The 57,671-nt window shown below is 44.3% G+C and carries 44 protein-coding genes and 1 tRNA gene (1 of these 45 running past the window's edge); 40 read left to right on the top strand and 5 right to left on the bottom strand.

All coding sequences use genetic code 11. The annotated features are described in order from the left end of the window. Positions 1–213, top strand: the end of a protein-coding gene (locus ACMQ5W_RS12275; RefSeq protein ID WP_419025416.1) for a P1 family peptidase. Its footprint begins 813 nt before the window's first position; the window shows 213 of its 1,026 coding nt (coding positions 814–1,026); the start codon falls outside the window, past its left edge; its stop codon occupies positions 211–213. On the opposite strand, the gene ACMQ5W_RS12270 is transcribed toward ACMQ5W_RS12275, so the two are convergent. Next, entirely contained in the window at positions 208–2,193 is a 1,986-nt protein-coding gene (locus ACMQ5W_RS12270) for a sigma 54-interacting transcriptional regulator (protein WP_419025415.1), read from the bottom strand. The two genes, ACMQ5W_RS12275 and ACMQ5W_RS12270, sit on opposite strands and share 6 nt — an antisense overlap. Positions 2,194–2,464: 271 nt before the next feature. Here ACMQ5W_RS12270 and ACMQ5W_RS12265 point away from each other — a divergent pair, with 271 nt between their 5' ends. From ACMQ5W_RS12265 to ACMQ5W_RS12225, 9 genes are all read left to right on the top strand, one after another. Beyond that, the gene (locus tag ACMQ5W_RS12265) at positions 2,465–3,382 is read left to right on the top strand and encodes a S66 peptidase family protein (protein WP_419025414.1); all 918 of its coding nucleotides are present in this window, start codon (positions 2,465–2,467) and stop codon (positions 3,380–3,382) included. 18 nt (positions 3,383–3,400) lie between these two features. Next, positions 3,401–4,114 (top strand): aspartate/glutamate racemase family protein, encoded by a 714-nt coding sequence (locus tag ACMQ5W_RS12260; protein ID WP_419025413.1) that lies wholly within the window; start codon positions 3,401–3,403, stop codon positions 4,112–4,114. A gap of 205 nt (positions 4,115–4,319) precedes the next feature. Next, positions 4,320–5,732 (top strand): serine hydrolase domain-containing protein, encoded by a 1,413-nt coding sequence (locus ACMQ5W_RS12255; protein WP_419025412.1) that lies wholly within the window; start codon positions 4,320–4,322, stop codon positions 5,730–5,732. A gap of 23 nt (positions 5,733–5,755) precedes the next feature. Beyond that, positions 5,756–6,697, top strand: a complete 942-nt coding sequence (locus ACMQ5W_RS12250; protein ID WP_419025480.1) for an ABC transporter permease — start codon at positions 5,756–5,758, stop codon at positions 6,695–6,697. A 1-nt stretch (position 6,698) separates the two neighbouring features. Further along, positions 6,699–7,544, top strand: a complete 846-nt coding sequence (locus tag ACMQ5W_RS12245; protein WP_419025411.1) for an ABC transporter permease — start codon at positions 6,699–6,701, stop codon at positions 7,542–7,544. A 14-nt stretch (positions 7,545–7,558) separates the two neighbouring features. Then, positions 7,559–8,533, top strand: a complete 975-nt coding sequence (locus tag ACMQ5W_RS12240) for an ABC transporter ATP-binding protein (protein ID WP_419025410.1) — start codon at positions 7,559–7,561, stop codon at positions 8,531–8,533. Between the two features lies 1 nt (position 8,534). Continuing rightward, positions 8,535–9,512, top strand: a complete 978-nt coding sequence (locus ACMQ5W_RS12235; protein WP_419025409.1) for an ABC transporter ATP-binding protein — start codon at positions 8,535–8,537, stop codon at positions 9,510–9,512. 22 nt (positions 9,513–9,534) lie between these two features. Next, positions 9,535–11,094, top strand: coding sequence for an ABC transporter substrate-binding protein (locus ACMQ5W_RS12230; RefSeq protein ID WP_419025408.1), 1,560 nt, complete (start codon positions 9,535–9,537; stop codon positions 11,092–11,094). Between the two features lie 127 nt (positions 11,095–11,221). Next, entirely contained in the window at positions 11,222–12,241 is a 1,020-nt protein-coding gene (locus tag ACMQ5W_RS12225; protein ID WP_419025407.1) for a P1 family peptidase, read from the top strand. 76 nt (positions 12,242–12,317) lie between these two features. On the opposite strand, the gene ACMQ5W_RS12220 is transcribed toward ACMQ5W_RS12225, so the two are convergent. After that, a complete protein-coding gene (locus tag ACMQ5W_RS12220; protein WP_419025406.1) occupies positions 12,318–13,292 on the bottom strand; it encodes a biotin--[acetyl-CoA-carboxylase] ligase in 975 nt (324 codons plus the stop codon). Between the two features lie 199 nt (positions 13,293–13,491). Between ACMQ5W_RS12220 and ACMQ5W_RS12215 the strand changes: the two genes are divergently transcribed. From ACMQ5W_RS12215 to ACMQ5W_RS12185, 7 genes are all read left to right on the top strand, one after another. Then, positions 13,492–14,775, top strand: coding sequence for an HlyC/CorC family transporter (locus ACMQ5W_RS12215; RefSeq protein ID WP_148493934.1), 1,284 nt, complete (start codon positions 13,492–13,494; stop codon positions 14,773–14,775). 4 nt (positions 14,776–14,779) lie between these two features. Then, a complete protein-coding gene (gene secA, locus ACMQ5W_RS12210) occupies positions 14,780–17,542 on the top strand; it encodes a preprotein translocase subunit SecA (protein WP_419025405.1) in 2,763 nt (920 codons plus the stop codon). 136 nt (positions 17,543–17,678) lie between these two features. Then, complete coding sequence (locus ACMQ5W_RS12205) at positions 17,679–18,356, top strand: response regulator transcription factor (RefSeq protein ID WP_419025404.1); 678 nt, start codon at positions 17,679–17,681, stop codon at positions 18,354–18,356. After that, on the top strand, positions 18,340–19,719 hold the full coding sequence (locus ACMQ5W_RS12200) for an ATP-binding protein (RefSeq protein WP_419025403.1): 1,380 nt from the start codon (positions 18,340–18,342) through the stop codon (positions 19,717–19,719). Before ACMQ5W_RS12205 ends, ACMQ5W_RS12200 begins: the two co-directional genes overlap by 17 nt. 73 nt (positions 19,720–19,792) lie before the next feature. Beyond that, entirely contained in the window at positions 19,793–21,160 is a 1,368-nt protein-coding gene (locus ACMQ5W_RS12195; protein WP_419025402.1) for an ABC transporter permease, read from the top strand. 11 nt (positions 21,161–21,171) lie between these two features. Then, positions 21,172–22,458 (top strand): ABC transporter permease, encoded by a 1,287-nt coding sequence (locus ACMQ5W_RS12190; RefSeq protein ID WP_419025401.1) that lies wholly within the window; start codon positions 21,172–21,174, stop codon positions 22,456–22,458. 13 nt (positions 22,459–22,471) lie between these two features. Then, complete coding sequence (locus ACMQ5W_RS12185; RefSeq protein ID WP_419025400.1) at positions 22,472–23,104, top strand: ATP-binding cassette domain-containing protein; 633 nt, start codon at positions 22,472–22,474, stop codon at positions 23,102–23,104. A gap of 59 nt (positions 23,105–23,163) precedes the next feature. Here ACMQ5W_RS12185 and hcp read toward each other — a convergent pair whose 3' ends face one another. Continuing rightward, the gene (hcp, locus tag ACMQ5W_RS12180; RefSeq protein ID WP_419025399.1) at positions 23,164–24,759 is read right to left on the bottom strand and encodes a hydroxylamine reductase; all 1,596 of its coding nucleotides are present in this window, start codon (positions 24,757–24,759) and stop codon (positions 23,164–23,166) included. Between the two features lie 487 nt (positions 24,760–25,246). On the opposite strand from hcp, the gene prfB reads away from it, so the two are divergent. The 6 genes from prfB to ACMQ5W_RS12150 all read left to right on the top strand — a co-directional run bounded on the left by prfB (position 25,247) and on the right by ACMQ5W_RS12150 (position 33,680). Then, positions 25,247–26,351, top strand: a protein-coding gene (gene prfB, locus ACMQ5W_RS12175) for a peptide chain release factor 2 (protein ID WP_419025398.1) whose coding sequence is annotated in 2 segments (ribosomal slippage) — positions 25,247–25,321 and positions 25,323–26,351 — 1,104 coding nt in all. Because the reading frame shifts where the segments join, the coding sequence is not laid out codon by codon here. 3 nt (positions 26,352–26,354) lie between these two features. Then, positions 26,355–28,526 carry a Tex family protein gene (locus tag ACMQ5W_RS12170; RefSeq protein ID WP_419025397.1) on the top strand — a complete coding sequence of 724 codons (2,172 nt, stop codon included), beginning with the start codon at positions 26,355–26,357 and terminating at the stop codon, positions 28,524–28,526. Positions 28,527–28,543: 17 nt separating this feature from the next. Beyond that, the gene (locus tag ACMQ5W_RS12165; protein ID WP_419025396.1) at positions 28,544–29,185 is read left to right on the top strand and encodes an HAD-IA family hydrolase; all 642 of its coding nucleotides are present in this window, start codon (positions 28,544–28,546) and stop codon (positions 29,183–29,185) included. Between the two features lie 16 nt (positions 29,186–29,201). Further along, positions 29,202–32,498 carry a PD-(D/E)XK nuclease family protein gene (locus ACMQ5W_RS12160; protein WP_419025395.1) on the top strand — a complete coding sequence of 1,099 codons (3,297 nt, stop codon included), beginning with the start codon at positions 29,202–29,204 and terminating at the stop codon, positions 32,496–32,498. A gap of 34 nt (positions 32,499–32,532) precedes the next feature. Continuing rightward, a tRNA-Thr gene (locus ACMQ5W_RS12155) sits at positions 32,533–32,608 on the top strand. A gap of 136 nt (positions 32,609–32,744) precedes the next feature. After that, positions 32,745–33,680, top strand: a complete 936-nt coding sequence (locus ACMQ5W_RS12150; RefSeq protein WP_419025394.1) for a DMT family transporter — start codon at positions 32,745–32,747, stop codon at positions 33,678–33,680. A gap of 56 nt (positions 33,681–33,736) precedes the next feature. Here ACMQ5W_RS12150 and ansA read toward each other — a convergent pair whose 3' ends face one another. Continuing rightward, on the bottom strand, positions 33,737–34,750 hold the full coding sequence (gene ansA / locus ACMQ5W_RS12145) for an asparaginase (protein WP_419025393.1): 1,014 nt from the start codon (positions 34,748–34,750) through the stop codon (positions 33,737–33,739). 213 nt (positions 34,751–34,963) lie between these two features. Here ansA and ACMQ5W_RS12140 point away from each other — a divergent pair, with 213 nt between their 5' ends. From ACMQ5W_RS12140 to ACMQ5W_RS12060, 17 genes are all read left to right on the top strand, one after another. Continuing rightward, entirely contained in the window at positions 34,964–36,055 is a 1,092-nt protein-coding gene (locus tag ACMQ5W_RS12140) for a hypothetical protein (RefSeq protein WP_419025392.1), read from the top strand. Continuing rightward, a complete protein-coding gene (locus ACMQ5W_RS12135; RefSeq protein WP_419025391.1) occupies positions 36,012–36,773 on the top strand; it encodes a fibronectin type III domain-containing protein in 762 nt (253 codons plus the stop codon). Before ACMQ5W_RS12140 ends, ACMQ5W_RS12135 begins: the two co-directional genes overlap by 44 nt. Positions 36,774–36,841: 68 nt before the next feature. Then, complete coding sequence (gene deoD, locus ACMQ5W_RS12130) at positions 36,842–37,549, top strand: purine-nucleoside phosphorylase (RefSeq protein ID WP_419025390.1); 708 nt, start codon at positions 36,842–36,844, stop codon at positions 37,547–37,549. A gap of 134 nt (positions 37,550–37,683) precedes the next feature. Continuing rightward, positions 37,684–38,127: a GNAT family N-acetyltransferase gene (locus tag ACMQ5W_RS12125; protein WP_419025389.1), complete on the top strand. Its 444-nt coding sequence runs from the start codon at positions 37,684–37,686 to the stop codon at positions 38,125–38,127. Between the two features lie 88 nt (positions 38,128–38,215). Further along, on the top strand, positions 38,216–38,758 hold the full coding sequence (locus ACMQ5W_RS12120) for a beta-class carbonic anhydrase (protein ID WP_148493946.1): 543 nt from the start codon (positions 38,216–38,218) through the stop codon (positions 38,756–38,758). Between the two features lie 249 nt (positions 38,759–39,007). Then, positions 39,008–39,592 carry a Crp/Fnr family transcriptional regulator gene (locus ACMQ5W_RS12115; protein ID WP_419025388.1) on the top strand — a complete coding sequence of 195 codons (585 nt, stop codon included), beginning with the start codon at positions 39,008–39,010 and terminating at the stop codon, positions 39,590–39,592. Next, the gene (locus tag ACMQ5W_RS12110) at positions 39,589–40,176 is read left to right on the top strand and encodes a Crp/Fnr family transcriptional regulator (RefSeq protein ID WP_419025387.1); all 588 of its coding nucleotides are present in this window, start codon (positions 39,589–39,591) and stop codon (positions 40,174–40,176) included. The genes ACMQ5W_RS12115 and ACMQ5W_RS12110 overlap by 4 nt, the downstream gene beginning before the upstream one ends. Before the next feature lie 165 nt (positions 40,177–40,341). Beyond that, on the top strand, positions 40,342–41,772 hold the full coding sequence (locus ACMQ5W_RS12105) for a T9SS type A sorting domain-containing protein (protein WP_419025386.1): 1,431 nt from the start codon (positions 40,342–40,344) through the stop codon (positions 41,770–41,772). A gap of 100 nt (positions 41,773–41,872) precedes the next feature. Further along, the gene (locus tag ACMQ5W_RS12100) at positions 41,873–45,928 is read left to right on the top strand and encodes a fibronectin type III domain-containing protein (RefSeq protein WP_419025385.1); all 4,056 of its coding nucleotides are present in this window, start codon (positions 41,873–41,875) and stop codon (positions 45,926–45,928) included. A gap of 14 nt (positions 45,929–45,942) precedes the next feature. Beyond that, positions 45,943–49,236: a lectin-like protein gene (locus tag ACMQ5W_RS12095; protein WP_419025384.1), complete on the top strand. Its 3,294-nt coding sequence runs from the start codon at positions 45,943–45,945 to the stop codon at positions 49,234–49,236. A gap of 66 nt (positions 49,237–49,302) precedes the next feature. Further along, on the top strand, positions 49,303–50,949 hold the full coding sequence (locus ACMQ5W_RS12090) for an O-antigen ligase family protein (RefSeq protein ID WP_419025383.1): 1,647 nt from the start codon (positions 49,303–49,305) through the stop codon (positions 50,947–50,949). 9 nt (positions 50,950–50,958) lie between these two features. Further along, on the top strand, positions 50,959–52,605 hold the full coding sequence (locus ACMQ5W_RS12085; RefSeq protein ID WP_419025382.1) for a leucine-rich repeat domain-containing protein: 1,647 nt from the start codon (positions 50,959–50,961) through the stop codon (positions 52,603–52,605). Between the two features lie 25 nt (positions 52,606–52,630). Beyond that, positions 52,631–53,623 (top strand): leucine-rich repeat domain-containing protein, encoded by a 993-nt coding sequence (locus tag ACMQ5W_RS12080; protein ID WP_419025381.1) that lies wholly within the window; start codon positions 52,631–52,633, stop codon positions 53,621–53,623. Between the two features lie 102 nt (positions 53,624–53,725). Beyond that, positions 53,726–54,961 carry a transglutaminase domain-containing protein gene (locus ACMQ5W_RS12075; protein WP_419025380.1) on the top strand — a complete coding sequence of 412 codons (1,236 nt, stop codon included), beginning with the start codon at positions 53,726–53,728 and terminating at the stop codon, positions 54,959–54,961. Between the two features lie 14 nt (positions 54,962–54,975). Beyond that, positions 54,976–55,875 carry a hypothetical protein gene (locus ACMQ5W_RS12070; RefSeq protein ID WP_148493953.1) on the top strand — a complete coding sequence of 300 codons (900 nt, stop codon included), beginning with the start codon at positions 54,976–54,978 and terminating at the stop codon, positions 55,873–55,875. 300 nt (positions 55,876–56,175) lie between these two features. Next, positions 56,176–56,499: a type II toxin-antitoxin system Phd/YefM family antitoxin gene (locus ACMQ5W_RS12065; protein ID WP_419025379.1), complete on the top strand. Its 324-nt coding sequence runs from the start codon at positions 56,176–56,178 to the stop codon at positions 56,497–56,499. Beyond that, complete coding sequence (locus ACMQ5W_RS12060; protein ID WP_419025378.1) at positions 56,496–56,888, top strand: type II toxin-antitoxin system RelE family toxin; 393 nt, start codon at positions 56,496–56,498, stop codon at positions 56,886–56,888. The genes ACMQ5W_RS12065 and ACMQ5W_RS12060 overlap by 4 nt, the downstream gene beginning before the upstream one ends. Positions 56,889–56,899: 11 nt before the next feature. Here ACMQ5W_RS12060 and ACMQ5W_RS12055 read toward each other — a convergent pair whose 3' ends face one another. Beyond that, positions 56,900–57,277 carry a helix-turn-helix domain-containing protein gene (locus tag ACMQ5W_RS12055; protein ID WP_419025377.1) on the bottom strand — a complete coding sequence of 126 codons (378 nt, stop codon included), beginning with the start codon at positions 57,275–57,277 and terminating at the stop codon, positions 56,900–56,902. Positions 57,278–57,671: the final 394 nt, after the last annotated feature.

The raw sequence follows: 57,671 nt of genomic DNA, 5'->3' as shown, positions 1-57,671 counted from the left end.
ATTGCCATCGCTTTTTCGAATGGAAATCTTGTGCCACATCACAGTCAGACGAAGATTATGCTCACGAAGATGCTTCATGACGATGCGCTGGATCAGGTTTTTGAAGCGACAGCAGAGATAGTGGAAGAAGCCGTCATCAGTTCGCTTTACCACGCTGAGACGGTAAAAGGCATCAGAGGGAAGGTTGTGCGCAGTCTGAAGGAGTTTCTATAATTCTTTTTTCGGCAGAGCATCTAAGTGCTGTTTTCCTTTTTCTGTAATCCTTGTACCGTAACGGCCTTTGCCGATCTCAATGAGTCCCTCTGTCTGCAGTTGATCTAATATGTTTCTCAGTTTTCCGTCACTGATATTGATGCTTTTCTGTTCTAATTGCTGCAGGAGATTGGCTCTGCCGATTCCATGTGATAATGCGGTATTTCTGAAAATCAGCTTCAGGATTGACCTTTGAATGTCTGTTTCCGTGGTGAAAGATACATCTGTAAATCGCTGTTCTGTTATATATTCTGGAAGAGAGAGCAGTGTTCTATAATAAGTTGCTACGTTCTCTAATTCTCTAATATTTCCTGGCCAATCATATTTGGTTAGTAGTGCCATGTCTTCGGCAGTGATGTTTTTGAAATCACTACCTAAAAAATATTGTAACAGGACTAAAATGTCATTCTTACGCTTACGCAGAGGAGGAATGACCACGGGCAGCACGTTCAAGCGAAAAAAGAGATCACTTCTAAAAGTCCCTTCTCTGACAGCCTGTTCCAAATTGCGATTGGTGGCGGTGATGAACCGGACATCTATCTCAATCATACGATCGCTGCCAACCCGCATGATTTGATGTTCCTGTATTGTCCGCAGCAGACGGGATTGCAGCTTTGGTGAAATGTCACCGATTTCGTCCAAAAAAATGGTGCCGTGGTTGGCCTGCTCAAAAAGACCGACTTTGCCTTTGGTATGAGCACCAGTAAAAGCGCCGGCCTCATACCCGAAGAGTTCGCTTTCCAGCAGATTATCAGGCAGAGCGGCGCAATTGACTGCGACAAAAGGGAACTTATTGCGATAAGAGGCATTGTGTATAGACTGTGCCATCAGTTCTTTGCCCGTACCGCTTTCTCCTCTGATCAAAACGGTATGGTCTGTAAGGGCAATTTGCTTAGCAATATCAATGACCTTATCCATGTCGGTCGAGATATGGATGATATCTCTAAACTGGTGTTTAGCAAAGAATCCTTTTTGGCGCAGAGTATTATTAGATAAGGCGACATCAGACTCATCCTGCAGGGTGATATAGTAACCGGCAATTTCGTCCATCAGAGTAATAGCGAATTTATCATAGAAATAGTTGGAGCCTAATATTTCGATTGGCACTTTCAAGGCATCGTCACTGGACAGAACAGCGGGATCAATGTATTTTTCAATTTGAATCTTATTTTTGTCGTCCTCCTGGAAAATCTGCGTAGCCTTATCATTGGCATATACGATTTGGAAGTATTGATCCACAAGAATCATCCCCATTTTGCTGGAACTTGCCATATGGCTGAGCATTTCGCTTTTGAGATAGCCATAAACGTAATTTGCATGAAAGGCTGTATTGGACTCTACGACAGAGTGAATATGGCGGAAAAGGTTGCGATTGATAATGCCGATGTCCAGATCCAGCATTTTCATCAATTTGAACATGGTATCAAAGCTGACTTTACGATAGCCGATATCGATAATTTTTTTGATATGTACGGGTACCAGATGCGCTTCAGCAGGCGTTATGGCGATTTCTATTTTGTCATAGATGCCAGTATGCTCTAAAGCGCTGTCATAAGGAATCATGTTGATATGCCCGATGCCGGCTTCGTAAAAAGAATATGTTGTATCCAGAGAACTTTCGTAACTGTCGTTGACGATGAGAACGTTGGTATTATGGGCGATTTCGGAAATCTTGTTGAGTGCCATACGATCTGGACTGCGGTTCATCTTGATGATTTTAGAGAAATCATCCACGTAGCCGCTTTCTTTTACCCTCTGAAAGATGTCTTCTCCGAGAGCCAGAAACGCATCCGCCGTTAGCGTTTCTTCTGGTTTCACGTCGCATAGAAAGCAGTTGCTGAATGTGATGTATTCTCCAAATACTTCTTCCAAATTATTTTTGATAAAATTGATTGCATTAGGGTTATTGCAATTCCGATATATAATAGTTACCTGTTTCATGGTTTACCTCTTGTCTCATAATAAACTCAGTATAGTATAAAACCGGCGCGATTTCAATGGACATCTGCGGTCTATGTCTGTAGGCTGGAATAAATGAGATAAAACAAGATGAAATAAATTTGTTTACTTTTCTCACCAGGTGGTTTTCTTCATTTAATCGCCTAAAATCCCCAAATGCCAATGCACTCACGCTTATTTCGATTATGGCATAATATTTGCGATACAGTTATCATCAATATTATGCAGCACTGATTAAAACGAGGTGATAGTGATGAAATATCCCGAAAGATTGAGAGCGGGAGCGGTCGTCGGACTAGTTGCGCCCAGTTCCCCGGTCTCTTCAGAAAGAGTAGTGCAATGCAGAGTGGCTCTTGAGGACATGGGTTTTAAGGTCAAAATGGCCGATAATCTGGCGGCATCAAAAGGCGGATATATGGCTGGCGAGGAAGAGACGAGAGCCAGTTGGATTAACAAGATGTTCGCTGATGAGGAAGTGGATGCCATCTTCTGTATCCGCGGAGGTGACGGAGGCAATCGCATTTTGGATTACATAGATGTGGAGACAGTAAGAAAAAACAAGAAGATTTTTGTCGGTTATAGTGATGTGACGAGCCTGCATCTTATGTTCAATCGAGAATGTGATTTAGTAACTTTCCACGGTCCAATGGTATCGTCGAACATGGTAGATCGATTTGATGAGGCGAGCAAAGATGCATTCTTTGGGGCATTAAAGGCAGAAAAGGAGTATGTGTACCCAGCGCCGAAGGGATTTGCGTTAGGTGTGGCCAGGCAAGGCAAGGCGCAGGGGCCTTTAACAGGCGGAAATCTGACCGTGATGTGCGCTTCTCTCGGCACACCTTGTGAAATGGATACCAAAGGCGCGATTTTGTTTATTGAAGAAATCGGGGAACACATCGGCAACCTGGACAGACACATTTATCAGCTGCGCAATGCAGGCAAGCTGAAGGAAGTGTCGGGTATTTTGCTGGGGCAGTTTACACGATGCGCTAAAGATGAGGAGGATTATACGATTGTCGACGTTGTACTGGAAGCTACAAAAGGCTTAAAGATCCCTGTCATGTATAATGTACAGTCAGGTCACGATTTCCCTATGATCACCCTGCCTCTGGGGGCGGAGTGCAGGATGGATACGGGGAATCCGTCTATTACTTTTTCTGTTGAACGATAGCTGGGAGGCGTCAGAGGAATGGATAAAAAAATTGGAGTGCTCGGCGGTATGGGACCCATGGCTTCCCAGCTTTTCTATAAGATGGTTACAGAAATGACTGAGGCGGATTGCGACCAGGACCATGTTAACATGATCATTTATAGTGATCCTTCCATGCCTGATCGAACAAGTGCAATCCGAAGCGGCGACTATGAGACGATTCACGATAAAATGCTCAATGATGCAAAGGCCTTAGAAGACTGTGGCTGCCAGGCTATCGGCATCACGTGCAATACAGCGCACTTCTTTGGAGACATGATTGCGAAGGAGATTCACGTTCCTCTTATCCATATGATTAAAGAGACTGTGGAAACAATTGCGCGGACATGTCCATCAGGCAGAGCTGCAATACTGGCTACTGATGGTACAGTGCAAACAGGGCTTTACCAGAAATACATGAGAGATGCGGGATTGACTCCTTATGCGCCAGAAAAAGAGGTACAGGCGATTGTCATGTACGAGATTTATGACAGAATTAAAAAAGGCAAGTCATGGGACTCATCGGCATGGAAACAGGTTGAGGCATCTATCAAGGCGGCTGGATGTGATAAAGCCATTTTGGGATGTACAGAACTATCCGTCATAAAAGAGGAATCTGGGCTAGATGACTTCTACGTCGATCCTATGCGGATTTTGGCGGCAAAGGTGATTGTGTTCAGTGGGAAGAAGCTGAAACCTGAATTTGTGAAATAATAAAAGACGGCTATTTTCATAGAATAGCCGTCTTTTTATGCAATTAATAGGTCAGAATAGGATTTATTGTATATTCCTCATAATGTTTTATCAGTTTTGCTCCTACTGATGTTAGAATTCGAACATTTCGCAGTTGGCATAAAGCTTGCGATGTTTATATATGAATATTCGGACTATTTGAAAAATGATCTAAAGGAGAAACTATATGATAAGAGACTGCGGACATTTTCAAGATTACATAGAAAAGTTGTTTGAGCAAAAGGGATATCCGGGCATGGCTGTTTCTATTCGTGGCCCAGAAGGGATTCTCTTTGATAAAGGATTTGGATACAGGGATATGAAAAGCAGGCATCTGGTGGATCAGGATACCGTATTCGGCATCGCCTCCATGAGCAAATCTATGACTGCTCTGTCCTGTTGCATTTTGCAGAGCGAAGGCAAATTGAACCTGGATGATCCGATTACGAAGTATTTTCCCTCATTGCACCTTCCAGGTACGCCGGACGAATGTGTGACCTTGCGAATGATCGCTATGCACCAGACGGGACTGCCGCCGCTGCCGCCTCTGGAATGGTCCATCGCAATGAACAGCATACAGGATGATAGTTTGTGGTACCGCCATATGCTGGAGACTGCTCCCAACGAGATGAACAAAATTGAGCATATTGTACAGTACCTCTCGAAAGGTAATTACCAATTGATCGGTGCACCAGGAGAATATATGAGCTACTCTAATGAAGGTTATGCCCTGCTGTCCTATGTGGTGGATCAGGCTGCAGGGATCCCTCTGGAAGAATTTTTAGATAGGCGTATCTTTCGTCCTCTCGCCATGGAACGATCGGTGCTGGACGCGGACGCTGACCGAGCTAAGGACATTGCCGGCGGTAATATAACGAGTCTTTTTGAGAGAGATGAGAACGGACAGTTGATTCAGGATGATCATTGGTCAATTCTGCCTCCATATCGCGGTTGTGCTTGCGTCAAATCCAGCGCTAGTGATATGACGAGATACTATAAGATGTTGTCAGACAGAGGGATGTGGGAAGGACAGCAGATCGTTCCAGAAGAAGCAGTCGAGCTTTTGATTGGAAGGGCTTTTCCTCTCAGAAGGCAACCCTATTATTGTCTGGGCCTGACCAAAGGCCTGCTCGCGGATAAGTGCGTATGCCAGCATACGGGCGGTCTGCACGGCGTGTCATCTATTGGCGGATTTTTAGAAGACGGCTACGCAGCAACTGTACTCTGCAATGAAGGAGAAGTAGATGTAGAACCATTTCAGTGGGCCTGCTACAACTTTATTCTGGGGCGGCCTCTGGAGGAGCGCCACGACTGGGCTGTGCCCAGTGGGAAGAACTTCTCAATGTCCGCCGCGTTGTACGGTGATTACCTGGCAGAGGAAGGACTTTCTGCCCATGTCATTGTGAGAGAAGAAAAGGGAATCCTGAAAGCGGATTACAACGGCATAAGGACGGTCCTTCAATACTGTAACGGCACTGTTTTTGCAGCTGTAGCTGAAGAGGATTTGCAGCGGAGGGTTAGTACCTTTCAATTCTTTATCAGAGATGGAAAAGCTTGGGCTGTACGATGTTATAACAGAGTTTACCAGCGGGTTGGATAACTACTTGAAAGAAGGGAGATGTAATTATCAGAGATTATATTATTAAACGAATTGTGCAGGGTCTGCTTCTTGTCGTCTGCGTATCATTTTTGGTATTCAGCCTGATGTATATGATGCCGGGAGATCCCATCGATATGGTAGTGGACCGTAAGGTCTCAGAGGAGAGAAAAGAGGAAATCACACACGAGATGGGCTATGATCAGCCATTTCTGACTCAATATAAGAACTGGGTCAGCGATGTCATTCACGGTGACTTCGGCACGTCTACCAGGTATAAGAGCGATGTTTGGGATCTGATGGGAGAGCGAATCCCCTACAGCCTGACTTTATGTGTATGGTCGTTGATTTTAGAGCTGGTTATCGCATTGCCCCTGGGGCTGCTCTGTGCCATGAAAAAAGACGGTTTGTTTGACCGATTTACGGTTAATTTTTCACTGCTGCTGACCGCGGTACCATCCTTTTGGTTAGGGGCATTATTTATCCTCTTCTTTGCCGTACAGCTGAACATTTTACCAATCAGCGGTTATTCCAGTCCCGAAAACTATATTCTGCCAGTAGCGACTACGGTACTGGCAGGTATGGGAGGAACGCTACGTATTACGAAGACAGAGGTATTGGAAGTGTTCAATGAAAAATATGTGACGACGGCCTACGCAAAAGGTCTGCCAAAGAAAACGGTAATGATCAAGCATGTGCTGCGTAACGCTTTGATTTTAGTTACTACCTTGGTATTTATGTCCATTCCATGGCTGATTTCCGGCGCCGTAGTAATCGAAAAGATATTTGGACTGCCGGGAATGGGGAACCTTCTTTTGAATTCGATTATCGTGCAGGATATACCAGTGGTGCAGGCAGTGCTCTTTCTCATCGCGATACTGACGGTGGTCTGCAATCTACTCAGCGATATCGTCATGGGCATGTTAGATCCGAGAATTCGACTATCCTTGAGCGGAGGTGACAACTAAGGTGAATAAGAAATGGAAAGAAACCCTTTATGAATGCTGGAAGAATAAAAACTTTATGATTGGATTTATCATTCTCCTCAGTGTCATCCTTCTAGCCGCATTTGCGGACATCATCGCACCCTACGAGTATACGGAGCAAAACGTAGGCGGTCGCTTTCAGGCTCCTGATGCAGACTTTTGGTTTGGCACTGATGACTTAGGGAGAGATATGTTTTCCAGAGTGATATACGGCTCACGTATTGCCCTGTGGGTTGCCTTTCTGGGAGCCATCATACAGCTTTTAATCGGCGTAGCCGTGGGCCTCGCCTGTGGATTTTTCGGAAAATGGGTGGACCGCGGTCTCTCTTTTTTGACAGATCTGACTTGGTGCATTCCCGGTACGATCTTAGCCCTGGCAGTAGTTACGATGATTGGAAAGGGACTGACTAATACCATTATTGCGATATCTCTTGTAGCATGGGCAAGTTATGCGCGTACCGTAAGGGCGAAGACGCTGTCTCTTCGCAACATGGCCTTTGTAGAGACGGGGAAAGCCTTTGGTGAGACGAATACTGCACTGATGGTGAGATATATACTGCCCAACATCATACCATCCCTGATTGTCATGGTATCTTTGAACCTGCCGGGAACAATCATGTCTACGACCACACTCTCTTTTCTGGGATTAGGATCACAACCACCTTCACCAGATTGGGGGCTGGCGATATCCACGGGCATTAAGTATATCAGCAGAGCGCCTTGGCTCAGCCTGTTTCCAGGTATCGCGCTGGTGTATACGACTTTTGGCTTTAATCTGATTGGAGAGGGCCTCCGAGACCTTCTGGACCCACATATGAAATCACAGTAGAAAGGAGAGCGGTTATGAACGAAGAGCTTTTGAGACTGGAGCATCTATCGATCGATTATAAGGTGAAGGGCGGCTATCTTTCTGCAGTACATGATGTCAGCTGTGTTGTCAACAAAGGAGAGGTTTTTGCCATTGTCGGGGAATCCGGCTGCGGAAAATCTACAGTAGCCCATAGTGTCATGAATCTGCTGCCCGGCGGGAATGAGGAAATTAATGGGAAAATTATTTTTAAGGGACAGGATTTACGGCAATACGGACCAAAGGAGATGGAGCGCATTAGGGGCAGGGAAATCGGTATGATCTTTCAAAACCCCCTGGATTCTTTGAATCCAGTCTATACTGTGGGCGGGCAGGTAGAAGAAGCGATTTTATTAGACAAAGTGGATAAGCAGGAAGCTTGGAAGCGAGTGATTAATCTGTTCAAAGACGTAAAAATGCCGGATGCAGAGGAACGGGTAAACAGCTTTCCTCATGAGCTGTCAGGCGGAATGAGACAGAGGGTCATGATTGCCATGATGCTGTCCCGAAATCCGGAACTTCTGATCGCTGATGAGCCGACGACAGCTCTTGATGTAACGATAGAAGCACAAATTCTTGATATTATGAAAGAATTAAAGGAGAAGTTCAATACGGCAATTATGCTGATTACACATAATTTTGGCCTGGTTGCCGAAATCGCAGACCGCATCGGCATTATGTATGCGGGGGAGATGGTGGAGAGCGGAGATGTTTTTGAAATCTTTGCCGCGCCGACCCATCCCTATACTCGTCTTTTGATGGAGGCGCTGCCTAGGAAAACCAAGGCTGAGGGGCGGCTGAAGACCATAGAAGGCTCAGTCCCGCGCATCACAGAGAAAAAGCCTGGCTGCCGGTTTGCCAACCGGTGCCCCTATGCGATAGCGAAGTGCTATTGTGGGAATCCGCCAGTAGTCCATGTAAGTGAAAATCACTTCTGCCGCTGTCATCTCACGGGAAAGGAAGAGAAGTAGTATGGAACAAAAAGTGATGATTAAATTAGACGGATTGAAGAAATACTTTGCGATCGAGAAGGGGATTGTAAAAAAGACAGTTACCTATGTAAAGGCGGTAGATGACATTACTCTGGACATTCATGAGGGTGAAATTGTCGGGTTAGTTGGTGAATCAGGCAGTGGTAAAACGACCCTGGCCCGCGTCATTCTCAATCTGTCCAAAATGACAGACGGGAATATCCTCATTGACGGCATCAATCTGGCAACCGCGACCAGAGACGATATGAAGAAACTTCGCAGCGAAATCGCTGTGGTATTTCAAGATCCGGCTTCAAATCTCAATCCCAGACAGACAGTAGAAAGCTCTATCATGCGCCCTATGGTAATCCACGGTGTTCCCAAAGAAACCGCCAAAAAAAAGGCAAGGGATGTTTTGGATATGGTAAAAATGGATCAACGGTATTTGGACAGTTACCCTCATCAGTTATCGGGCGGACAACTTCAGAGAATTGCCATCGCAAGAGCCCTGGCGCTAAACCCCAGAGTGATGATTCTTGATGAACCTACCAGCGCTTTGGACGTATCTGTACAGGCGCAGATTCTCAATTTGCTTTTGGACCTGCAGGAGCAATTGCAGCTGACATACCTGGTCATCACTCATGACCTGAATGTAATCAAATATATCAGTGACAAAATTGCTGTCATGTATCTAGGCAAGCTGGTGGAATTTGGGCCTGCGCAGGAAATCGTCAGTCACGCGAGACACCCTTATACGAAGGGACTGCTGGATGCGTCGCCTATTTTGGACCCGAGGCAGCGCAGTCGTAAAAAGGAGGTTATGAGGGGCGATCCCGGCAGCCTGATCAACATCGGTGAGGGCTGTAGATTCTGTGATAGATGTAAATATGCTACAGAAGTGTGTGGGAAAAGGACGCCTGACGATACTACGATGAACGAAGGACATCAGGTCGCATGCTTTCACCCGTTAAATTTGTAAGAATGAAGCAAGGAGGAACCAAATGAAAAAGAAATTATTGATCCTGAGTCTGATCACCGTTTTTGTGCTCAGCATGGCTGCCTGCGGCGGAGGCGGCAGTGACAAGTCTGAGAAGACAGAGCTATCTGTCATTGATGGCGAATGGTATGGGCTGGATGTCTTTCAGCTTGACAGTACGGCGGGGGCACAGGCCTTGAATGCCAGTTCTCTATTCCAGTGGAATCCTGAAACGAATACGGTAGAGGATAATGTGTGTACGGACTGGAAAGTGAGTAAAGATGGAAAGACCGTTACCTTCAACGTGCCAGAAGGAATGAAGTATTCCACTGGTGAACAAGTAGAACCGGAAGATGTAGTTGCTTCAATTGAACATGGACTGAAGGTCAGTCCTTATGCAGACGGCTACAGCAATATCAAATCCATGGATGTCGAGGGCAGACAGGTGACACTGCATCTGAGCCAATTCCGCTCGGATATGCAATATTATCTATGCGCCGGTTTTGTCGCCGTCATAGACAAAGATGAACTGGACTCCATGAACGATAAAAAGCTGATGTGGGGATGCCATCCATACGGGATGTACGCTTTGGCGGAAGACGGCTATGTATCTGGCTCCGAAGTCAAGCTGGTGAGAAATGATGGTTATAAGTGCCAAAATCCACTGGTGGAGAATCAAGGACCAGGACACTTTGAGACTATTTCTGTCCGTTTTAACGTAGAACCATTTACGCAGACAGAAGAGCTGAAGAGCGGTGCTGTGGACATCATCATGTCTTTGGAAAACGGTGACCAGAAGATAGATCTGGAGGACGATGATTCTGTTGTTCTGGTGGACACCACTTATCCGAATATTGACTATTTTGAGATGAATACCGATTCACCAGTTTTTTCGGATATCAATGTGCGAAAAGCTCTGGCGCTCTCCATTGACAGAGATAGCCTTGCAGAAGTGATGGACGGCGTGATTGCCCCAGCATATTCCATGATTTATGACACTGTACAAAACTTTTCTGCCGATGCAAAGGAATGGTTCGAGAAGAATTTGGCTAATGATCCTGAACAGGCAAAGAAGCTCTTGGATAAGGCAGGCTGGAAGGACAGCGATGGCGACGGCATTCGTGAGAAAGATGGAAAGAAACTATCCTTTACCTGGTACGCATGGACAGACGCTACGACAATTCCTGAGGCTATGGCAGGACAGTTAAAGAAGGTCGGGTTCGATATGAAAATTGAAGCCATCGACTGGAATTACGTCTACGAGAAAATCAATTCCGACAAATATGACGCCGGCATAGAATGGCTGTCCTGGGCGGAACCGATTCTGGTGCTCAACGGCTGCTACTACGACCAAAATGCGCCGGGTAATACGGACGAATATAAAGCAATGGTAGAAGATATAGCATCTACGGTCGATACTGATGAGAGAACGAAAAAGATTGGAGAAATCCAGAAGCATCTCTTTGAAAACGTCAATATGATTCCGATATATGCAGAACTGAGCTTCACCGCATATAATAAAGATCTGAAAGGCTTTAACGTACTAAAAGACGGGACTGCACCGATGAACGATATCACTTATTAGTCCCATTGCGTGAAACCGGCAGTTTTGCCGCTTCCGCTGTGGCATCATATCTGCAATATGATATAGACGGTGAGATAAGTCAAAAGAGTATGGCATGAAATGCAGAATCAATAGAGGAGGTTGAAATATGGGATTGCCTGAAGGCTGTAAAATCAATTTGCGAGCCAAATTCCCAAAAGGAAGAAGGAATTTAATTACGGATGTATCTGGCGTAAAGGTCGGGCATGTCACTTTAAAAGACGAAGATAATAATATACATACCGGAGTTACGGCAATCCTGCCTCACGAAGGAAATTTGTTTCGAGAGAAAGTAATGGCAGGGACTTGTGTTATCAACGGCTTTGGAAAAAGCGCAGGACTGCTGCAGATTGACGAGTTAGGAACTGTTGAAACCCCGCTCTTAATGACAAATACTCTGAGTGTCGGCACTGCGCTAAACGCTCTGTCAAAGTATATGCTCGATCAAAATCAAGATATCGGGGTATCTACGGGTACTGTTAATTGTGTTGTGACGGAATGCAACGATGGCGAACTCAGTGACATCAGAGGGTTCCATGTAAAAGAGCAGCATATTTTACAGGCGCTTGCTGCAGCTGAAGAGGACTTTGAAGAAGGCGATGTGGGCGCAGGCGCTGGCATGTGCTGCATGGGCCTCAAGGGGGGAATCGGTTCTGCGTCCAGGGTGATATCCTGTAATGACAAAGACTACACGATAGGTGCACTTTTGCTGACCAATTTCGGTGTAGGGGGAAATCTTCGTATTGATGGAAAGCTGATAGAGACGGAACCGGAGAAAAAAACAGAAAAAGGATCTGTCATTGTGATAATCGGAACGGAAATCCCTCTCAACGACCGACAGCTGAAACGTGTTGCGAAACGCGCAGTCGTGGGTCTTGCACGGGTAGGTTCCTTTCTGGGCAATGGCAGCGGAGATATCGCCATCGCCTTCTCTAGTGGAAATATCGTACCCCATTACAGCGAAAGGGATATCTTAGAGACAAAGATGTTCCATGACAACGCCATGGACAAGGTCTTTGAAGCGACAGCGGAAGCAGTGGAGGAAGCTGTAATCAGTTCACTTTACCATGCAGGCACTGTGAAGGGGATTCGCGGCAAGGTAATTCACGGACTCTGTGAATACTTATGACTACAAAACGACCAGCAGGTTTATTGACACCGGCTGGTCGTTTTTGTTCTGACAATTTTGTGCACAGCTCTATGCTCTAATTATCCAGCTTAATGGATACTTCCCCGGTAGTCAGAGTTTCCATCTGGCGGGCTTTACGTCCCTCCAGATATTCAACGACGAGTCCGCCGTTTTCGTCGATATCGATGGCGCGAGCTTTAATGGCATTGTCACTTAAATTAGGGTGCACCAGAATATTTTTCCCAAGAACAAAGCATTTCGTGCGGTACTCGCGGAGAAATGCCTTGCTTTGCAGGTCCTTGAGAATTATCATCGTCTCGTTGAAAATTTCGGCAGCCAGCCGGCCTCTTGAAAAGGCATTCTTTTTTTGAGAGAGACAGCCAGCAATGTCTGCCAGTTCTTCAGGAAAACTGCCGGGAAAGCAGTTGACACCGATTCCGATAATGAGACTGTCGATTTTGCCGTTTTCGAAATTGGTCTGCGCTTCTGTCAGGATGCCGCAGATTTTTTTATTGTTATAAAAAAGATCATTGACCCATTTTATCTTTGTCTTTATGCCAGCAACCGTTTCGATGGCGCGGCATACGGCAACCGCGGCCGCCATGGTGACATAGAGTGCTTTGTCCAGATCAAATTCTGGCTGCAGGGCGATGGTGAGGTAGAGGCCGGTGCCGGCTGGGGAGGCAAAGGACCTGCCAAGGCGCCCTCGTCCGCCAGTCTGTTTGTTGGCGATGACCATCATCGGCTTATCTTTGAGAAGAAGTTCCTTGGCCACATTATTTGTGGAGTCTACCGTGTCGAAGATCTGCAAATCACATGGGAAACGCAGATCGCCGGCGACGGCATCGACGGTCAGCATGTTGGTCTTAGACTTGAGGCGATAACCGGTGCTGGGTTTGCTTTCTATTTGATAGCCTTCGTCACGCAGCTGCTGCATGGCTTTCCAGATTGCATTTCTCGAAACATTCAATTCTTGACCAATTTTTTGACCGGATAGGTAAAGTCCTGTATTTTCACTGAGTAATTTCAGTAAATCTGTTCTCGTTGACATGAGGAACCCCTCCTTTAGCTTTTTAAGATGTGTTATTTCTTTCATTATGGACCATTTTAGACAAAAAAACAAGAATGCACAGATTTTATAATAGGAAAAAAGTTGGAGTTTCTGTGAAAACCTTTATTTTTCAAAAGAAATATGCTAAAATAACTTGTTACAAGTACCTTGAAAAAATTAGGAGGATAACAAAAAATATATGGACAGTCATATAGGGTATTCAATAGGGATTATCGTTGTATTTTTAATCTTATCGGCCTACTTTTCGGCCACAGAGACAGCCTTTACGTCAATTAACAGGATTCGAATGAAGAACCTGGCCAATGACGGCGATAAGAGGGCAAAAAGAGTTTTGGAATTAGAAGAAAAATACGACAATTTACTTTCTACGATTCTTATCGGAAACAATCTAGTTAATATAGGCATGACTGCGGTGGCTACAGCCCTGTTTCTCACACTTTATCCGAAATACGGCGCGTCGATTTCTACCATCGTAGTGACAATTGTAGTTTTAATTTTCGGCGAAATCTCACCAAAAAGTTTAGCTAAGGAAAATTCAGAGGCTTTTGCGATGTTCTCCGCACCGATGATCAAAGGCCTGATGGTGCTGCTGACGCCAGTCAACTATCTGTTCAGCCAATGGAAAAAGCTGCTGTCTAAGCTTTTTAAAGTTGCGGACAGCAGAGCTATTACGGAGGACGAATTGCTGACCATCGTGGAAGAAGCAGAGACGGAGGGCAGCATTGAAGCCGGACAGAGCGAACTGATTCAAAACGCCATTGAATTCAATGAATTAGAAGCATGGGATGTGCTGACGCCGAGAGTAGATGTCAAAGCCATCGAAATCGATTCCACAAAAAAAGACGTTGCAAAGATGTTTATGGAAACGGGTTTTTCCAGACTGCCAGTATACGAAGGCGACCTGGATAAGATTCTGGGTGTCTTGAATCAAAAGGATTTCCACAACTACATTTCCGGCTCGAAGAAGACCATCTCCGATTATGTAAAACCAGTCATCTATGTGGCCGGATCTATGAAAGCGGCAGACCTGCTGAAAAAGCTGCAGGTCAACAAGTGCCACATCGCCATTATCGTAGATGAATACGGCGGCACGGCAGGACTGGTCACCATGGAGGACATCATAGAAGAACTAGTGGGTGACATTTATGATGAACATGACGAAGTGGAATCTCAGGAAATCACGCAGCTGCAGGACGGAAGTTACAGAGTCCTGTGCAGCACCAATGTAGAGAAGATGTTCGACTACTTTGACGAAGAGGTTGAACTGGATGCGACCACCGTCAACGGCTGGGTCGTACTGCAGCTGGACAAACTGCCGAAGGCCGGTGATACCTTTGAGTATGAAGCGGGAAATAAGATATTTAACGGCAGAGTGATCAGCGCCGATGAAAGAAAAGCGATAGAAATCAATCTGACGGTGACCCAAAAACCAGAAGAGGAACAAAATAGAAAGGGGAATTAGTGCTATGGGGCTAATGGAAAAGATCTTCGGTGATCTGAATGAAAAAGAAGTAAAGAAAATAGGAAAAATTGTAGATCAGGTGGAGGCACTGGACGAGCAGATGCAGGGACTCAGCGATGAGGAACTGCAGGCGAAGACGCCGGAGTTCAGGGAAAGACTGAAAAACGGAGAGACTTTGGATGATATTCTGCCAGAGGCTTTTGCGGTCTGTAGAGAAGGCGCATGGCGAAGCCTGGGCATGAAGCACTTCAGAGTGCAGCTCATCGGCGGTGTGGTACTGCACCAGGGCAGGATTTCCGAGATGAAGACCGGTGAAGGTAAGACTTTGGTCGCCACCCTGGCCGCATATCTCAATGCACTGGAAGGCAAGGGCGTCCACGTCATCACGGTCAACGACTACCTGGCAAAGCGTGACGCGGAATGGATGGGGAAATTATACTCCTTCCTCGGTCTGACTGTAGGCTGCGTGATTCACGGTGTCGACAACGAGGATAGAAAAGCTGCATATAATGCGGATATCACATATGGAACAAATAATGAATTCGGTTTTGACTATCTGAGAGATAACATGGTTACTTATCAGGAAGAACTGATGCAGAGAGAACTGAACTATGCCATCATCGACGAAGTCGACTCCATTTTGATTGATGAAGCGAGAACGCCTTTGATCATTTCCGGACGCGGGTCCAAGTCCACAGATTTGTATAAGACCGCTGACAGATTTGTAACTACCTTGACAAAAGAAGCCGACTTTACAGTCGAAGAAAAAGATCAGCAAGTTTCGCTGACGGATGAGGGTGTAGAAAAGGCGGAGGCCTTCTTTAAGGTAGATAACTACGGTGATCCAGAGAATATGGAAATTAACCACCACGTTTTGCAGGCACTGAAAGCCAGAAACCTGATGGAGAGAGACGTTGACTATATCGTCAAAGACGGAGAAATCGTCATTGTCGATGAGTTTACAGGCCGTCTCATGTTTGGCAGACGTTACAGCAACGGACTTCATCAGGCAATCGAAGCGAAAGAGCGTGTTTTGGTAAGATCGGAGTCAAAGACCCTGGCTACGATCACGCTGCAGAACTATTTCAGAATGTATCAGAAGCTGGCTGGTATGACCGGTACCGCTAAGACAGAGGAAGACGAATTCAGAGATATCTACAATATGGATGTTGTCGTTATTCCTACTAATAAGCCGATTGCCAGAGAAGACCTTCAGGATTCTGTTTATCAGACCGAAAGAGGAAAATTCAAGGCCATCGCCAATAGAATTGCAGAAGTACATGAAACGGGACAGCCGGTTTTGGTCGGTACCATCTCCATCGAAAAATCCGAGTTGATCAGCGAGATGCTGAAGAAACGCGGCGTAAAGCACAACGTATTGAACGCTAAACAGCATGACAAGGAAGCAGAGATCGTTGCAGATGCAGGACGTCTGGGCATGGTTACCATCGCTACCAACATGGCTGGCCGTGGTACTGACATTATCCTGGGCGGTAACCCAGAGTTTGAAGCCAAGAAAGAGATGCAGAAATTAGGCTACAGTGATGAAGCCATTTCCTTCGCATCCAGCTTCGTAAAGTCAAATGATCCAGAGCTCAATGAAGCGAGAGCAAAATTCAATGAGATACATGACAAACTGAAAGAAGAGAGAAAAGAAGAGCAGCAGAAAGTGGTTGAGCTGGGCGGTCTGTGCATCATCGGAACAGAACGTCATGAGTCCAGACGTATTGATAATCAGCTCCGTGGACGTTCCGGGCGTCAGGGTGACCCCGGTCAGACACAGTTCTTCATCTCTTTGGAAGATGAACTGATCAGACTCTTCGGCGGTGAAAGGATGCAGAAAATCGTTGACCGCATGGGCCTGGAAGAGGACGAAGCCATCGAGGCAGGAATGCTCTCAAAGGCCATCGAAGGCGCACAGAAGAAGGTCGAGGGTAAGAACTTCGGTATCAGAAAATATGTCCTGCAGTATGACAATGTCATGAACAAGCAGAGAGAAATCATCTACGATGAACGCCGCAAGGTTCTCTTTGGCGAAGATCTCCGTGATTATATCATCAATATGGCTCACACCATTTTGGGCTCTATTGTCGAGCCGGTAGTCGTTGAATCTAAGTTCCCAGAGGAATGGGATTTTGCAACTCTGAACAAGAATCTGCAGAAGATTTCCGATAAATTCAGGGGAAAGACAGAGTTCACTACAGATGAACTCAATGCAATGACAGAAGAATCTTTGAAACAGTCAGTCTTTGATGAGTTCGATCAGATCTATGCGGATAAAGAGCAGGAGATCGGGATAGAACAGATGAGAGAAGTGGAACGCATGATTCTCCTTCGTGTTGTTGACAATCTGTGGATGGATCACATCGATGCCATGGATCAGCTGAAATCCGGTATCGGCCTGCGTGCACTGGGCCAGCAGGATCCTGCTGCAGCTTACTCAAAAGAAGGGTTTGACATGTTTGAGCAGATGATCGGCGGAATCCAGGAAGATACGGTCAAGTATTGCTACAATGTAACTGTCGAGACCAAGACAGAGAGAAAGGCAATCATGGAAGCGGGCGAAGCCAAGAAATCCGAGTACATTGACGACGACATGGTAAGAGCGATGCAGGGAGGCGGAGAACTGCCGGAAGAAGCGCAGGTTCCAGACAGAGAAGCCAAACAGCAAACCGTGAGAAGAGACCATCCGAAAGTGGGCAGAAACGACCCTTGTCCATGCGGAAGCGGCAAGAAATACAAGAACTGCTGCGGTAAAAACGAATAAGAATCAACTTTTTGAGCGCTGCCTTCGGGCGGCGCTTTTGTAATGGTGACATAAATTTTCATCAGCAGCGAAAAATAGAGAGATCTAAACTAAAAATAAATCATTTCATGTTATGATGAACAGGGGTGAAAATTCGTTGAAAGAATATATTTTAATTGTTGAAGATGAGACAGAAATACAATCCATTCTGAAGGAGCTTCTTTTGGATGCAGGATATCAGGTGGATACAGCCGATGACGGCCTGGAGGGGATCACGGCATTTAGACAGAAGACCTATGATTTGATTCTGCTGGACCTGATGTTACCCAAAATAGATGGCTACGCAGTATGCGAAATGATTCGAAAGGAATCGGAGGTTCCGGTATTGATGATTACAGCGCTCGATGAGGAGGACGATCAGGTAAAGGGCTTTGAGGTTCTGGCCGATGACTATATTACCAAGCCTTTTTCCCTCAAGCTGGTATTGAAGCGAGTGGAGGCACTACTTCGACGAAAGGGGAAGGTGTCTGATGAAGAGGAAAAGCAGGTGTTCTGTTACAGGGATATACAGCTGGATGTGATTGGGCAGCAGACGTACGTGTCAGGCTGTGAAATTGCCCTGACTAAATTGGAATTTGATCTGCTGCATTTGTTTATGAGAAACCAGGGGCGAGTATTTACGAGAGATGAGCTTCTCAACTTGGTGTGGGGTTACGATTATACTGGTTATGAAAAGGCGGTCAATATTCACATCATGAATCTGCGCCGCAAATTAGGTGTGGATTATATTGAAGCCGTGCGAGGGGTGGGATACAGATTTGCTAAAAAAAATTAAAGGCAGCATTTTTTTAAAAATGTTTTTGAGCATCGCTTTGATACTGATGATATCGAGTCTGGCCATTTACGGAATCGTTATGGTAGCCATGCCTCAGAGCTATAAGACGCAGAGTGACCGTACCTTTACGATAGGTGTGGATCAGCTCATAGAAGAATTAGAGAAAGTCACATACAAAGAAGGTGAGACAATCCTCGATCAATTTTGCCTGAAGAACAATGCGACGGTTACCTTGATCAGCAAAGAGGGGAAGCAGACCTTTGGCGATATTTCGTTGACAGAGGCAGTAGAAGAAGACCAGGTGGGTATGTCCAAGACCATCGGCTCTGCAGTAAAGTTCACTGACAGTGATGAGACGTACACCATTATGATCGGACAACAAATGAAAGTCGTCAGCCAAATTACAGAAGTGTTTTGGCGACTGCTGCCTTGGATTACACTTCTAATCCTGATCATTTCGTTAATAGGCGCCTATATATGCAGCGCTATCTTTGCCAAGCCGGTTTTAGAGATCAGCCGTATTTCAAAGAAAATGTCTGAGGCTGACACTACCTGGCATTGTGATGTCAGCAGAACGGATGAGCTGGGGGTTCTGGCTTTGAGTCTCAATACTATGGTACAGAAACTGAACACCACAATGAACGACCTGGAGACGGCAAACTATCAGCTCCAAGAGGATATCCAGCGAGAGAGGAAGCAGGAACTGCAGCGAAGAGCTTTTTTTGCGGCAGTCTCCCATGAACTGAAAACGCCTATTACAATTTTGAAGGGACAGCTGGAAAGTATGATATACAGGATCGGTGAATACAAGGACAGGGATAAGTATCTGCCACTGTCCCTTCATACAGTGGAACGGATGGAGAATCTGGTGAAGGAGATTTTGACCATATCCAGGCTGACATCTGACGGCTTCAGACTGACACGGACGGCATCAAATGTAAAGCAGATGATGCAAGACTGCATTATCAGCTATCAACCTTTGGCATCAAAGAAAAAGATAACGCTCCATCTGGAAGTTCAGGCAGAGCCGGTTTTGGAAGTGGATAAAAAACTCCTGGAAAAAGCTTTTTCTAATATCGTAGGAAATGGCGTACTCTATTCTCCTGAAGGTGCAAATGTAACTGCGACTTTGACAGAATCCATGCTGAACGTTGAAAACACAGGCGTCCACATACCAGAGGAAAAATTGACAGACGTGTTTACGCCTCTATTCCGCGTTGAAGAATCCCGCAATCAGCATACGGGAGGAAGCGGTCTGGGATTATATATTGTGAAGAACATTCTGGATTTGCATCACATGAAGTTCGAGATAAAAAACTGCCCAGACGGTGTATGCTTTACGATCTGGCTAAACCATAACTAAATCAAGGAAAAGCTAAGATGAAACCATTCTTTTGTATACTGAGGTCAATCAAATATGAAAGGATGGTTTTTTTATGGGTGTATATAGACGAGCGGCCCTCTATATTGGTCGGAAAAGAGGTCAGACCATGGTCTTATTTTTTCTATTTTTCATCGTGTCTACATTTCTGATAGCTGGCTGGTCTGTTCTCAGTTCGGCTGATGCGGTGGCAAAAGTGCTCCGCACATCAGTAGGAGGCGCCTTTTATCTGCGGCCTACTTCCAATCTGGAGATCAAGGAAGGGGTCGTTGAACACCCTAAAGAGGGAAAAGGCCAGCCCGTTATGACGGAGAAAAATATCAAAGACATTCTAGGTTATGAGGAGGTCAAGGCTTACAACGCAATCAACTATGGTTACGCTAGAAGTGATGCCGTAGACTTTTTGCCGGGAACGGGACATAGTGAAGACAACAACATGGGGAAGGTATCGTCAATGAACGATACGACTTTGGCAGATCAATTTGCGGAGAAGAAATTAGAGCTCACAGAAGGCCGCCATATTAAAAAAGAGGATAAGAATAAAATTTTGATCAGTGATAAACTGGCTCAGGCTAATGGGCTGAAAGTTGGCGATAAAGTCCGCTTTACGCATGCCGGTATTACCCGGGAAAATGGACAATTTGTAGACTCTATACCGAAAAAAACTGTCTTTGCACAGGCAGAAATCGTAGGAATCTACAAGCAATCGATACCACAGGCAGATTGGGCAGTGCCGACACCGGAAATTGGGCTCAATCAGATTTTTTCTGATCACGGCTTTTTAGAGTCACTGAAGGAAGCGCAAAAAGGACAATATACAGGGGAGGTGAATTTTTATGTCTCTGACCCACTGAAACTGGATGATATTATCAAAAAAGTGAACACCAATAAGTCCATTGACTGGGGTCAATATTCCATCAGAAAAAATGATTTTCAGTATGGGAAGATAGCAAAGGCCTTGTCTTCTATACAAGATTTGACTGGAATTTTGATCTTATGTATCTGTGCGGCCAGCCTGGTGGTTTTGATATTGATACTGACCATGCGAATGAGAGGAAGAGTTCATGAAGCGGGCATATTGCTGGCTGTTGGAAAATCAAAAAGAGGGATTGCAGGGCAATTTATTTTGGAGATCCTTTTCATATTTTTAGGGGCGTTTTTATGCTCCGCTGCAATAGTCTATTTTGCACAGCAGGGAATCGAGGACCTGGTCTTTGGCAAGCTGCCTGTGGTTGATATAGATAAGTCTGCTGTTGAAACGGGAAGTCCTGCAGGAGTTTCAAAGGGGTATTTGAATATAGACATAAGTTCTGTTCTGCGAGTCTTCCTGTATCAGGCGGCAGCTATGAGTCTGACGGTAATCGCATCGTGCAGCAGCATCTTTGCTCTGAAGCCGAAGGAAATACTGAGTAAAATGAGTTAGGAGGTAGTGATATGAATTTCATAAAGAGGGGCGTGCTGTACTGCAGACGCCAAAGAATACGGACGTTAATTTTATTCTTGGTCATAACTTGTCTGTCCACCTTTGCACTGACGGGGCTGTCCATATTAGAAGCGGCAGACAAGAGTGCGGGCAACCTGCGTAAGGAGGTGGGCGGCATCATCCGTCTCACTATCGATGATGAGAATGCTCCCATAGACGAAGAAAAAAATGATATGGGCACTATACGTACGTATATGGGAGACTATGTAACCGATGAAATCGTGAAAGCTGTGGAAAAAATAAAGGGTGTATCGGGTATTAACTCCGAAAACGAGCGCGGATTTTGGGGGTCGGGCGTGGATTTTGACTATATTCCCGGACAATACAATATGGATGCTAACGTTCCAAACACTGGGGTCATAGACTCAGAGAAGTGCTCTGCTTTTCAGAAGGGGAAGTTTACATTGGAAAAAGGACGGCATATACGCAAAGATGATAAGGGCGTCATCATTTTGTCAAAAGAGGTAGCAGAGCGAAATAATCTTTCTGTTGGCGACAAAATCACCCTTTTTAACTTGGATAGCAACTCCGAAGTGAAATTGAAAGTGATCGGCATCTATTCAGGAGCTGGCGGCACAGGAGGAGATGCGCTTCTGGCATCAGATGTGCCTGAGAATGCAGGATTTGTGGACATGGACACTATGCGTAAACACTTCGGTCGTGAGCTGGACGGATATCCGGCAGTCGATATCTTTGTTGATGATCCTGCCGAAATTGAGAAGGTATGCGAAGAGGTCAAAGCGTTGCCAGAGATAAAGGGCAAGACATTAAAAGCGGAAATCTCCAATGAGGAATATGAATCGATTTCAAATCCTCTGGAATCCATGCAGAATATGATAGGTGGCGTGGTCAAAGGTATTTTGGCTGCCAGCTTGCTGATTCTGTCGCTGCTGCTGTGCCTATGGACGAGAAGTCGTAAACGAGAAGCGGGTATTTTACTGGCAGTGGGAAAAAGCAAAGGAAACATCGTAGGGCAACTTCTGGTCGAAAACTATATTGTGGCAGTTTTGGGATTTATAGCTTCCTATTTTGCTGCAACTCTGATCGCTGATAAAGTCTGTAAATTCCTGGTGCTCGGTATGAGCGAAGGAGTGGAGCCACTAACGGTGACGATTGCTGCAAGGCAAATGCTGTTGGTATATGGAGCTGGCATATTGATTATCGCCTGTTGTGTCGCCATTGCATCTTACACTATAATCCGTTTAAACCCAAGAGACATTTTGTCAAAGATGAGTTAGGAGGAATTAAAACATGATAATATTGAAAACCAGAGACGTCAAATACACTTATCATCAGGGGAAACCCGTTTTGCGCGGTATTTCAGCAGAGTTAGAAACAGGAAAGCTGTACGCTATTGTGGGACCGTCTGGCTGCGGAAAAACCACATTGCTGTCCCTATTGGGAGGCCTTGACAGCCCGGAAAGCGGCAGGATTTACTTTATGGGAGAGGATATTGAGAAAGCTGGTCTGATCAGACATCGCAGAGAGCATGTTTCTTTCGTCTTTCAGAGCTATAATTTGATCGATTACCTGACACCGCTGGAGAATGTGGCATTGACCTCGGAACAGCCGCCTCTGTCAGTGCTGGAGAAGGTCGGATTGACCGAAGAAGAGGCAAAACGTAATGTCTTAAAATTGTCAGGCGGGCAACAGCAGCGAGCTGCGCTTGCCAGAGCCTTGGCTTCTGAGGCGCCTGTCGTTCTCGCAGATGAGCCCACAGGTAATCTGGATGAAGATACTGCGGCAGGTATTGTGGAGATTCTCAAAGAAAGCGCACATCAGCTGGACAAATGTGTCGTTGTGGTGACACATTCTAATGAAGTGGCAAAGCAGGCAGATGTAGTGATGCATCTGAAGAGAGGTGTTTTGCAGATTAGGCAATAGGCAATGAAGGATAGCAAAAGCGACGCAGTGATGACTGTGTCGCTTTTCCATGAGTTTCCTTATTCTTCGAGAAGGGTTTTTAAATCCTCTTCTGGAGTGCTAATCGGTGCGATGTGATAGTGATCTACAAGGAACTGCAGTACATTTGGTGAGATAAACGCTGGCAATGTGGGTCCCAGGCGGATGCCTTTGATGCCCAGATGGAGCAATGTCAGCAGGATGCAGACCGCCTTTTGTTCATACCAGGAGAGAACCATGGAAAGAGGCAGCTCGCCTACCTGGCAGCCTAAGGCTTCAGCGAGAGCCACTGCCACTTTAATAGCTCCATATGCGTCGTTACACTGCCCCATATCCATCAGTCTTGGCAGTCCGTCAACGGTACCCAGATCCAAGTCATTAAATCTGTATTTTCCGCAGGCAAGCGTAAGGATCAAAGTATCTGCTGGTGTTGCTTTGACGAACTCTGTGTAGTAATTTCTGCCAGGCCGGGCGCCGTCGCAGCCGCCGACAAGAAAGAAATGGCGGATTTTGCCTGCCTTTACCGCATTGACGACTTGCTCTGCAACTGCAAGAATTGCGTTGTGGCCAAAGCCTGTAGTGACAGATGTACCGCCGTTGATTCCTGTGAAAGCAGTGTCTTCGGCAAAGCCGCCCAGGGCCAGCGCCTTTTCTATAACTGGCGTAAAATCCCGATCCTCGCCGATGTGCACCATTTCTGGGTAAGAGACGACTTCTGTAGTGAAGACTCGATCTGCATAGGACGGCTTCACTGGCATCAGGCAGTTGGTGGTGAAGAGAATCGGTGCCGGAAGATCGGCAAATTCTTTCTGCTGGTTCTGCCATGCCGTACCAAAGTTGCCCTTGAGATGGGCATATTTTTTTAGTTCAGGGTAAGAGTGGGCGGGCAGCATTTCGCCATGAGTGTAGATGTTGATGCCCTTATCCGCGGTCTGCTCCAACAGAAGCTTCAGGTCGTACAGATCGTGGCCGGTAATTACGATAAATGGGCCTTTCTCTACATGAAGCGGCACAGTTGCCGGCTCCGGTGTGCCAAAGGTCTCACGGTTTGCTCGATCTAAAAGTTCCATGCAGGCAAGATTTACTTCACCCACCTCCATAACTACGGGAAGCAATTCATCCATTTCCCAGTCCTCGGCCAGGACGTAGAGTGCTTTATAAAAGAAGTTGTTTACTTTGTCACTGGTATAACCCAGAATCATGGCGTGATAGGCATAGGCAGCCATACCACGGATTCCAAACAGAATCAGTGATTTAAGAGAGCGAATATCTTCTGGCCCATCCCATAGACGGTTCATATCATAATAATCTGTATTTCCGCATGGTGAGGCACATGCTGTGCATCCTGGGGCGATGCGATTCTTTTCTTCGTTTACATCGTCAATCAGTTTTTTTATGGTTTTGTCGTGAAAGTTTACGTTGGTGATTGTGGTAAACAGCCCTTCTAAAATCAGCCTGTCTGTGTCAGCCGTCTTTTGGTTGCTGCTACAGGCGCGGGCTAAGCCGATTAAAGCACCAGTCAATTGATCTTGGAGTGCAGCGGTCTCTGCGGTCTTTCCACAGACACCGATATTCCCAGTGCATCCACTGCAGCTAGCAGTCTGTTCACATTGAAAACAAAACATTTTCCGATTCATAAAGTTATATCCCCTTCCAATTTTTCTATGATTTGATCTGAGTATACAGCGAGGCTAAATAAATGTATGTTGCAGATGCAACGAAAATTGTATAATGTATGGCAGTCCGCAATCACTCAGTACGCAAAAGAAGTGCTGAACATTTTTTCAGCCGAAGGGAATTGCGGACTAAATTAGGCCCCAATCGGCCATTTGCAGTCCGCAATCACTCAGTACGCAAAAGATGTGCTGAACATTTTTTCAGCCGGATGGAATTGCGGACCGGATTAAGCCCCAATCAGCCATTTGCAGTCCGCAGACGACCAGCTTACCGAGAAATGTTTGGCACATTTTTTTCAGATAGAGCGGTTGCGGACAGTATGACCTCAAAAGAGGACTGCGGTACATAACCATCATCTGCAAAACGTCACAGAACATTTATTTTACTGGGAGGCGCTTTTGTGGTAAGATGATAGGGTACAAAATTTATAAAAAAGGGAGTGAGAAGATGATTCAATTGGATCAGATAAAAAGTGATCTGCCTGGAGCAAAGGCAAATCTCATAGAGGTAGGTGGGTCCCTTTGACCTGGCTGGTCTGAGAGGGAAATTAGAAGAGCTTACCAAAGAAACAGAGAAGGCTGGCTTCTGGGATGACCCAGAGAAGGCGCAGACATTATTAAAGAAGAAAAAGAGCCTGGAACTAAAAGTAGAAAAATATCAGAAACTAGAGACAGGCTTTGACGATATTGGTGAATTGATCGAACTGGCAGAAGAGATGGAAGACGAGGAAGAGGCTGACGCCATCGTCAAGAGTTTTGAGATACTGACGAAGGAACTGGAAGAACTGAAACTGGATACGCTTCTTGACGGCAAGTACGATCACAATAATGCGATTATTTCCATTCATGCGGGTACTGGCGGTGTTGATGCCATGGACTGGGCCGAAATGCTGCTTCGTATGTACACGAGATGGGCGGAGAAGAAGGGCTACAAGGTGACTTTGGTCGATTTGCAAGATGATACAGAAGCGGGTATCAAGAGCGCTACTTTGATCATCGAAGGTGAAAATGCCTACGGCTATCTGAGAAATGAGAAAGGCGTTCACCGCCTGGTGCGAATCTCTCCGTTTAACGCGGCAGGAAAGAGACAGACCTCTTTTGCAGCGCTGGAAGTGATGCCGGAAATTGAAGACGACATGTCCATCGAGATCGATCCAGAAGATCTGCGTATCGACACATACAGAAGCAGCGGTGCAGGCGGTCAGCACGTCAACAAGACAGACTCGGCTATCAGAATTACTCATCTGCCGACCCATATCGTAGTAACCTGCCAGAACGAGCGCAGCCAACATCAGAACAAAGAGATGGCCATGAAGATTTTGATGTCAAGACTGATGGAGCTGAAAGAACAGGAACACAAAGAAAACCTAAAAGAATTGAAAGGGGACTTTTCGTTGATTACATGGGGCTCCCAGATCAGATCCTATGTATTCCAGCCGTACACCATGGTCAAAGACCACAGAACCGGTGCAGAGGTGGGCAACGTCAATGCGGTGATGGACGGCGACATCGACTATTTTATCAACGAAAAACTGAAACAGAAGGACAATTAAAATATGAACATCATAGAAAAATTAGCAGGTGAATTTAAGATCAAAACCTCCCAGGTGGAACATACGGTAGAATTGATTGACGAGGGGAATACCATTCCCTTCATCGCCCGTTACCGTAAAGAAGTGACAGGCGGACTTTCTGATGTCACTTTGAGAGACTTGGATGAGAGGCTGCAATACCTGCGGAACTTAGAAACAAGAAAAGAAGAAGTTGTCAGACTAATCGACGAGCAGGGCAAGCTGACCGACCAACTGAGAGGGGAAATCGAGAAAGCGGAAGTTCTGCAGAGGGTGGAAGACTTATATAAACCATTTAAACAGAAAAAAGCAACCCGTGCATCTAAAGCGAAAGAAAAGGGCCTCGAACCTTTGGCTATGATTTTCTATGCGCAGCAAAAGAAAGAAGGAACGCCGGAGGACGAGGCCGCAGCCTTTATAAATCCGGAAAAGGGTGTGGAAACTGCCGAAGAAGCTGTTCAGGGCGCTATGGATATCATCGCGGAGATGATTGCAGACGATGCAGATCTGACGGAGAAAATTCGTGAAAAGACCTATGACAAAGGACAGATCGCCACAGAGGCGGTGGATCCGGAAGAGAAAACCGTCTATGACATGTATTACGGCAGCAGTGAGGCTATCGCCAAGATGCCTAATCACCGCGTATTAGCTGTAAACAGAGGGGAAAAAGAGAAAAAGCTGAAGGTCAAAGTGACCGTCGATAGTGAGGAGATTACGGGACTCATCGAGAGGCAAGTCATCCGCGGCAAATCCATTTTCACGGAACTGCTGCAGGACACCATCTCTGACGCGTATAAACGGTTGATTGCACCATCTGTAGAGCGAGAGATGAGAAACATTTTGACAGAGCGGGCAGAGACCGATGCGGTCAAAGTTTTTGCCAAGAACACGGAGAAGCTTTTGATGGTACCGCCTGTCAAGGGGAAGAAAGTTATCAGTATCGACCCAGGTTACAGAACTGGCTGTAAGGTAGCAGCCCTCAACGAGACAGGGAAGCTGACTGCCTATACGACGATTTACCCGACCCAGCCAAAGAACGATATTGCAGGAACAGAGCGTACCCTGCAGAAGATTATCGAGAAATTCGGCTGTGATATTATCGTCATCGGAAATGGAACAGCTTCCAGAGAAACAGAAGAAGTCGTTTCTAACTTCCTCAAGAAACACGACTATGACATTCAGTATACCATCGTCAACGAAGCAGGCGCTTCCGTTTATTCGGCATCAAAGCTGGCTACGGAAGAATATCCTGATCTGGACGTCACGACAAGAGGCGCCATGTCTCTGGGCAGAAGACTGCAGGACCCTTTGGCGGAACTGGTCAAAATTGATCCCAAACATATCGGCGTAGGCCAGTATCAGCACGATATCAACCAAAAACAACTGGACAGCGCGCTGACAAACGTGGTGGAAGACTGTGTGAACAGGGTAGGCGTAGATCTGAATACGGCGTCACCGTCCCTGTTGTCCTATATCGCCGGCGTCAACATGGGTATAGCGAAAAATATCGTCGCATATAGAGAAGAGAAGGGCCGGTTCGATAACCGTAAGGAACTGATGAAGGTATCTAAGCTGGGGGAGAAGGCGTTCAAACAGTGTGCAGGCTTCATGAGAATTGCAGACGGCAAAGAACCGCTGGACAGTACGTCTGTTCATCCAGAATCGTATAAAGCAGCCGAGGAAATGATGAAGAAAATCGGCATCAGCAAAGAGGACATTGCCAAGGGCGGTGCGAAAGATATCGACGAAAAAATCTGGCAGGCTTATCCTGCGAAGAAGTTGTCTGAGAGCATCAAGAAGATGGCAGAAGACATCGGTATCGGCGAGATGACTCTGAGTGATATTATCGCGGAAATGAAGAAGCCGGCCAGAGACCCGAGAGAGGACGCACCGCCGGTTATCTTTAGAAACGACGTGAGAAGCTTCGAAGATTTGAAAGTGGACATGGAAATGACAGGAACCGTGAGAAATGTAGTGGACTTCGGCGCCTTTGTCGATATCGGCGTCAAACAGGATGGTTTGGTGCATATTTCTCAGCTGAGCAATAAATACGTAAAACATCCCATGGACGTAGTGTCCGTTGGGGATACTGTAAAGGTGAAAATTCTCAGTATCGATCACGATAAACAGAAAGTCGCCCTTACTATGAAGTTTTGATAGAGAAAGAGGATACAATGTCAATTAACACAGTCATTTTTGATTTTGATGGAACCGTAGCCGATACCAATGGAGTCGTCATCAATTCCTGGCAGCATACATATAAAACCCTGCTTGGGAGTGAAGCGCCTGAAGCGGAGATTGTCAAGACCTTTGGTGAGCCGCTGGCCCTGAGTATGGAGAAAGCCTTTCCTGAAACACCAGTGGATGAAGCCATTGCGATTTACCGAGGGTATCAAGTAAATCACTTCGAAGAGATGATTGCCCCCTTCGAGGGCATGGATCAGCTGATTAAAGACCTAAAAGAGAAGAACTACAGAGTAGGAATCGTCACTTCCCGCATGCGCAATACCACCATGCAAGGCCTTGAGAAATTTGGTTTGGTGCCTTATATCGACGATATCGTCACCTGTGACGATACCAGCAAGCATAAACCCGATCCAGAGCCAGTGTTGATTTCTTTGGCCCATTTCGGCATTCAGCCCGAGGAAGCGATTATGGTCGGTGACAGCATGTTCGATATCAAATGCGCTCATAACGCCGGTGTCAAAGCGGTTTTAGTAGACTGGGCCATTGCAGTCAGCCGCGAAGAGCTGGACGGTCCGGACGGTCCGGATTTTACCATCAAAACAGCAGGAGAGCTGCTGAATATTATTTAGATGTGAAGGAGATTTCATGCTGAACATCTTTTACGGTAGAGAAAGTATCGACAAAGAGCGATTTATATATGAACAGATAGCGAAAAAGCAGATGCGGACTTTGGTCATCGTGCCGGATCAATATACATTAGAAGCGGAAAAACAAGCCTTCCATTTTCTTCAGGTACGAGGACTTATAGACGTGGAAATCGTCAGTATGTCTCGCCTGGGATTTAAATTGCTGGCAGAACAAGGCGGCGGTCAGAAAACCTTTATCGATAAGTACGGACGACATATGCTTCTCTCGCAGATTGCGGCCAGGGTTGAGGAAGAACTGCAGGTGTTTAAAGATACTCGGCGGAAGAATTCGTTCATCGAAATGGCCAATAACTTCATTTCAGAGATGAAACAGTATAACGCATCACCGGAGGATCTGGCACAGCTGGCAGATCATCTGGAAGAAGACAGCCTTTTGAAAAAAAAAATTACTGATTTACAGCTGATTTTTGCAGAATATGAGGAGCGCATCGCTGGAAAATATACGGATTCAGAGGATTATATCAGTCTATATACCGAAAAAATCAGCTCATCGGCTATGGTGAAGGGTGCAAATATATGGGTCTATGGCTTTGACAGCTTCGCGCCCAAGTCTCTGGATGTATTGGGACATCTGATGGCTGCGTCAGAGAATGTCAACGTCTTTTTGACCTATGACCAGAACTGTCGTGATGAAGAAATCTTTCAGCTGACGGGTATCGTCATGGAGAATCTGATGAAACAGGCGGATTTGTTCGGAATTCGCCATCAAAGACTGCAAGTCGCGGGCAGATATGTAAGCCAGAAGAAACCCGCTATCAAAACCTTGGAACAAGAGTTGTTCGCTGTGGGAATTCGCAAGTCGAATGAACACAAGGGCATTACCTTGGTGAAAGCTGCCAACATGTACAATGAAGCGGAGTCGGCGGCCGCCTTTATTTTACACCTGCTGCGCGATAAGGGCTTTCGCTATCGGGATATCGTGGTCATCTGTAATGACCAGGCAGTGCGGGGTTCTATCATCAGTCGGATTTTTGATGAGTGCGGCATCAGCCTGTTTGACGATAAGAAACGGAGCATTTTGGCATCGCCGATTGCTATCTTTGTCGTTTCATTGATTGAAACAGTCGCGTACCGCTATCGGACGGCGGATATTTTTAAGGTGCTGAAGACCGGTTTCACTCGTCTGTCTGCAGAAGATATCGAACTGCTTGAAAACTATGCCATCAAGTATCGAGTAAAAGGCTCCATGTGGAAAAAGACTTTTATAAAAGGTCAGATGGAGTACGGGGATGACGGTCTGACACACATCAACCATATTCGCGAAGGAGTGATGGAACTCTTTGACGGGTTTGAGGTGATTTACCGAAGAGCAAAAGACAATCAGCAATTCATAGAAGCTTATTACGATTTTCTGATGGAATCTGTGGGCATGGGTGAGAAGATTCTGACACTGATTGCTGAACAGGAGGAGCAGGGTATGCTGGACCTGGCAGAGGAGACTTCCCAAATCTGGGGGCAGATCGTAGGGCTCTTTGACCAGTTAGCAGAGTTGACGGGCGAAGATCTTTTTGATGGAAAGGAGTTTGCAAACGTGCTCATTACGGGCCTTTCTGAACTGGAAGTGGGCGTGCTGCCCCCGACATCTGATGATATTTTGATGGGGACGATGCAGCGAACGAGGAGCGGACAGGTAAAAGCAGCAGTGGTCATCGGTGCTAACGAAGGTGTACTGCCATCCGGCGCACCAGAGGAAGGACTCTTTAGTCTGGAAGAACTGGACTATTTAGCCGAGTCGGGGAAAGAAATCTGCAAGGTGGATCGCATTCGCGTCCTGGAAGAGAAGCTGGCCATTTACCGCAATCTTTCAAAGCCTTCTGACTATCTGTGGATCAGCTATTCCGCCAGTGACGAAGAGGGTAAGGAAACACGTCCATCTGAAATTATAGATAATTTGAGACGGATTTTCCCTGGACTGGCAGTGGAAAATGATGTTTTAAATTCTCAGGAAATCAGAAATTTAGTGGGAGGCAGACTGAGCACTTTGCGCCATTTGACAGCAGCCTTACAGACGGCCAAAAAAGGTGAGAAGATAGATGGAGGCTGGAAACCTGTCATGGAGTGGTTTTCCGCCAACGATAAATCGGATCTTGATAAGGTTAGAAAAGGCTTGGAGTTTACTAATGAGCAGCGCAATATAAATAGCCAGCTGATGAGAGATCTGTACGTAAGAGAGGGAAAGAAGGATCTGACGCTGAGCCCGTCCAGGCTGGAGCGGTTCAGCCGCTGCCCGTTTTCCCATTTTGTGGCTTACGGACTGCGCCCGGAAGAACGGCGCATTTTTGAAGCGGCTGGCCGGGAAATCGGGGACATCTATCACAAGTGCCTCATGAAACTGTCTGAGAAACTGACGAGAGAAGCCGCGTGGGAGACGGTTTCAGAAGAAGAATGCAGGAACTTTGTTGCGGAAGTTGTAGGGAAAGAAACTGCCGATTACAGGGAAGGCGTCTTCCATTTCAGCAATGAAGAGCTGTATAAGTCGAAGCGTATTGAGGATACCTGCTTTTATGTGTGCTGGGCGTTGGTAGAGCAGGTCAGATCCGGACGGATTAAAGAAAGTCTCTACGAAGTGCCATTTGGAAAAGAACAGCTGATTCCCCCAATTGAAATTGACTGCGGCGATGAAAAGGTCTACATCGAAGGCAAGATTGACAGACTGGATGTTCTGGATCAGGAGCGCGTCAAAATTATCGACTACAAGACGGGGAAAGAAAATTTTGATACAGAAGAAGCTAGGGGTGGATATCGTCTGCAACTTATGTTATACTTAAAAGCGGCGCAGGAAAAGGAACGAAAACCAGCCGGCGTATTTTACTTTTTGATCGGTGATCCAAGAGTTGACCTGACAGGGGTTGACAAAGAAAAAATTTCTGATAAAATCTTAAAGGAAATAAGAAAATTTTTCCGATTAAATGGTATAATGGTTAACGATACGCAGGTTATCGGCGACATTGCTGGCGAGTTCGAAGGGTATTCTGACATTGTTCCGCTGCGTAAGGGTAAAGAAGGTGTCAAGGCTACATCAGAAGGATTTCTGCTGAACGAAGAGGAATTTACTGAATTGCAGGCGGCTGTGGATCAGCAGATTGAGAAACTCTGTCGTCAGTTAACTGACGGAAAGATTTCTATCACGCCAAAAAAAACGGCGAAAGAATCTCCCTGCACTTATTGTGAGTACAAGGGAATCTGTCGATTCGATTTGAACTTTACCGGTTGTAATTACGAGATTATTAAATAAATATAGATGGGTGGCGATGAGTCGCCCAAGATATGCTTCCGTGGCTCAGTTGGCAGAGCAGCGCATTCGTAACGCGCAGGTCGCCGGTTCGATCCCGGCCGGGAGCTCCACGAAAAAACCTCCAAAGGATGAAGTCTCATTTGGAGGTTTTTGTTTTGCCTGCATGATACTTGCGAAAGATTGATAAGCTGAAGCGCCTTTGCTATAATAGTCTCATTCAGAGTTCAAGAAAAGGATGTAGATAGAATGGAAACGAACAAGATTTTAACGAAGACCTGGGTCGTCTGCTTATTAGCGATGTTGTGCTGCTTTTTATGGGGAAGCGCTTTTCCCTGCATCAAAATCGGATATGAGCTGTTCGAGGTCAGTTCGCGGCAGACTGCATCACAGATCCTCTTTGCCGGTGTGCGATTTACTCTCGCAGGCGTGCTGGTGGTTTTGATCAGCAGCATCGCACAGAGAAGGCTTTTGATGCCGAAAAAAACTTCCTGGGGGATGATCGCGAAGGTCAGCATGTGTCAGACCGTGCTGCAGTATCTGTTCTTTTATATCGGGCTGGCTCACACCACCGGTGTCAAAGGCTCGATTATCGAAGGTTCACACGTGTTCTTTTCCATATTGATTGCCAGCCTTTTCTTTCATCAGGAAAAGCTGACGGGTGCAAAAGCTGCAGGGTGTATCATCGGTTTTTCAGGGGTTGTCCTTGTAAATCTATCCGGAGGTGAGATGGGCGGCGGCATGGCATGGAATGGAGAAGGCTTTCTGCTGCTGGCTTGCATCGCTTATGCGCTCTCTTCGGTACTCATAAAGGGTTATTCACAGAGAGAGAACCCGGTGACCATCAGCGGATATCAGTTCATGCTGGGCGGCATTATCATGACGGGTATCGGAGCTGCCGCTGGCGGCAGTCTGCATGCTGCCTCGGGAGGGGCGTACCTGATGCTGCTGTATCTGGCAATGATTTCGGCGGTAGCCTATTCGGTCTGGGGCATCATTTTGAAATATAACTCGGTGTCGAAAGTCACCATATTCGGATTTATGACTCCGATCTTCGGTGTCGTTCTGTCTGCCGTTTTTCTGGGGGAAGCAGGGAGCATTCCATGGCTGCAGTGTCTGGGCGCGCTGGCTCTGGTAAGCGGCGGAATCTATATTGTCAACAGAGTGCCGAAAGAAAAAGAATAGAAAATGATAGTAGATAAAAAGTGGACATCAAAGCGATGCCCATTTTTTGATGTTTTTTATCTTGTCAGTTCCCCTCTTAAGTCCTGTTCCATCTTGGCCTTGATCTCATCTCGCGGCAGACCCAGGCTGAAGAGATAGTAGAGTTTTGCGACCGCAGCTTCGGTGGTCATGTTGTAACCGCTGACTGCGCCGGCCTTTGTCAGGGCGGAACTGGTTGCATAGGCTCCCAGGGTGACGGTGCCGCTCTGGCACTGGGAACAGACGGTGATGATGGTGCCGTTTTCAAAGGCTTTTTTGATAATTGGCAGCAGGGCGTCGTCGTAGCTTGGAATATTTCCCGCGCCAAAGGTCTCCAGGACGATGCCTTTGAGGCTCTCCGTCATGATGGACTCAAAGAGGCTGAACTGGATTCCCGGAAATACCTTGAGAACCCCGATAGAGACCTGCTTGAATTCTGTCAGATGAAATGCGGTATCAAGTGGCGGTGAAAGCAGGGAGGCGACGTTGTATCGGATGTCAATCCCCGCTTCTGCGAGGAAGTGATAGTTAGGGGAATCAAAGGCGATGAGCCCGTCGGCTGATGATTTTGTGGAGCGGTTTCCCCGAATCAATTTGCCGCCGAAATAGAGGCAGACCTCCTTCACATTGCCTGCTCCTGCGATGAGGACGGAGGTGATCAGATTATCACGAGCATCACTGCGCAGTTTGCAGAGGGGGATCTGTGAGCCGGTTAGAATGACGGGCTTTGCCAGGCCTTCCAGCATGAAGGACAGGGCAGAAGCGGTGTATGCCATGGTATCTGTCCCATGCAGAACCACAAAACCGTCGTAGGCCTCATAGTTATCACGGATGGCACGCCCGATCTGGTTCCACTGCTCCACGGCGATATTGGACGAATCCAGCAATGGATCGAACTCGATCATATCCCATTCTGGCATACCGTGGCTGTTCATATCGGGGATGGCTTTGATAGCGTCGTAGAAATAACCTTTCTTTGGCGCATAGCCGTTTTCAGTGGGGACCATGCCGATGGTGCCGCCAGTATATAAAATGCAGATTTTTTTCTTCATACGTATTGTTGTCCTTTCGAGGTTTTCCTGGAGTTATTTTAACACATGGAAGAGCAAATTAGAATGGGAAAAGCAGGGAAAATCCGATCATAGCCGAAAGAGCCAATGGAAAAAGACAAAGAATGTACTCCGGTTAAGTTGCTGTATAGGAGGGAATATGTTACAATATATAATAACTAAATATTCTGTCAACTATGAGGGAGGTGATTGGATTTGAGAAGAAACTTAAAGGTTATGATTGGTATACTGGCCGCAGTTTTGATGCTGACGACATCCTTTGGTTTTGCTGCAGGTGATGTGAGACCAGGACCTGACGGGAAAGTCGGTACGCCGCAGGTGACGGCAAAAGCGCTCAGTCAGACATCGATCAAAGTAAGCTGGAAAGCGGTCAAAAGCGCAAAAGGTTATGTAGTCTATCGGAGCAGGACAGAGGACGATTATAAATGGATTAAGACGCTGTATGGCGCTTCCAAAACCAGTTTTGTCGATAAGAGCTGCAAGAAAAATACATCTTATCGCTACAAAGTCTTCGCATTTAAATATGAAAACGGGCAGCGCGTGTATGGGGAGAGTGACTGGGTCTCTGAAGTGGCAGGCGTAAAGCAGCCGGAGGTCATTGTATGGCCGGCAGGAGAAGGAAGAATACGTCTTTATGGAAACTGCAAGACAGAGGACGACAAAATTGCAGTCTACCGCAGCACTGCGAAGAACGGAAAATACAAGAAGATCGTTGCGAAAAAAGCGGATGGCCAATTGTACTATCTGGACAAGGGGCTGAAAAAGGACGAAATCTATTATTATAAGGCAAAGGCTTCCCGGACACTCAGCGGCAAAACCTATACGAGCCCATGGAGCAATACGGCAAGCGCCCAGGCATCCAATGTCAGTGTACGAATCGATGTGGAAGATCTGAATCATGCGGGTCAGAAGACAGATACCTTTGTTTACAAGCTGACTATGACGGAGAAGAGCGCGCCGGCAGCGATTTTGTTTGCGGAAAACCAGGGCAGATTCATATGGTATGGGCAGAAAGAGACGGAAAGTTCACACTGGACTAGCAGCACAATTCTCTACCTGGACAGTTATTCTGCCGATGGAAAGAGCTTTGTCAAAATGACCGAAGATTATTTGCTGAAACCAGGAGAAACGGTTTATCTGAAGTTCCTATCGAAAGATCAGGCGATGTATTACGACTATTGCTGGCTGGGGCTGAGCGTGTCCTTTGCAGGGCTTCCGAACATAGAGGGCTCTCTTACGATGAATGGGAACGGTACCGGCCGCTACACAGACGACTATGACGTTTAAGAAGATTGTGATGAAGAAAAAACTGTTGATGATCATGATGGCTTTGGCGATCACCTTTGCCCTGATGCCCCAGTCGGCTTTCGGCGCTTCTGCCGTTTCTTTTTCCAGCCGTCCGGTCATCAAGGCAGAAACGACAGGCCAGAGGACGGCCAAAGTCAGCTGGACCAAGGTGAAAGGCGCTGCAGGCTATGAGTTTTATCGTGGGCTGCCTGGAAAATCTTTTGTAAAGGTCAAAACGTTGAAATCCCCATCGTCATTAAGCTATATGGATAGGGGACGAAAAAGCAATACGACCTATTACTACAGAGTAAAAGCGTACAAGTTCGTAAAAGGTAAAAAGGTCTACGGAAGATATTCCTGGTCTGCCAGGGGAGATGCCGGCCTGCCCCAAGATGTAAAGAACCTCTGGCTGGAGGGATCGGGGGAGAAGGATATAGGGTTTTACTGGAATTACGCTGGCAAAGCAGATGGCTGCTATGTTTACCGCAGCGAAAGTGAAGACGGCGACTTTTCTCTGATTGATAGGGTTACACCGAGAGAAGATGGTTACTGGCATTACGTGGATGACGCGGTTCAAAGCGGGAAAAACTACTTTTATCGAGTACAGCCTTTTGCGGACTGCAAGGGAACTCTTGTGAAGGGCAGGATGAGCAAAGTCTTTGCTGCTTCTGCCATCTACAATCTGCCTGTACAATGGGAAAGCCAGCACGTTAGATAACCTTTGACAAATCGTGCGTTTTCTGCTTATATATAATTAGAAATCTGAAACTAAAGGAGATTGAAAAAATGTCTAATATACCTACACCTCATATTTCGGCAAAGCTGGGAGATTTTGCTGAAACCGTGCTCATGCCGGGCGATCCACTGAGATCAAAATTTATCGCTGAGAACTTTCTGGACGACGCCGTCCTTGTCAACAATGTCAGAGGCGTTCATGGCTACACAGGAACTTACAAAGGAAAAAGAGTATCTGTCATGGCTTCTGGCATGGGGATGCCCGCTATCGGGATTTATTCTCACGAACTGTTCAACTTCTATGATGTAAAGAACATCATTAGAATCGGCACCGCCGGAGGATTGATGCCAGAAGTCAAAGTAAAGGATATCGTCATGGGCATGGCCTGCGTGACCAACTCCAACTGGGCGGCACAGTATGAAATCAACGCGTCCATTCCTGCAGTCTGCTCCTACGAGCTTCTGAAGAAGGCAGAGAAATGTGCATTAGATTTGGGCGTGACACCGCATATCGGCACCATCTTCTCGTCGGACGTTTTCTATGACAGCACGAGAGACTATGACAAGTGGAGAGCCATGGGCGTCAAAGCAGTAGAGATGGAAGCGGCGGCACTGTATATGGAGGCTGCCAGAGCTGGCAAAAACGCTCTCTGCATCTGTACGATTTCTGATCATATGGTAACAGGAGAGTCATGCAGCTCAGAAGAGAGACAGAATTCCTTTACGAAGATGATGGAAATCGCATTGGAAACTGCATAAATTAGTAAAAGATGGGACTTGCCATGTTGCAGGTCCTATTTTCTTTACAAAATCTTCACACTGCAGATATTGACTATACACCAGCTAGATAGTTTATCATAGAAGTACAGTTTTAAAAGCAGAGGAGTGAAATTATGAACATCCGTATTGAATCAATTACGGAGAAGAATGAAAATGAAGCATTGCAGCTGGAAACCGCCGAGGAGCAGGAAGGTTTTGTGGAGAGTGTGGAAGAGTGTTTGGCTGAAGCCAGGGTGTGGCGACAGTGGAAACCTGTGGCGATTTACGATGACACACAGATGGTCGGCTTCGCCATGTACGGCTATCTGTTGGGTAGAGTGTGGTTCGACCGCTTGCTCATCGACCAAAGGTTCCAAGGCAGAGGCTATGGGAGGAAGGCAGTGGAGGCACTGCTTTTGCGAATTCACAAGGAATACCCGCAGCAATCGCAGATTTACCTCAGTGTCGTAGAGGGGAATGATCAGGCGGCAAAGCTTTACCAGGATTTTGGTTTTGCCTTTAACGGCGAGCGTGACACTAAAGGGGAACATGTGATGATAAAAATGAACTGTCGTTGATGTTGAAATAGAAGACTGAGGACGGTCATCGGAAATGGTGTCCGTCTGCCAGTTTTTGTGGTATACTGTTCCTCATGGAGGTGACAGAATGATTGATAAAATCTTAGAACATAACGAAGAATTTGTAAACAAAGAAAAGTACAAACCTTACGAGGCGAGCAAATATCCTGCACGGAAGCTGGCCATCGTTACCTGTATGGATACGAGGTTGATCGAGTTGCTTCCGGCAGCTTTGGGCATCAAAAACGGCGATGCCAAGATTATCAAAAACGCCGGCGGAACAATCGTCCATCCTTTTGGAAGTGCGGTGCGGAGCCTTTTGATCGCCATCTACGAGTTGGGCGTTGAGGACATCATGGTCATCGGACATACTGACTGCGGCGTACAGCATATGGACGTAGAGGATATGATCAATAAGATGAAGGCACGCGGTATCGGCGAAGAGGTCATCCAGAACCTGAATTACTTCGGCGTGGACTTTGACAAGTGGCTGGGCGGCTTTGAAGACGTATTCACCGCAGTGGGAGAGAGCGTGGAGCTGCTGGAGCATCACCCTTTGATTCCTGATAACGTCACCATCTACGGCTATGTCATGGACACAGCGACTGGCAAATTGATGGAAGTAAAATAAAAAATAAAAACCCCCTTGTAGTTCCAATTCCTAGGTGGAATCGGACGCAGGGGGGTTTTGCATTTAGAATTTGATTTATATTTTACTCAAGCCAGTCACACCAGCTATTCTTATAAAAAATTAATGAATTCAGTAAAATTGTAAAAAATTATAGGAATAGTGTATAACGTTAACCTATGTTAATGATTTTCTTAGTAAGCTCAGTTAAAATAAACATATGTTAAGAAGAATATGACGAGGTTATATAAGATGGAAGCGAGAGAATTTTTTAGTGAAGTGATTGGTCTAACGGATATTGATTTGATTGACAGGGTGAGCGGCTTATCAAAGATTGCATATTTTAAGAAGGGAGAACGGATTGTAAGGCAGGGAGAACCTCAAAGACATATCAATTTTATTTTGGAGGGTGTCTTCAGAGGGTATTATGTGAACGTCGAAGGCAAAGAAATTACTGATTGCTTGGGGTTTCGTTGCGGAGAGCCGGCCATGGCATGCACCAGGCTGGATCTGGCTTCTGAGATCAACATAGAGTCCGCAACGGACAGCAAATGTCTGCAGCTGCCGATTAAGGAAATCATAGAATTAAATGATACATATCTCGAGCTGCAACGGGCATATAACATTATGCTGATACAAGGCATTGAGAGACATGACAACATCAAAAAAGTCATGCAGGAATTTGATGCCATGGGGCGTTACCAATGGTTTCTTGAGGAGTACCCTGGTCTGATAGATATCGTCAGCCATAAGCATATCGCATCTTTTTTGGGTATGATGCCGGAGAGTTTAAGCCGCCTGCGCCGGACTTTGCGGGAAGGAGGAGCGCTGAAATGACACTGCGAGATTTTTTTACCGAATCGCTGAAGATTACAAATGAAGAACTCTTGAAAGAATTGTGCAGCGTATCGGTCTTTACAAAGTTGAAAAAGGGGGAACATGTAGTAAAAAGAGGGCAGAGACAGTCGTCTATTGCTTTTTTGGTGGAGGGCATTTGCAGAGGATATTACGAAAGCGTCGATGGAAAAGAAGTAACTGAGTGTTTTGGCTGTCGTTGCGGCATGCCGGCCATGGCTTGCCATGATTTAGATTCTCCAGCGGAAACCAGTCTGGTAGCGGAAACGGATATGACATGTGTCCGTGTACCGATTGTAACGATTAAAGCATTGCTAAAGCAATATACGGAATTAGTATACGTGTATAATAACTTGTTAGTGAACTCCCTGGAGGAACACTTGAAACTTAAGCAGATTTTATACAAATATGATGCCATGGGGAGGTACCAGTGGTTTCTTGACACTTATCCAGGTCTGATTGACATTGTCAGTCACAAAGATATTGCGTCCTTTCTGGGGATGACGCCGGTCACCCTGAGCCGCCTACGCAGAAATCTGCGTGGGGGGGGGGGATACCATATCTGAGAAAAAGACAGCAAAAAAATAGAAACCCGCAGAGAGCAGGAGTGAAAACTCCTGTTTTTTTGTTGGAAGAAGGTCAAGTGTTAACCTGGGTTAATTACAGGGCAGGTTACATGTGGCATAATAAAAGTGTCGGAAAATTTGATATTTAATTGGAGGATGGACAGTATGGAAAGAATGATGAAAAAGTTGGTGTGCTTTGTATGCGCTTTTTGCCTTTGTCTTGCAACAGCGGTACCCACATGGGCAGATGATGGAAATCTACTGGCCGGTGCGACCAGTATCGGGACAAGCGGGACAGTAAAGGGGACGATCAATCAGGACAACGAAAATGATTATTACAAATATGTGGTGTCTGGTAACAGCTCAGTAGAACTGAAAGTGACTTTTACTAGTCATATTTACAGAGTGAATTTGAAAATTTTTGATGCTGGCGGCAATGAAACGGCATCTTCATATATTTATGCCAACGATGATACGAACCAGATAACGGAAAAGTATACATACTACTTAAATCCCGGCACTTACTATATCGGCGTATGCCGTGCTTACGATGATGGAAATTACAGCTTAAGCTTCAATACGGCTGCATTAAATAATACGGATGTCACTTTTGATGATACTGTCGCATCTGCCCACAGCATTCCATTGAATACAAAAGTTAGTGGAATTGTATCAGAGGCTTCAAATGATGAAATCGATATTTATAAGCTAGATGTAACAAAGCCAGGCATGATGAAGTATAATTTCAAGTTTTATATGAGAACGATCTATTTTAAATTGCTTGATGCAGAGGGAAACGAAATAGAGGATTGGTATTGTGAGTGGAACGATAACTTAAGAATGGGTACAGAATCAATAGAATTTCCTTTAGAGACAGGGACGTACTATATTGAAATTCTGAGAACTTATTATGACGGAAAGTATTCCTTTGACCAAGCTTATAAGGATATTGGAAGCACGGAAAAAGAGCCTAACAATACTTTAGAACAGGCACAGCCACTGAAACTTGGAGAGAAAGTGACCGGAATGATTGCTATTGGTGACGATACGGATTTCTACAAAATTAGCGTACCGACAAAGCGTAATATCACATTTACAGTTCCATCGAAGATTAAAAATTCAAAGATATATATCTACAATGCAGATGGTGAAGAGGTGAATCGCGCTTATACTGATTGGAACGATAACACGAAAAAAGGAACTCTGAAGGAGATTTATAAATTACCTGCAGGAATCTATTATGTACAGATGGTGAGTGATTACTATAACGGCACCTACACCTTAACCGCATCTACAACCAAGGCACCGACTCAGGGTAAAATCACTACGATCAAAAGGACAAAGAAAGACTGGTTCGGAAATAGAAGTATCTATTTAAAACTCGGGAAATCCAGTTATGCAGAAGGCTATCAGATTTATGTTGCTAGAAATTCTAAGCTCAAAGGTGCATCAAAATACGTTTCTGAAGGTCGCACCTTCACAGTAGGACCGTTGGGCAAGGGCACTTATTATGTTAAAGTTCGTGGCTACAGCAAGAACAGCGACGGAGAGTATATCTATGGGAAGTTCAGTAAGGTGAAGAAAATAAAGGTATAAGCAATAGAAGAAAATAAACTGCCTGTTGCTACTGCGACAGCGGCAGACAGAAGATACCAATTTATGCGATGTTTTTGATTAAGTAAGGAGCAATATTCAAATGAAAAAAGGGCTATCGGTTCTGCTAACTATAATACTAGCAATGACCATGATTTTCACGCCATCACCAGTTATGGCAACGGAAAATGGGACGGCTTCTGAGGAAGTGCTGCAAAATTCACAAGGTATGATAAATGATATTTCCGCAGAGGGATCAGATTCAACCGGCGATTTGATTTCGCAAGCAATTATGTCAAAACAGACGGAACAGGATCAAAATAATGGATGCAACATATATGCCGTTGAAGTGGAGGGGAAAAAAGCGTCAATTTCTTTTGAAACCATAAAGGATTGTACTTTGCTAGTGGCGATTTATGATGAAGCTGGAACCCGAATGCTTGCGTCTGGAAAAAAAGATGTTAAAAAAGGAGATACAGAAACAACTGTTACTGTTGATACGAACAATATGCCCAAATATTTTTATCTTCGGGCATATCTGATAGAAAGCAAGGAATTGCAGCCATTGTGCACTGCGTATGAGTCGCCGAATTATACACAGAAAATGAGTCAGTTCTTTCTAAAAACAACGAATGATTTTGCAAGTGATCAAGTTGTTAATTTTGACAATGATAAAAAAAATAACTTTGCGGTTTACGATAAAGACACAAAGTTAATTGAGCAGAAAGATAATCAAAATATCGTCAAAAAAGCAGATGATAAGAAGAAAGAGTATGTCTTCGAGAAAATCTCGAAAGCCATATCTACATTGAAAAAGGGCGACATTTTCTCATATCAATACGAAAATGGGGAGACGTTAATTGTAAAAGTAGGATCAATTAAGATTTTAGGAACTACAGCCACAATAACGGGAACAGACACTAGCCTGAACGAGGTGTTTGACTATGTAAAGATTGACACTACTAACACAGTAGATGATGCAGAGATTGATGCTTCTGAATTACAGGAAGGAGTTTCTTATAACGGCATTACAAAAGGGGGACGAGTCCAGTCTCCATCAGATATGAAAGCAAAAGTAATTGATTTTGAAGGAAAAGGCTCTGGATCAATGGCTTTTGGGTTCGACAAGAAGATTAAGGGGGAGGATAATCGACAAATAAAAATTTCTGGGCAATTAAGTCTGCAATTAGAATCAACCTTCAAGTTGTATTCTGAAAAAAATTACAAATATGTTGAATTAAAGTTTGACTCTATTATCGAAACAAGTATAGGTGTATCAGGTAAACTAAAACATGATATAGAACTAGCAAATGTGAAATTTCAACCGATTCCGTGTGTAAATATCTCTGTTAAGCCTAAATTTGTAATAGAGTTTAGTGGAAAAATTAATTTCGCAGGGAAGATCAAAAGTACTTATGGCGGCGTATATAGTAGTGATGGTGGATATAAGAGCCTCAATGGCGAACCTAAAGTTGAATCTGAGGTGAAAGTAGAGGGAACGGTGTTTATAGGACTGGCTTTAAAGCCGGCTGTAAATGTCATAGATGATGTTCTCGTATCAGTGAATTTCGAAGCTAGAGGCGGTGTTGAAATTAGTGCAGCTGATACTCCTTATACCTCTAATGATTCTCAAAAACATGATTGTTCAGCCTGCTTAGATGGTAAAATAAACTTTAAGGCAGATTTGACTTATGGAGTTGAGCTTCTGAAAATTCTGAAATACGAAGCTAAATTTTTTGAGTGTTCTTTCAAAATTACAGATTTCTATTATTCTCTTTTTCACAATGAATTTGGATTGGGTAACTGTCCACATATACAATATAAGGTGGCTGCAACCGTTAAGGATGTAAATAACAAACCCGTTGAAGGAGCGACAATTGATGGAAGCAAGATAAGCGATGCTAAAGGTATGGCTGTTTTATGGTTTGGAAATGGTTCACATGATATTAGTGTTGCAAAAAAAGGATACCAGGATGCAAAGAAAACTATTAATGTTTATGATCGTCCTATGAATGTGGATATTACTTTATATGAAGACCCGAAGCTTGGTCATGATGTTACCATTTCAGTAGTAGATGAAAATGGTGATCCAATTGAGGGTGCGATGATCAATGGTGTTCCTACCGATTCCAAAGGGATTGTCGTTATTGTGCTGTCAAATGGAACACAGACGATTACTGTGAAGAAAGATGGGTATGCTGATGTAACGCAGAATGTGACAGTAAATGATGATACGAAGAATGTTGTGATTACGATGGGGAGAGAGCAAGAATCAGAAATTCAAGAGAATAAAAAAACCAGAGCATATAAGGTGAGCTTGGGTGCTGATCATAGCGCTGTAGTCATGGAAAATGGGGATTTGTACACCTGGGGTTGGAATTATTATGGTGCTTTAGGAAATGGGACAAGTGTAGATAGTCTGATTCCAATTAAAATAATGGAAGGCATTACAGATATCAGTGCAGGAACTTGGTATAGTGCTGCAGTTAAAAATGATGGAAGCCTTTACGCATGGGGAAGAAATAGCGATGGACAGCTTGGGATAGGACAGGCTAGTAACCCATGTAATGTTCCAGTGAAAGTGCTGGATGAAGTGAAGAAGGTCGAAACAGCTGTTACCCATAGTGCCGCACTTTTGGAATGCGGAGATCTGTATTGCTGGGGATATGACAATCTTAGTGGCTGTCTTGGTGTTGAAACTGATGGGGAATCAATATATACTCCGATAAAAGTATTGGATAATGTAAAAAGTTTTAGTATTGCGGATCGCATTAGTGCAGCAGTGACAAAAGATGGAGATTTGTACACCTGGGGAGCTTATATGGGCACAAAGAAGGACCTTGAAAACAAATCGCCTACAAAAGTGATGGAAGATGTGGCCGGAGTTGCTGTAGGTAGTTGGAACAGGGCCGCAGTTAAAAAGAACGGCAATCTTTATACATGGGGAGGCAAAAATGATAAAGGCCAAATTGGTGATGGTACAACTACAGAACAACCAACTCCTGTGAAGATAATGAGCAATATTTTAAAAGTAAGCGTAGGAGAAAACCATTGTGCGGCAATAACCAAAGATGGTGATCTCTATACCTGGGGGGATAATTCCAAGGGTCAATTAGGAACAGGAACTAAGAAAAATCAATATAAACCAGTAAAGATTATGGCAAATGTTGCATTTGTCAGTCTTGGCGATTATTCAAGTGCAGCGATAACGAAAGATGGAAGCCTGTACACCTGGGGGGACAATTCATATGGACAGTTAGGAGATGGTACAACTACAAGCCGTTATAAACCAACGAAGATAACTGTTTTATCGTCAAGCAATACCAAGGGGGCGTCTTCAACTGTTGTACAGACAACATTATCATCTAAATCGACAAAGACCCCGGATGTATCAACTACAGCGTTGAATCGTGCAGTCATAAACGCCACAACTACTGTACAGACAAAGTCTTATAAAAAGCTGAGAAAAAACACTTTGTATAACTTTTATGTAATGAAAGATCGTGACAGTGAGGAGCCGCTTGCTAGTGACAATTTGCTGTATATTGGACAGAAGACAAGTGATAAAAATGGTGGGTTATTGATAAGCTACGGAGCGAGAGAAAATTACAGTGGTGCAGAAGCATTTGTTGTTGGAGCCTCAGAATACGACTTGCAATATGCGAAGCCGACAACTTCCTTCAAGTCATATACTTACACTGGAAAAATAATTAAGCCAGCACCAAGGTTGGTTATCAATGGTAAGACATTGAAGAAGAACAAAGATTATACGGTCGCCTATTCCAATAACAAGCAGATTGGACAGGCCTCGATTACGTTGAAGGGTAAGGGGAAATACACTGGTCAGAGGACTATCTATTTCAACATTGTCCCGAAGAAGGTGACTGTTTCATCTGCAAAGTCTTTAGCGAAAAAATCTTTGCAAATAAAGTGGAAAAAAGTATCTTCAGTAACAGGGTATCAAGTTCAGTGGAGCAAGTCAAAGAAGTTCACCTTTTCAAAAAGTGCGAAGATTGTCGGTGTATCGAAAACAACGAGAAAAATCACGAAGCTATCATCCAAAAAGAAATACTATGTTAGAGTACGTGCGTATAAAACTGTTCAAGGTAAGAATTATTATGGGAAGTGGTCTGTTAGTAAAGTTATAGCGGTTAAATAGAAAAGGAGAAAATCATGATGAAATTGGGAAGGAAAGCACTGATTGTGTTTCTCTCATTGGCTTTATTTACTTCAAGTTTTTCTGTAGTTTCTTTTGCACAAGAGATTGCTGCTCAAAATGGACAAGGAAACACGAAAGAAATTCCTGAAGATGCAGTCTCATTTAGAGGCAACAGGTATAAATTGTATACGGTCAAAATGAATTGGGAAGATGCCAAACATTTTTGTGAAGAATTAGGCGGACACTTAGTTACTATAAATAGTAAGGAAGAACAAGATTTTATTGTAGCACAAGGAGAAAATTGGTGGAATCATATTTGGATTGGGGCTACGGATTATTATTCTGGTGAATATGAATGGGTAACAGGAGAGCCATTTGATTATTCTAATTGGATGCAAAATGAACCTAGCAGAGGATACGAGGGAACAGAGCATTTTGCAATAATGAGAGCTCCCGAATGGGATGACAGGAGATTGTCAGGTGATGCGGGTGGCACTGGATACTATTTCGTGTGCGAGTGGGAACTTGATTCAGGTGTAGATTTGCCAGTTTTAGATAAGAAAACTGCAAGGAGCTTCTTGGGGTTTTTGTATAATGTAAACGAAGAGCGGTTGACAGATCATTTTTTAGAGACTGATAAAATATATCAATTGATAACGGGAACAATTGATATTTCATCCAAAGAAGAATTGAATCTATATAAACTATCAACATTGCTATTCATCAATGACTGCATAAATCGTTACATCAAAAATTCATCTGAAAAAATACAATTTTTTAATGAAAGAGCAACTAAGACCTTAGTGGAGACTTGGAAAGATTACGAAAAAAATCCGCTTATGGGAATAAACCCTCTTGCAGATATAACCGCCAAGGTATCGACAAGTTTAACGAACCAGATAATTGATTATTTTTCGGGTCTTTGCGCTGAAAAGATGGGTATTTACATTTCAGAAACCTTAATTGACGATGTGGAAAATTTTAAAAAAATTGCAGAAATGCCTGCCAAATCTGCCGAAGAGGCGAAGGACTTTTGGGATAGATGGATAGGGAGTATGCATGCTACCGCAGATTTGATTTGTTCTGCATATGAAGAAGAGTATTACTATCGTTATACGTATTTTGGAAGTTATTTGTCCTGGAGAAAGGGCTATGATAGTAAAGATAACCCCATATTTAAAATGACATGGGAACCACAGTCAGATCTTATAATTTTAGCGGCAAGAGACAACTATTTGGCAAGTGGAATTATTGAGACGCTAGGCAGTCTTGGCGGAAAAAGACCTTGGTACGAAGGGAAAGATTTGATTGAGATGTGGGCTGAATATGTTTATCAACTTGATCAATCAGTGGAACCCATTGTAACGCCTGTAAGCAAAATTACATTAAACTTGAATCAGGCAACCATTGAAGAGTCTGGCGAACTGGGATTAACCGCACAAGTTCTTCCGGCTAATGCAACGATTAAAAATATTTATTGGTCATCGTCAGATGAAAGAATAGCAACAGTGACGCAATCTGGATTAGTTAAATCAATAGCACCGGGAGAGGTAACAATTACTGCACAGGATTATTATGGAAAAGTTAAGACTGAATGCAGGATTATAGTAACGGAGTCATCACATAGCCATATATACAGCCAAAACTGGTATTATGACAAAGATATGCATTATAAAGAGTGCAGCTGCGGGAACAGATCGGCTATTGAAAAGCATGTATACGGTGAGTGGAAGATTGTTAAGGTACCTACGGTTGATGAAGAGGGAAAGAAGGAAAGAAACTGCACAATTTGTGGGTACAGTGAAAATGAAGCGATACCCAAAAATGTTCCAGTGAGAATGCAGACTCCAAAGTCGACCATTAATTATGTAAATGAAACCTTGGAAAATTTAATACCTAATCAAAAATACGATATTAATGGTACCATGTATGTGGCTAATGTTAACGGAGAGGTAGCATTGGTTAAGCGTCTTTTGGGAAAGTCGGTAGACGTAATTTGTAAAGCTAGCGATTCTAATCATATAGATAGTGACCCACAGACAATAAGCATTCCTAAACGCCCAGAAGCGCCTTCAGCGGAAATGAAAATTGATGTTACGAACAATCAGTTAAGGGTGACGAATATTAGTGAATTTATCGATTGCGAGTTTAGTTTTGATGGCAGCAAATGGGGAACAAACCATTTTCCTTATTCGGTAGTGGAAGGAAAAACATATACCTTATGGATAAGAACAAAGTCAACAGATAGAAACTTTGCATCCGAAAGCAAAGCAGTAAAATACACAGTTCCACAGATATTTCAGGGTAGCGGTAATATTGGCATTGGTTCTGGTGATAACGATAAAAGTGAATCTGAAATTACTACAGGAATTGAAGACGACCATACCTTTACGAGTGTGAAAGTTGAAACCAATGATAATATTGCAAATCTTGCAAATCTTGATCTGAGTATGACATTGAAAAATGCTAGTAAAATCCAGGCAGAAAAAGTGATCCTGGTAGTTGAGAACAGGGAGCAGAAAGCAATAACCAGTGTTGTTGGCTTGAATCAGGTGTTTGAAAAAGTATATGCACATACAAATGCATGCGTTTCAATTAAATTAAATGGTGTAACATTAGACTTTGATAGAAATGAAATCGAAACCTACACGGCACAACAGAAGCCTATAAAAGTTACTGTTGATCTTGAGGTTCCAAAGAATAGTAACTTTGCTAAAAAACTTCTTAAAGATGGTGGTAAAAGTTATTATGTCGCAATAGAGAATAATGGAGTAAGCGTAAGCCATAGTAAAAAGAAAATAGGTCTTAAGGTGCCAGACAACATGCTGTCAGAAGATATCGTTGTGGTAGATGTTTCTGCGTCAGGGAAATACCGAGCGCTTAAAGGAACTTATGCAAATAAATCTGACGGAAAGTATTATGAGTTTATCTCAAATGGATCAGAAGAATTGGTCTTAGTTAGCAAGGATAAATTCGAAAAACATATAAATACTTTGGCTAATGGGGTGAAAAAAACAAAAATAGTTTCAGCCAAAGTACAAAAAATAGGAAACAATACTGTCAAAATATCTTGGAAAAAAGAAAAAGGATATATAGTGGATTCTTACGAAATTTATAGGAAAGAAGGGAAGAAAGGCAAATATAAAAAAGTTTACACAACGAAAAGCGGACAAAGTCGTTGCTACTACAATTCCCGAAATCTTGTTAATGGGAAAAAATACACTTACAAAATTCGGGGGAAAAGAGTAATTAACGGAAAACAAATCTATACAAAATGGTCTGCGGTGAAAACACTAAAGTTTCGCTAGTGTATCCTTTCAAAATCTCGTATAAATGACGGGTTAAAAATGGCAGTTTAGGAAGGAATAGACTTCATGTATTTCGTTATTCTTTTGAGTTTAATATGCAGCGGCATTTACTACGAATACCAGTCTTGTGTACTGAGTGTCGCATTGTTGCTATTGCTGTGGAGGGAAGTAAAGAGAAACAAAGAATTCAGATGGAAGAAGAACTATTTGGCGTTCTTCTTCCCGGCATTGCCGTTGCTTTATTTGTTAAGCACCATCTGGGCAGTAGACTCTCAAATGGCATTGCTGGGATTTTTAAAGTACCTGCCGATTGGCATATTCTCAGTGCTGATTATGCAGATGTCACAAATGCGTCAGCAGATTCTCGATGTACTGCCATTGGCCGGAGTAGAGCTGGTGCTCCTTTCTGCCGCTGGGAGCTTAGTGCCAGGACTGTCAGAATACCTGGTTGTAAACGGGAGACTTGCAGGAACCTTTCAATATCCCAATACGTTTGCTCTGTTCCTGCTGATTGCACTACTGTATCTGCTGCATCAAAAGCGTTTTAACAAAAAGTGCGTTGCACAGGCTTTGGTGCTGCTTGCAGGGATTTTGGCGACAGGAAGCAGGACGGTGTACCTGCTATTGCCGATAAGTTTACTGGCAGGTTGTCTTTTCACAAAGGAAAAGGCTATTAGAAAAGCATATCTGAGCATGTTTGCTGTATTGGTTGTCTGTGCAGTTGTAGTGTTGCTAGTGACGAATGGCAGCCCTGTTGCAAGAATCATGAACATTTCTCTGTCAGAGAGCACATTGCTTGGTCGAATCCTATACTGGAAAGATGCGCTGCCGGTCATTGCCAAGAATCCACTTGGTCTCGGTTATCTGGGCTACTACTTTACCCAGGGGAGTTTTCAGACAGGTGTTTACGCCGTAACCCATGCCCATAATGAATTTGTTCAACTCTTCCTGGATGTGGGGTGGATTGGAGGAGCTGGCTTTGCCGCTGCGATGATCTACAGCATCAAGAAGACTAGTGCTGGCTGGAAACGGCTTTTGATTATCGTAATGGTGCTCCATGCCCTGATGGATTTTGATCTTCAATATATGGCGGTATACATGGTTTTGTTGTCGCTTTTGCCGTGGGAAAATGGCAGAGAGTGGGACATGAAATACTCAAAGTTACTGCCAGCGGCGGCACTGTGTCTTGCGGCGGTCGTGGTCTATGGCGGTTTGGGCAATGCCGCCTACTATTTCGGGCAGCAAAACTTTGCGCAGGCATTTTATCCGAAGAATACGCTTTTACAGATTGTGGGGTTGAAACAAGCTGCAGATATGGATGAGATGGAGTCTATTGCAAATGAAATCACACGGCAAAATGATTCCGTGGCGTTGGCATGGGATGCGAAAGCGCGAAGCGCCTTTGCCCAAGGCGATGTTTTGGCGATGATGGAATATAAAGAGAAGACCATCAGCCTGTCAAAGTATGAGATTGCCGAATACACGGATTATTTGGATATGCTGTTCATGGCGATACAGATGTATCAGGAGGCAGGAGATATGGATAGTGCGACGTATTGCGCAGAGACAGCTGTGAATATCCCTCTGCGGCTTGAAGCGGTCAGAGAACAGACGAGTAGTTTGGGGTGGAAGGTTCAGGACAAGCCCGAGCTGGCTTTGCCAAAAGAGTACAAAGAAGTTATTGATCTGTTAAAGGATGAATATAGAAAGTGAGGAAAGAACATGAGAAAAAAGAAGTTGTTGAGCCTGGTGCTGACAGTAGCACTGGTGCTGGGGTGTGTGACCATACCGACGAGCGGGGTGTTTGCAGCAGAAAGCGTGGATGCGGGCACTACGATGAAAGCGCAGGCGGTGAAGAGCGGGAAGATTGCCAGCGGAGGCGGTACATTCAAGTGGACACTGGATAATGCGGGAACGCTAAAGATTACAGGGAAAGGTTATTTGGATTTGAGATTGGAGGACCTAAAAACAATCAGAAGTGATGTCAAGAAAATTGAGATTTCAAGTGGCATTACAGATGTAACTTTCAGTTTATTCAATTTCGGGGGGAATCAGGGAGGACTTCCAGAGTTAAAAGCATTGTCATTGCCTTCGACAGTGAAAAGCCTAAACGGCTCTTTGAGGGATTGTACAAATCTTGAATCAATATCTGGTGGACAAAATGTGAAAACTATAGAAGCAAATTTTTTCAGAGATACAAAATGGATTGAAAAAGCAGGAGTACGTACATTAGGTAAAGTGTTTGTTTCATATAACGGAACCGAAAGTAATATTACTATTCCAAGCGGCATTATTGCGATAGAAGATAATGCGTTTGCCGGAAACAGAGCATTGCAATCAGTGACAATTCCTGCATCAGTAACAACAATTGGTACTTATGCATTCGGTCAGTGTGCATCACTAACAACGATTAAGGGTGGAGATAATGTAACGACTATTGGTTATAGAGCATTATATGGAACCCCTTGGCTAGAGGCGCAGAGTAAAGCTGCTGTTTTAGGCAAGGTATTAGTAAAATACAATGGACTGGCAACTGCATATACAGTTCCTGCGACAATAAAAAGTATATGCGATGAAGCATTTGCAGAGTGCAAGACTTTAGAGTCGGTAGTAATCAATGGATCCGTTAAGAAGGTTCCTGATTTTGCTTTCAGAAGATGTGAAAATTTAAAAAGTATCACTATGCCAAAATCAGTGACAACTATTGCTTATGGCGCATTTGACCATTGCAAATCATTGGCAAGTGTAAAACTGCCAGCATCATTAAAAACGATAGAAACAGGAGCATTTATATTCTGCTCGACACTGAAGTCAGTGCAAGTAAATGGCGGACAAACAAATACAAAACTTAAATCCATAGGCGGAAAGGCTTTTGCGGCTTGTGATGATTTGAAACAACTGACCATTCCTTGGGGTTTAACTGAGATGGGCGCATTTGCATACGGATACACCAATGATAAAAAATCCGAATGGAGTATTATCAGTGACGAATTGCTGAAGGTGAAAGGAACAACCATTACTGGAATCAAGCAGTCCTATGGAAATTGGTATGCGAAAGATAATGGGATTTCATTCAAAGGTACGGCTAAAGGGAGTGCTTTGAAAAAGCCGACTCTGACGAAAAAGGGTAAAGGAAACAATCTCACATTGAAATTTTCTAAGGTTTCTGGCGCAACAGGGTATGAGGTTTATTCTAAAAGTGATTATGAAGGAAGTACATGGAATAAATATGCTACTGCGACTGCAAAAAAAGCTTCAGTAACGGTATATTCGTATCCAGGGACAAAATATAAAGTCAGAGCTTATAGGAAGTCAAAAACAGGTGGCTATCAGTACAGTGAATTTTCTAAGGTGTTGACTTGCAAATAGTGAAGCTTCAGAAAGGAAAAGAAGCATGAGAAAAAAGAAGTTGTTGAGTCTGGTGCTGACAGTAGCACTGGTGTTGGGGTGTGTGACCATACCAACGAGCGGAGCGTTTGCAGCAAATACTATTAATGGTATACACGAAGGATTTTCTTGGAGTGTCAATCCGGAAACTGGCGTACTGAAAATTAGTGGAGATGGATTATTATCTTATGGACCGTGGGACGAATATAAAGAATCAATTCAGAAAGTCGAGTTAGCTGGTAAGATTACATCGATAGGGAGGTATGCGTTTAAAGATTGTGCTAAATTGAATTCGATCGTTTTACCTAAATCTGTAACAATGATTTCTTATGGTGCTTTCGATCACTGCGGATCGTTAAAGACCATAAAGTTACCAGCATCATTAGAAAGCATAGAAACAGGTGCCTTCATTTTTTGTAACTCTTTATCAAAGGTAGATGTTAATGGTGGAGCAAACAATACAAAATTAGTAAACATTGGGACAAAAGCCTTTGGCGGTTGTACAAAACTAAAAAGTTTGACCATACCAAAAAAAGTACAGAACATAGGTAGCAAAGCATATGGCTATGACTTAGTTGATGATTATACCTTAGAAGCACGTAAAGTCTCAAATGCAACAATTTACGGAATAAAAGGAACGGAAGCACAGAGTTATGCTAAGGCTAACAAAATTACATTCAAGAGTGTAAAAAACACTGGTGCAAGTATTCTTACAGCACCTAAATTAACGGCATATACGGGGAAGATAAATGGAAAGGGCAGCCACGTCTTAAAGTTTACAAAGGTCAAGGGCGCAACAGGCTATCAAATTTATTTTAGTTTTTCTGGTAATGCAAACACGTGGAGAAAATTGCAGAGCTTTAAAACTCCTCCTAAAAAGTATGAATTACAGTGGGATAATGGCGGTGGATTGAAGTGCTACTACAAAGTTCGCGCTTATAAGAAAGTGGGTTCTAAATACACCTACAGTCCATTTTCCGCAGTAAAAATGTTAAAGTAAGTTATAATGATATGAACTGCGAAGTTTTATGGCAGACGCTGAGAACTTCGCAGTTTTTGGTGTTACTATCATTATACGATTTTGGCAGAAAGGAGCAAACTTATGACTAAAATATCCAACAGACTGACCGCGATATTCCTCATCATCGCGCTTTGTCTAGTTATCAATACTATGACGGCATCAGCTGCGACGATACCAACACCGACGATCGTGGAGAGCCAGGGCATTGCCTACAATACAGCGGCTTTTTCCTTGCAAATACCGATGGGCTATGACTGTGAAATTTACCGTGCTACGGAGGAGAACGGTACCTACAAGCACATCGACACCTTGCAGCAGAGCGCGAGCCTCATATGGGAAGGCCTGGACAACGGTTATTGGCAGACGGATTGTGAGAACAAGAAAATCGTGTGTCTGCGCAGTGAAGATGAAAGCATCTACATATTCTACGATGGCTCCCTGAAGTTCGGCAAAACCTATTATTACAAGGTTCGGTTCACTGAAGATGGAAACAGTGGAGAATTTTCTAATGTGACAGCCATCTCACCAGCGCTCGATGGAGCGGATGTAACTATCTTCAAAGGCTATGCTAATTCGTCATACAAGCCAAAGCTGTATTGGGACGGAATCATGGGAAGCCAGGGATATAACGTGTATCGAAAAGAGAGTGGGGACTGGAAACGCGTCAAAACAGTGAAGGGCGCCAGAAACCTGATTTACACAGATACTACGGCTAAGAAGGGCAAACTATATTCTTATCGTATACGTGCATATCGAGTGGCAAATAGAAAGACTTATTACAGCGCTTACTCAAAGCCTTTTAAGGTCAGCACCAAAACACCTACGGTAAAGGGAAAATATAGCAAGGGATCTGTTTATGGACCATACCTGTCCATAAAGGAACTTCAAGATGTAAAGCGGGCAGTACAGGGATTTAAGTTGAACTATATCAAGAGCGGTATGAGCAATTACGAAAAAATTGAAGCAGCATATGACTTTATGAGAAACACGTGTGCTTATGCGTATGCGGGCTGGCAGTACAATCAGGCTAACACGGCGTGGGGTTCTTTGGTCTACGGTGAAGCGCAATGCTCAGGTTATGCAAGAGGGTTGAAAGCGCTCTGTGATGCCGTTGGCATTCCGTGTTATTTTGTACATGCCAACAGTAAGTCGTTAAATCCAAATCACCAGTGGAATCAGGTGAAAATTGACGGCAAATGGTACATAGTAGACGCACAGGGCGGATATTTTTTGGTCAGCGCTGAGACGTACAGATTCACTGGCATGCGTTGGAATACAAAGAACCTGCCTGCATGCAAAGAGGATTATTTTAAATAAGGAGGAGGTATCCAATGAAAAAGAGATTAACCATCGTTGTAACTTTGCTCCTGCTGACAGCAGCTTTTTCTTTTCCACAGACAGTATCCGCGGCAGCGGTGCCGTATCAAAGCATTACTGCAGATTTGGACGGCGTTCCGCGAGAAAAGGTTGGAAACTATTACATCTGGGCAAAGGACACGGTCAACAGCCAGGGCGTTAGAACAGGATCAAAGCTTTTGCTGTCTAAGGATGGGAAGACGATCAAAACCTTGAAAAGTTTCAAAGGGAAGACAAAGAGCATAACACCGATCATCATAACCAATGGCAGTACGATTTTCTATGCGGTCAACAATGGCAATGAGACGGGGACGATTTACCAGACGACGTATACAGGAAAAAAACATACAAAAATAACGACTATCAAATTACTGGCGAACGTAGCGGCATACTATAACGGCAAAATTTATTACAGCCGTGCGACGGATAGCGGATGGTATGATTACAATCTGTATTCTTATAATATCAAAACAAAGAAGACAAAGCTAGTCAGGAAGCATGTTGTATCGGAAAGTCAATATGGACGTTACTTGACATGTGGTCAAAAAAGATTTGATGTAGAAAACCGGAAACAATATATCATCAATCTCAAGACCGGAAAGATGAATCGCTTACCAGATGGAAAGCAGACTCAGGTAGATGGCAAGAAGGTCTACTACTGGAAATACACTTCCTATGACACGTTGAAGCGGGAACTCAAGGTTTGCTCTTTGACTGGTAAAAATGCGAAGACACTCAAAAAACTGTCAGAAGGAGGCTACCCTTTGTACTTTGGGAGAACTTTTGCTCGTTTTGATGATACCAAGGAGGGCGTAACTGACTATATCTATGCGGCAGGTGAGACTCTTGACAAGAATACATTGTTGGGAAAATGAGTATCATGGGCTCCATCGAACATCGGGGAATGTAATTGACATGCTATTTACTAAAGGCAAAGAATATTATAGTGCAGGCTAAGTAGGATGACATGAAAATACGAACCTGAATTTGAAAATTAAAGGTACTGTGACCAAGAATAAGATGCGTATTGTATATGATGAGGGAAAGTACGAATGGAAGCGACTTTGACAAGAAATTATAATCCCTATTCAACGATGAATTTTAATGTAAATTATATTGCGATTTTTCTTCAATCTGTATATACTAAGATTAAGAACAGATTGGAGGTGCTAAAAATGGTAAAGACAACGGAGCTGCTAAAAAGCCTCGTACCGATTACACAGTTTAACCGAGGCCAGGCTTCAAGGATATTTGATCGACTGCACACGGAACCACAACTGATTGTTTTGAAAAACAATCAGCCTTCTGCGGTGATTTTGTCTCCAATGGAATATGAACGTCTTGCAGAAATTGAAGTGGAGTATAACCTCTTGATGGAAGCAAGCAGGCGGCTTGCGCAGAGCGTTGACAAACCGACATACTCATTTAGTGAAGTTTTATCTGAGTTTGATATATCTGAGCAGGATCTTAAGGCGGCAGAGGATGTGGAATTTGAATGAGTTGGGAAATCGATTTTTTAGAAGACGCAGTGGATAACCTGAGACATTTAGACGGCGCTGTTCGGGTGCAAGTGATCAAAGGAATTAAACGAGTGAGTAAGAACCCATTACCAACTACAGAGAATGGTTACGGAAAACCGTTAGGCAGTCAGGATGGTGGGAATTTAACAAATCTGCTTAAAATCAGATTCCGAAACCTGGACATTCGTGTGGTATACAAAATCGAGAGACGCGACTCTGTCATGAGAATAATTATCATATCTGCACGTGCTAACAATCAGGTATACAAGGACGCTGCAAAGCGAAGAGGAGAAATGCAATTTATGATATTGCAGCAGTTAACAGAGCCGCCCTTTGAAACAGACGGCTCCTTTTTAATTTGGAACTGAGTGACCTGATGCTACTGCTGTTCTGCCCCATCCCCTAGCGCATTTACAGGTACCTTAAACGCCTCCAATATGATACGGATGCCTTTGTCTACAATGACCAATTGATCAGTTGTCAAGTTATCCAGTTGAGATTCAACTCTAGCAACATCTCTTTTTCCAGAACGCCCTAAGAGCAGATAATCGCAGGACACGCCCAGCACTTTGCTCATCTTGATGATGGTGCTGATGGAGGGGCCGGTAATGCCTCTTTCCAGATTTGATACATGTTGTATGGAGAGACCGATTTCTTCTGCAAAGCGTTCTTGTGTATATGCGGACGCTTCTCGAACAGCTTTGACTCTTGCCCCTATCTGCTTATTTATTTTTCTCTTTTGATTTTTGTCAATCATCTCTTTTCACCTCTTAAGCCCATTCTATGAAAAAATCATCTTGTAATACTGTGATAGTTCTAGTTTATACAATTAACGAGTCTATATTAGGGGGATTTATCATAATACAATAAACCAAATTTCGTTGAAAACGATGTGCTTATGGTGGTACATGGGTCAAAGGCGAAAGTTAGAACCCCTTTTTAATTATCGGCAAAGGTTGCCGCCTGGTTACACAGCTGGGCATCCGGCAGAGCATGTCATCTCAGCGACCCAGTTACGCAATCAGTCCGTCTGGCGAGGCACCTGCGTAACGAAAACAGTGAAATCCGGCAAATCTGCGTAACTGCGTGAGGGTCAGCCGCACATCGACGGTCAAAGCCTGCGCAAGCCACTGCCAGCAGAGGTCTTCTGA

Source organism: Emergencia sp. (genome assembly GCF_048465375.1).
GTDB lineage: Bacteria > Bacillota > Clostridia > Peptostreptococcales > Anaerovoracaceae > Senimuribacter.
The sequence above is the reverse complement of the archived record's forward strand: the minus strand, read 5'-3'. Positions and strand labels throughout refer to the sequence as shown.

Bases quoted from the DNA above. Each gene is read 5' to 3' on its own strand.
- ACMQ5W_RS12270 (WP_419025415.1), bottom strand. From the start codon at position 2,193: ATGAAACAGGTAACTATTATATATCGGAATTGCAATAACCCTAATGCA.
- ACMQ5W_RS12265 (WP_419025414.1), top strand. From the start codon at position 2,465: ATGAAATATCCCGAAAGATTGAGAGCGGGAGCGGTCGTCGGACTAGTT.
- ACMQ5W_RS12260 (WP_419025413.1), top strand. From the start codon at position 3,401: ATGGATAAAAAAATTGGAGTGCTCGGCGGTATGGGACCCATGGCTTCC.
- ACMQ5W_RS12255 (WP_419025412.1), top strand. From the start codon at position 4,320: ATGATAAGAGACTGCGGACATTTTCAAGATTACATAGAAAAGTTGTTT.
- ACMQ5W_RS12240 (WP_419025410.1), top strand. From the start codon at position 7,559: ATGAACGAAGAGCTTTTGAGACTGGAGCATCTATCGATCGATTATAAG.
- ACMQ5W_RS12235 (WP_419025409.1), top strand. From the start codon at position 8,535: ATGGAACAAAAAGTGATGATTAAATTAGACGGATTGAAGAAATACTTT.
- ACMQ5W_RS12230 (WP_419025408.1), top strand. From the start codon at position 9,535: ATGAAAAAGAAATTATTGATCCTGAGTCTGATCACCGTTTTTGTGCTC.
- ACMQ5W_RS12225 (WP_419025407.1), top strand. From the start codon at position 11,222: ATGGGATTGCCTGAAGGCTGTAAAATCAATTTGCGAGCCAAATTCCCA.
- ACMQ5W_RS12220 (WP_419025406.1), bottom strand. From the start codon at position 13,292: ATGTCAACGAGAACAGATTTACTGAAATTACTCAGTGAAAATACAGGA.
- ACMQ5W_RS12215 (WP_148493934.1), top strand. From the start codon at position 13,492: ATGGACAGTCATATAGGGTATTCAATAGGGATTATCGTTGTATTTTTA.
- secA (WP_419025405.1), top strand. From the start codon at position 14,780: ATGGGGCTAATGGAAAAGATCTTCGGTGATCTGAATGAAAAAGAAGTA.
- ACMQ5W_RS12195 (WP_419025402.1), top strand. From the start codon at position 19,793: ATGGGTGTATATAGACGAGCGGCCCTCTATATTGGTCGGAAAAGAGGT.
- ACMQ5W_RS12190 (WP_419025401.1), top strand. From the start codon at position 21,172: ATGAATTTCATAAAGAGGGGCGTGCTGTACTGCAGACGCCAAAGAATA.
- ACMQ5W_RS12185 (WP_419025400.1), top strand. From the start codon at position 22,472: ATGATAATATTGAAAACCAGAGACGTCAAATACACTTATCATCAGGGG.
- hcp (WP_419025399.1), bottom strand. From the start codon at position 24,759: ATGAATCGGAAAATGTTTTGTTTTCAATGTGAACAGACTGCTAGCTGC.
- ACMQ5W_RS12170 (WP_419025397.1), top strand. From the start codon at position 26,355: ATGAACATCATAGAAAAATTAGCAGGTGAATTTAAGATCAAAACCTCC.
- ACMQ5W_RS12165 (WP_419025396.1), top strand. From the start codon at position 28,544: ATGTCAATTAACACAGTCATTTTTGATTTTGATGGAACCGTAGCCGAT.
- ACMQ5W_RS12160 (WP_419025395.1), top strand. From the start codon at position 29,202: ATGCTGAACATCTTTTACGGTAGAGAAAGTATCGACAAAGAGCGATTT.
- ACMQ5W_RS12150 (WP_419025394.1), top strand. From the start codon at position 32,745: ATGGAAACGAACAAGATTTTAACGAAGACCTGGGTCGTCTGCTTATTA.
- ansA (WP_419025393.1), bottom strand. From the start codon at position 34,750: ATGAAGAAAAAAATCTGCATTTTATATACTGGCGGCACCATCGGCATG.
- ACMQ5W_RS12135 (WP_419025391.1), top strand. From the start codon at position 36,012: ATGGGAACGGTACCGGCCGCTACACAGACGACTATGACGTTTAAGAAG.
- deoD (WP_419025390.1), top strand. From the start codon at position 36,842: ATGTCTAATATACCTACACCTCATATTTCGGCAAAGCTGGGAGATTTT.
- ACMQ5W_RS12125 (WP_419025389.1), top strand. From the start codon at position 37,684: ATGAACATCCGTATTGAATCAATTACGGAGAAGAATGAAAATGAAGCA.
- ACMQ5W_RS12120 (WP_148493946.1), top strand. From the start codon at position 38,216: ATGATTGATAAAATCTTAGAACATAACGAAGAATTTGTAAACAAAGAA.
- ACMQ5W_RS12115 (WP_419025388.1), top strand. From the start codon at position 39,008: ATGGAAGCGAGAGAATTTTTTAGTGAAGTGATTGGTCTAACGGATATT.
- ACMQ5W_RS12110 (WP_419025387.1), top strand. From the start codon at position 39,589: ATGACACTGCGAGATTTTTTTACCGAATCGCTGAAGATTACAAATGAA.
- ACMQ5W_RS12105 (WP_419025386.1), top strand. From the start codon at position 40,342: ATGGAAAGAATGATGAAAAAGTTGGTGTGCTTTGTATGCGCTTTTTGC.
- ACMQ5W_RS12100 (WP_419025385.1), top strand. From the start codon at position 41,873: ATGAAAAAAGGGCTATCGGTTCTGCTAACTATAATACTAGCAATGACC.
- ACMQ5W_RS12095 (WP_419025384.1), top strand. From the start codon at position 45,943: ATGATGAAATTGGGAAGGAAAGCACTGATTGTGTTTCTCTCATTGGCT.
- ACMQ5W_RS12090 (WP_419025383.1), top strand. From the start codon at position 49,303: ATGTATTTCGTTATTCTTTTGAGTTTAATATGCAGCGGCATTTACTAC.
- ACMQ5W_RS12085 (WP_419025382.1), top strand. From the start codon at position 50,959: ATGAGAAAAAAGAAGTTGTTGAGCCTGGTGCTGACAGTAGCACTGGTG.
- ACMQ5W_RS12080 (WP_419025381.1), top strand. From the start codon at position 52,631: ATGAGAAAAAAGAAGTTGTTGAGTCTGGTGCTGACAGTAGCACTGGTG.
- ACMQ5W_RS12075 (WP_419025380.1), top strand. From the start codon at position 53,726: ATGACTAAAATATCCAACAGACTGACCGCGATATTCCTCATCATCGCG.
- ACMQ5W_RS12070 (WP_148493953.1), top strand. From the start codon at position 54,976: ATGAAAAAGAGATTAACCATCGTTGTAACTTTGCTCCTGCTGACAGCA.
- ACMQ5W_RS12065 (WP_419025379.1), top strand. From the start codon at position 56,176: ATGGTAAAGACAACGGAGCTGCTAAAAAGCCTCGTACCGATTACACAG.
- ACMQ5W_RS12060 (WP_419025378.1), top strand. From the start codon at position 56,496: ATGAGTTGGGAAATCGATTTTTTAGAAGACGCAGTGGATAACCTGAGA.
- ACMQ5W_RS12055 (WP_419025377.1), bottom strand. From the start codon at position 57,277: ATGATTGACAAAAATCAAAAGAGAAAAATAAATAAGCAGATAGGGGCA.